The sequence below is a fragment of the Cupriavidus sp. SZY C1 genome (assembly GCF_032190535.1).
In the GTDB taxonomy this organism is placed as follows: domain Bacteria; phylum Pseudomonadota; class Gammaproteobacteria; order Burkholderiales; family Burkholderiaceae; genus Cupriavidus; species Cupriavidus pauculus_C.
In genome coordinates this window covers 110,770-167,185 of record NZ_JAUANU010000012.1, presented here as the reverse complement: position 1 = coordinate 167,185, position 56,416 = coordinate 110,770, and the positions used below count along the sequence as shown (strand labels likewise).

General features: G+C 68.0%; 51 protein-coding genes, 1 tRNA gene and 2 riboswitches (2 of these 54 running past the window's edge). Of the genes, 16 read left to right on the top strand and 36 right to left on the bottom strand.

Translation table 11 applies throughout. The annotated features are described in order from the left end of the window. The 7 genes from QTN24_RS18920 to glmU all read right to left on the bottom strand — a co-directional run. On the bottom strand, positions 1-351 hold the 5' portion of the coding sequence (locus tag QTN24_RS18920; RefSeq protein WP_124682632.1) for a GNAT family N-acetyltransferase. The gene continues 93 nt to the left of window position 1, outside the view; the window shows 351 of its 444 coding nt (coding positions 1-351); the start codon lies at positions 349-351; its stop codon lies beyond the left edge, outside the window. Positions 352-691: 340 nt separating this feature from the next. Then, positions 692-766, bottom strand: a tRNA-Cys gene (locus QTN24_RS18915). A gap of 99 nt (positions 767-865) precedes the next feature. Continuing rightward, the gene (gene bfr / locus QTN24_RS18910) at positions 866-1,345 is read right to left on the bottom strand and encodes a bacterioferritin (RefSeq protein ID WP_313838964.1); all 480 of its coding nucleotides are present in this window, start codon (positions 1,343-1,345) and stop codon (positions 866-868) included. 213 nt (positions 1,346-1,558) lie between these two features. Further along, a complete protein-coding gene (locus tag QTN24_RS18905) occupies positions 1,559-2,014 on the bottom strand; it encodes a PA2169 family four-helix-bundle protein (RefSeq protein WP_124682634.1) in 456 nt (151 codons plus the stop codon). Between the two features lie 180 nt (positions 2,015-2,194). Next, the gene (gene ribA / locus QTN24_RS18900; protein WP_124682635.1) at positions 2,195-2,791 is read right to left on the bottom strand and encodes a GTP cyclohydrolase II; all 597 of its coding nucleotides are present in this window, start codon (positions 2,789-2,791) and stop codon (positions 2,195-2,197) included. 253 nt (positions 2,792-3,044) lie between these two features. Next, the gene (gene glmS, locus QTN24_RS18895; protein WP_313838962.1) at positions 3,045-4,883 is read right to left on the bottom strand and encodes a glutamine--fructose-6-phosphate transaminase (isomerizing); all 1,839 of its coding nucleotides are present in this window, start codon (positions 4,881-4,883) and stop codon (positions 3,045-3,047) included. 12 nt (positions 4,884-4,895) lie between these two features. Beyond that, complete coding sequence (gene glmU, locus QTN24_RS18890) at positions 4,896-6,260, bottom strand: bifunctional UDP-N-acetylglucosamine diphosphorylase/glucosamine-1-phosphate N-acetyltransferase GlmU (RefSeq protein ID WP_313838960.1); 1,365 nt, start codon at positions 6,258-6,260, stop codon at positions 4,896-4,898. Between the two features lie 236 nt (positions 6,261-6,496). Here glmU and QTN24_RS18885 point away from each other — a divergent pair, with 236 nt between their 5' ends. Further along, positions 6,497-7,333: a DUF6279 family lipoprotein gene (locus QTN24_RS18885; protein WP_253699977.1), complete on the top strand. Its 837-nt coding sequence runs from the start codon at positions 6,497-6,499 to the stop codon at positions 7,331-7,333. Positions 7,334-7,338: 5 nt separating this feature from the next. Here the strand turns inward: QTN24_RS18885 and ttcA are convergent, their stop codons facing one another. The 3 genes from ttcA to QTN24_RS18870 all read right to left on the bottom strand — a co-directional run bounded on the left by ttcA (position 7,339) and on the right by QTN24_RS18870 (position 9,656). After that, positions 7,339-8,283 (bottom strand): tRNA 2-thiocytidine(32) synthetase TtcA, encoded by a 945-nt coding sequence (gene ttcA, locus QTN24_RS18880; protein ID WP_313838958.1) that lies wholly within the window; start codon positions 8,281-8,283, stop codon positions 7,339-7,341. 141 nt (positions 8,284-8,424) lie between these two features. Continuing rightward, the gene (locus QTN24_RS18875; protein ID WP_124682639.1) at positions 8,425-8,823 is read right to left on the bottom strand and encodes a dihydroneopterin aldolase; all 399 of its coding nucleotides are present in this window, start codon (positions 8,821-8,823) and stop codon (positions 8,425-8,427) included. Positions 8,824-8,846: 23 nt separating this feature from the next. Next, positions 8,847-9,656, bottom strand: a complete 810-nt coding sequence (locus QTN24_RS18870; protein WP_172966008.1) for an SDR family oxidoreductase — start codon at positions 9,654-9,656, stop codon at positions 8,847-8,849. A 16-nt stretch (positions 9,657-9,672) separates the two neighbouring features. Between QTN24_RS18870 and QTN24_RS18865 the strand changes: the two genes are divergently transcribed. After that, positions 9,673-10,851 carry a class I SAM-dependent methyltransferase gene (locus QTN24_RS18865; RefSeq protein ID WP_313838955.1) on the top strand — a complete coding sequence of 393 codons (1,179 nt, stop codon included), beginning with the start codon at positions 9,673-9,675 and terminating at the stop codon, positions 10,849-10,851. Between the two features lie 14 nt (positions 10,852-10,865). Beyond that, on the top strand, positions 10,866-11,060 hold the full coding sequence (locus QTN24_RS18860; RefSeq protein ID WP_124682641.1) for a DUF2905 domain-containing protein: 195 nt from the start codon (positions 10,866-10,868) through the stop codon (positions 11,058-11,060). A 391-nt stretch (positions 11,061-11,451) separates the two neighbouring features. Here the strand turns inward: QTN24_RS18860 and QTN24_RS18855 are convergent, their stop codons facing one another. The 4 genes from QTN24_RS18855 to QTN24_RS18840 form a co-directional block, all read right to left on the bottom strand. Beyond that, the gene (locus QTN24_RS18855) at positions 11,452-12,693 is read right to left on the bottom strand and encodes a multifunctional CCA addition/repair protein (RefSeq protein ID WP_313838953.1); all 1,242 of its coding nucleotides are present in this window, start codon (positions 12,691-12,693) and stop codon (positions 11,452-11,454) included. A 2-nt stretch (positions 12,694-12,695) separates the two neighbouring features. After that, complete coding sequence (locus tag QTN24_RS18850) at positions 12,696-13,385, bottom strand: glutathione S-transferase family protein (RefSeq protein ID WP_124682643.1); 690 nt, start codon at positions 13,383-13,385, stop codon at positions 12,696-12,698. 157 nt (positions 13,386-13,542) lie between these two features. Beyond that, positions 13,543-14,565 (bottom strand): complex I NDUFA9 subunit family protein, encoded by a 1,023-nt coding sequence (locus tag QTN24_RS18845; RefSeq protein WP_124682644.1) that lies wholly within the window; start codon positions 14,563-14,565, stop codon positions 13,543-13,545. Between the two features lie 94 nt (positions 14,566-14,659). Next, positions 14,660-16,627 carry a lytic transglycosylase domain-containing protein gene (locus tag QTN24_RS18840; protein WP_313838948.1) on the bottom strand — a complete coding sequence of 656 codons (1,968 nt, stop codon included), beginning with the start codon at positions 16,625-16,627 and terminating at the stop codon, positions 14,660-14,662. 101 nt (positions 16,628-16,728) lie between these two features. Between QTN24_RS18840 and QTN24_RS18835 the strand changes: the two genes are divergently transcribed. Next, complete coding sequence (locus tag QTN24_RS18835) at positions 16,729-17,337, top strand: 5-formyltetrahydrofolate cyclo-ligase (protein ID WP_313838946.1); 609 nt, start codon at positions 16,729-16,731, stop codon at positions 17,335-17,337. Between the two features lie 183 nt (positions 17,338-17,520). Here the strand turns inward: QTN24_RS18835 and metF are convergent, their stop codons facing one another. The 4 genes from metF to ltrA form a co-directional block, all read right to left on the bottom strand. Then, positions 17,521-18,351 (bottom strand): methylenetetrahydrofolate reductase [NAD(P)H], encoded by an 831-nt coding sequence (gene metF, locus QTN24_RS18830; RefSeq protein ID WP_124682647.1) that lies wholly within the window; start codon positions 18,349-18,351, stop codon positions 17,521-17,523. Between the two features lie 47 nt (positions 18,352-18,398). Beyond that, positions 18,399-18,746: a phage holin family protein gene (locus QTN24_RS18825; protein ID WP_124682648.1), complete on the bottom strand. Its 348-nt coding sequence runs from the start codon at positions 18,744-18,746 to the stop codon at positions 18,399-18,401. Positions 18,747-18,863: 117 nt separating this feature from the next. Then, positions 18,864-20,282: an adenosylhomocysteinase gene (ahcY, locus tag QTN24_RS18820; protein ID WP_313838943.1), complete on the bottom strand. Its 1,419-nt coding sequence runs from the start codon at positions 20,280-20,282 to the stop codon at positions 18,864-18,866. Between the two features lie 133 nt (positions 20,283-20,415). Further along, positions 20,416-20,488: riboswitch (S-adenosyl-L-homocysteine riboswitch) on the bottom strand. 69 nt (positions 20,489-20,557) lie between these two features. Next, a complete protein-coding gene (gene ltrA / locus QTN24_RS18815) occupies positions 20,558-22,282 on the bottom strand; it encodes a group II intron reverse transcriptase/maturase (protein ID WP_313838941.1) in 1,725 nt (574 codons plus the stop codon). A gap of 1,223 nt (positions 22,283-23,505) precedes the next feature. Between ltrA and thiD the strand changes: the two genes are divergently transcribed. Beyond that, positions 23,506-24,336 (top strand): bifunctional hydroxymethylpyrimidine kinase/phosphomethylpyrimidine kinase, encoded by an 831-nt coding sequence (gene thiD, locus QTN24_RS18810; protein WP_313838939.1) that lies wholly within the window; start codon positions 23,506-23,508, stop codon positions 24,334-24,336. Between the two features lie 6 nt (positions 24,337-24,342). Further along, a complete protein-coding gene (locus tag QTN24_RS18805; protein ID WP_313838937.1) occupies positions 24,343-24,792 on the top strand; it encodes a PGDYG domain-containing protein in 450 nt (149 codons plus the stop codon). Here QTN24_RS18805 and QTN24_RS18800 read toward each other — a convergent pair. The 6 genes from QTN24_RS18800 to thiC all read right to left on the bottom strand — a co-directional run bounded on the left by QTN24_RS18800 (position 24,789) and on the right by thiC (position 30,957). Beyond that, positions 24,789-25,223 carry a PaaI family thioesterase gene (locus QTN24_RS18800; protein ID WP_313838935.1) on the bottom strand — a complete coding sequence of 145 codons (435 nt, stop codon included), beginning with the start codon at positions 25,221-25,223 and terminating at the stop codon, positions 24,789-24,791. The genes QTN24_RS18805 and QTN24_RS18800 overlap by 4 nt on opposite strands. Positions 25,224-25,499: 276 nt before the next feature. Then, entirely contained in the window at positions 25,500-26,630 is a 1,131-nt protein-coding gene (locus tag QTN24_RS18795) for a thiamine phosphate synthase (protein WP_313838933.1), read from the bottom strand. Further along, a complete protein-coding gene (locus QTN24_RS18790) occupies positions 26,627-27,475 on the bottom strand; it encodes a thiazole synthase (RefSeq protein ID WP_124682654.1) in 849 nt (282 codons plus the stop codon). The genes QTN24_RS18795 and QTN24_RS18790 overlap by 4 nt, the downstream gene beginning before the upstream one ends. A 7-nt stretch (positions 27,476-27,482) precedes the next feature. Then, entirely contained in the window at positions 27,483-27,680 is a 198-nt protein-coding gene (gene thiS, locus QTN24_RS18785; RefSeq protein WP_124682655.1) for a sulfur carrier protein ThiS, read from the bottom strand. Between the two features lie 15 nt (positions 27,681-27,695). Next, complete coding sequence (locus tag QTN24_RS18780) at positions 27,696-28,907, bottom strand: FAD-dependent oxidoreductase (protein WP_313838931.1); 1,212 nt, start codon at positions 28,905-28,907, stop codon at positions 27,696-27,698. 172 nt (positions 28,908-29,079) lie between these two features. Then, positions 29,080-30,957 (bottom strand): phosphomethylpyrimidine synthase ThiC, encoded by a 1,878-nt coding sequence (gene thiC / locus QTN24_RS18775; protein WP_313838929.1) that lies wholly within the window; start codon positions 30,955-30,957, stop codon positions 29,080-29,082. A 126-nt stretch (positions 30,958-31,083) separates the two neighbouring features. Then, a riboswitch (TPP riboswitch) is annotated at positions 31,084-31,186 on the bottom strand. A gap of 253 nt (positions 31,187-31,439) precedes the next feature. Between thiC and QTN24_RS18770 the strand changes: the two genes are divergently transcribed. Next, positions 31,440-33,125 (top strand): acyl-CoA dehydrogenase family protein, encoded by a 1,686-nt coding sequence (locus QTN24_RS18770; RefSeq protein ID WP_313838927.1) that lies wholly within the window; start codon positions 31,440-31,442, stop codon positions 33,123-33,125. A gap of 181 nt (positions 33,126-33,306) precedes the next feature. Next, positions 33,307-34,848: a methyl-accepting chemotaxis protein gene (locus QTN24_RS18765; RefSeq protein WP_124682659.1), complete on the top strand. Its 1,542-nt coding sequence runs from the start codon at positions 33,307-33,309 to the stop codon at positions 34,846-34,848. A 253-nt stretch (positions 34,849-35,101) separates the two neighbouring features. Here the strand turns inward: QTN24_RS18765 and QTN24_RS18760 are convergent, their stop codons facing one another. After that, the gene (locus QTN24_RS18760) at positions 35,102-36,784 is read right to left on the bottom strand and encodes a GMC family oxidoreductase N-terminal domain-containing protein (RefSeq protein WP_313838924.1); all 1,683 of its coding nucleotides are present in this window, start codon (positions 36,782-36,784) and stop codon (positions 35,102-35,104) included. Between the two features lie 238 nt (positions 36,785-37,022). Between QTN24_RS18760 and QTN24_RS18755 the strand changes: the two genes are divergently transcribed. Then, positions 37,023-38,426, top strand: coding sequence for a coniferyl aldehyde dehydrogenase (locus QTN24_RS18755; RefSeq protein ID WP_409559050.1), 1,404 nt, complete (start codon positions 37,023-37,025; stop codon positions 38,424-38,426). Between the two features lie 19 nt (positions 38,427-38,445). On the opposite strand, the gene QTN24_RS18750 is transcribed toward QTN24_RS18755, so the two are convergent. Next, positions 38,446-39,333, bottom strand: coding sequence for a Kdo hydroxylase family protein (locus QTN24_RS18750; RefSeq protein WP_124682662.1), 888 nt, complete (start codon positions 39,331-39,333; stop codon positions 38,446-38,448). A 176-nt stretch (positions 39,334-39,509) separates the two neighbouring features. After that, positions 39,510-40,673: a methionine adenosyltransferase gene (metK, locus tag QTN24_RS18745; protein WP_124682663.1), complete on the bottom strand. Its 1,164-nt coding sequence runs from the start codon at positions 40,671-40,673 to the stop codon at positions 39,510-39,512. A 275-nt stretch (positions 40,674-40,948) separates the two neighbouring features. Here metK and QTN24_RS18740 point away from each other — a divergent pair, with 275 nt between their 5' ends. The 4 genes from QTN24_RS18740 to QTN24_RS18725 are packed head-to-tail and all read left to right on the top strand — an operon-like array spanning position 40,949 to position 44,481. Further along, positions 40,949-41,842, top strand: coding sequence for a lysophospholipid acyltransferase family protein (locus tag QTN24_RS18740; RefSeq protein WP_124682664.1), 894 nt, complete (start codon positions 40,949-40,951; stop codon positions 41,840-41,842). Next, on the top strand, positions 41,839-42,732 hold the full coding sequence (locus tag QTN24_RS18735) for a lipid A biosynthesis lauroyl acyltransferase (protein ID WP_124682665.1): 894 nt from the start codon (positions 41,839-41,841) through the stop codon (positions 42,730-42,732). Before QTN24_RS18740 ends, QTN24_RS18735 begins: the two co-directional genes overlap by 4 nt. 14 nt (positions 42,733-42,746) lie before the next feature. After that, positions 42,747-43,613, top strand: coding sequence for a diaminopimelate epimerase (dapF, locus tag QTN24_RS18730; protein ID WP_313838923.1), 867 nt, complete (start codon positions 42,747-42,749; stop codon positions 43,611-43,613). A gap of 58 nt (positions 43,614-43,671) precedes the next feature. Next, entirely contained in the window at positions 43,672-44,481 is an 810-nt protein-coding gene (locus tag QTN24_RS18725) for a polyphosphate kinase 2 family protein (protein WP_313838921.1), read from the top strand. 9 nt (positions 44,482-44,490) lie between these two features. Here the strand turns inward: QTN24_RS18725 and QTN24_RS18720 are convergent, their stop codons facing one another. After that, positions 44,491-45,822 (bottom strand): patatin-like phospholipase family protein, encoded by a 1,332-nt coding sequence (locus tag QTN24_RS18720; protein ID WP_313838919.1) that lies wholly within the window; start codon positions 45,820-45,822, stop codon positions 44,491-44,493. A gap of 139 nt (positions 45,823-45,961) precedes the next feature. Beyond that, positions 45,962-46,639 carry an orotate phosphoribosyltransferase gene (gene pyrE / locus QTN24_RS18715; protein WP_313838917.1) on the bottom strand — a complete coding sequence of 226 codons (678 nt, stop codon included), beginning with the start codon at positions 46,637-46,639 and terminating at the stop codon, positions 45,962-45,964. 30 nt (positions 46,640-46,669) lie between these two features. On the opposite strand from pyrE, the gene QTN24_RS18710 reads away from it, so the two are divergent. Then, positions 46,670-47,446 carry an exodeoxyribonuclease III gene (locus QTN24_RS18710; RefSeq protein WP_124682669.1) on the top strand — a complete coding sequence of 259 codons (777 nt, stop codon included), beginning with the start codon at positions 46,670-46,672 and terminating at the stop codon, positions 47,444-47,446. Between the two features lie 263 nt (positions 47,447-47,709). Then, complete coding sequence (gene argC / locus QTN24_RS18705; RefSeq protein ID WP_409559049.1) at positions 47,710-48,657, top strand: N-acetyl-gamma-glutamyl-phosphate reductase; 948 nt, start codon at positions 47,710-47,712, stop codon at positions 48,655-48,657. A 73-nt stretch (positions 48,658-48,730) separates the two neighbouring features. On the opposite strand, the gene QTN24_RS18700 is transcribed toward argC, so the two are convergent. Further along, positions 48,731-49,666 (bottom strand): M48 family metallopeptidase, encoded by a 936-nt coding sequence (locus QTN24_RS18700; RefSeq protein ID WP_124684995.1) that lies wholly within the window; start codon positions 49,664-49,666, stop codon positions 48,731-48,733. A 137-nt stretch (positions 49,667-49,803) separates the two neighbouring features. Between QTN24_RS18700 and QTN24_RS18695 the strand changes: the two genes are divergently transcribed. After that, on the top strand, positions 49,804-51,084 hold the full coding sequence (locus tag QTN24_RS18695) for a muropeptide transporter (RefSeq protein WP_313838912.1): 1,281 nt from the start codon (positions 49,804-49,806) through the stop codon (positions 51,082-51,084). Positions 51,085-51,087: 3 nt separating this feature from the next. Here QTN24_RS18695 and QTN24_RS18690 read toward each other — a convergent pair whose 3' ends face one another. From QTN24_RS18690 to argB, 6 genes are all read right to left on the bottom strand, one after another. After that, the gene (locus tag QTN24_RS18690) at positions 51,088-51,906 is read right to left on the bottom strand and encodes a thioesterase family protein (protein ID WP_313838911.1); all 819 of its coding nucleotides are present in this window, start codon (positions 51,904-51,906) and stop codon (positions 51,088-51,090) included. A 108-nt stretch (positions 51,907-52,014) separates the two neighbouring features. Further along, positions 52,015-52,626, bottom strand: coding sequence for a methionine biosynthesis protein MetW (gene metW, locus QTN24_RS18685; protein WP_124682673.1), 612 nt, complete (start codon positions 52,624-52,626; stop codon positions 52,015-52,017). Then, positions 52,623-53,795, bottom strand: coding sequence for a homoserine O-acetyltransferase (locus QTN24_RS18680; protein WP_313838910.1), 1,173 nt, complete (start codon positions 53,793-53,795; stop codon positions 52,623-52,625). Before QTN24_RS18680 ends, metW begins: the two co-directional genes overlap by 4 nt. 297 nt (positions 53,796-54,092) lie before the next feature. Next, positions 54,093-54,758, bottom strand: a complete 666-nt coding sequence (gene slmA / locus QTN24_RS18675) for a nucleoid occlusion factor SlmA (protein ID WP_124682675.1) — start codon at positions 54,756-54,758, stop codon at positions 54,093-54,095. Further along, on the bottom strand, positions 54,755-55,777 hold the full coding sequence (locus tag QTN24_RS18670; RefSeq protein WP_409559048.1) for an HAD-IA family hydrolase: 1,023 nt from the start codon (positions 55,775-55,777) through the stop codon (positions 54,755-54,757). Before QTN24_RS18670 ends, slmA begins: the two co-directional genes overlap by 4 nt. Positions 55,778-55,846: 69 nt before the next feature. Further along, a protein-coding gene (gene argB / locus QTN24_RS18665; protein ID WP_124682677.1) for an acetylglutamate kinase crosses the window boundary here: on the bottom strand, positions 55,847-56,416 show its 3' portion. The gene runs 348 nt beyond the window's last position; the window shows 570 of its 918 coding nt (coding positions 349-918); the start codon falls outside the window, past its right edge; the stop codon is at positions 55,847-55,849.

Genomic DNA, 56,416 nt, shown 5'->3' with positions numbered 1-56,416 from the left:
GTGGATCAGCGAGAAGCCGTAGCGCGCGAAATAGCTGGGACAGGTGGAGGTCAGCAGCACGGCACGGCGGCTGCCGTTGGCCCGCGCGCGCATCATCACCGCGTTGACGAGGTGGCTGGCCACGCCCTGGTCGCGCCATTCGCGCAGCACGGCCACCGAGCGGACGATGGCCGTGTCGCCGAACAGCTCGGCGCAGGCGCAGCCCACCAGTTGCGAATCCATGACAGCCACGTGGAACTCGCCCACGAGCCGCGGCAGATCGTCCACCGGCAGGCCGCACCGCTCAAGAACGGCCCCGATGGCGGGCGCATCCGACGGCTGAGCCATGCGGATTCGCAGGTCTTTAATCATTTGGAGCCTCTGTTTCTCTCATCACGTTGCGACGGATACGCCATGGAAGCCCTGCATGGTGAAACCGGGTGCGCCGCGGGCCGATAATGTTTGGCCCGGCAGTCATACGACGACGCGCGCGTCCGAGAGCGGTGAAATGCTGACGATTGGTGCGCGTGCGCCCCACAGTATCGCAATCGCGGCCGGGATTCCAGAGGGAAATCACCGGATGCGACGCGTGCCACGCCTGGTGAAACCGGGAGCATGAAATGCGCCAGGGCGGGCGTGAGTATCGCTATCGTTCATGACGGCGAAACGCGCGTCAGCGAACTGGAAACCGAAAGGGAAAACCGCAGGGAAATGGAGGCGGGGATCCGGAATCGAACCGTCGTAAACGGCTTTGCAGGCCGTCGCATAACCACTCTGCCACCCCGCCCCGGGGAGAAGACGGACCGAGCGGGCCGTCCTGTGGTGCGGGGCGCAGTGTAGCCCAAGTGGAAAAAGTCTGCAGGGCGCGGCGCGCCTGGCCGGCCGGCTAGCCCTCGGGGCTGCCCATCGCCGACTGCAGGTAGTTCTGCAGGCCGACCTTGCGCACCAGTTCGAGCTGGGTCTGCAGCCAGTCGACGTGGTCCTCGGTGTCGTCGAGGATGTCGGTCAGGATGTCGCGCGACACGTAGTCGCTGACCGATTCGCAGTACTTGATCGCCTCCTTGAGGTTGGCCTGCGACACCAGCTCCAGCTTCAGGTCGCAGCCGAGCATTTCCTCGGTGTTCTCGCCGATCATGAGCTTGTCCAGGTCCTGCAGGTTCGGCAGGCCGTCGAGCATCAGGATGCGTTCGATCAGGCGGTCGGCGTGCTTCATTTCCTCGATCGACTCGTCATACTCGTGCTTGCCCAGCGCCGTCAGCCCCCAGTGGCGATAGATGCGGGCGTGCAGGAAATACTGGTTGATCGCGGTGAGTTCATGCTTGAGCTGGCCATTCAGCAACTGGATGACCTTTTTGTCGGCTTTCATGACGGCTGCCCCTAAAATGCCTGGCGGTGATTTTCCATGGTAATGGGCGAGACCGGAACTTCAAGCCCGGCGCGGCTTTCCAGCCATTTGGCGCGCAAATAAATTATGTTTCGCGCGATTATGCAAGTGATACTGATTTCAATTTCGGCAAAATAAAAGCGCCTCCGGCGGAGGCGCTCTCACTGGCATCGGGCAGTGCCGCTGCCGCAGCGATTATTCGCCGCTGGCGCGATAACGGTTGCGCAGGTCGCGGATCAGGTCGTGGTTGCGCAGCACGCCCTGGTACTGGCGCTCGATCAGCGCGCGGATATCGAAGCTCAGGTCGGTTTCCTGCAGCGCGTCGGCGTACTTTTTCTTGGCGACGTCCTCGCCCTTCTCGGTTTCTTCCAGGATCGCCAGGTCGGTGCGGTCCGACACCGCCGAGCGCAGGCTCACCCAGCCGCGATGCAGCGCGCCGGCCACGCTGCCGTGATCCTCGGGCTTGCCGCCCAGCGCCACCACCTGGCTCTGCAGCTCGCGCACGGCGGCGCCGCATTCGGTCGCGCGGCTGGAGAACAGCGTCTTCAGCTCGGGATTCTTCGCGTCCTCGGCCGCCTTGCGGAAGCCTTCCTCGCCGTCGCGCGAAACTTCGATCAGGTCATTGAGTACGGACACATTGTTGTCAGCCATAACGAACTCCTCTCATCGTGCGCGGCACCCCCGGTGCCACGGCGCATGGAACATCCCGCAGCGGCGCTGAAGGCCGCGCGGTCCTTGGTTCCAAGATAGAAGAGCCGCCTCGCGCAGGCTGTCGGGACGCCTCGCAAGCCGATGTCGGTCTGCGCCTACAGGCGCGGCATGACGCGGGATTCAGTCCAGCAGGTGTCCCATGCGCGACCGCTTGGTCGCCAGGTACTTTTCGTTCTCGGCGTTAGACGGGACGATATGGCGCATCTGCTCGGTCACCTTGATGCCGGCGTCTTCCAGCGCCTTGATCTTGACCGGATTGTTGCTCATGAGTCGCACGGAATTGACGCCCCACTGGCGCAGGAAGTCGGCAGCAAACGCATAGGTGCGGGAATCGATGGCCTGGCCGAGCGCCAGGTTGGCATCCACGGTATCGAGCCCGCCATCCTGCAGCGCATACGCGCGGATCTTGTTCGACAGCCCGATGCCACGGCCCTCGTGGCCACGCAGGTACAGCAGCACGCCGCGGCCTTCCTCGGCAATCTTCTTCATGGCCAGGTCGAGCTGTTCGCCGCAATCGCAGCGGCAGGAGCCGAACACGTCGCCGGTCAGGCACTCCGAATGCAGCCGCAGCAGCACGTCATCGCCCGAAATATCGCCCATCGAGAGCGCAAGGTGTTCGGTACCGGTATCCAGGCCCTGGAAGGCATGGGCGGTGAATTGGCCATAGCGGGTCGGCAGCCGGGCGGAGCCGATCAGCTCACTTTCTAGGTCTTTCATATTGATTTCGCTGGAGGCGCCATGGGGCCCGCGCGGCATGATGCAGGCACGGGGCAGGCGCGCCACGCGGCGCCGATTGGGAGAGGCGCGAACGCAGCATGCCGGCAAGGATACCGCGAAATGCATTCCGCCATCCCTGGCGGGGTTATCTGCCAAGCCCTTGCGCGCGGCACCATCGGCCGGTAGCGGCAATGAAAAAGGGCCGCCCGAAGGCGGCCCTTGTGCCGGGTAGACCCTGGCGCAGCCCCGGCCCTTACTCCACCGTCACCGACTTGGCCAGGTTGCGCGGCTTGTCCACGTCCGTGCCGCGGGCGCAGGCCGTGTGGTAGGCCAGCAGTTGCAGCGGCACCACGTGCAGGATCGGCGACAGCGCGCCGTAGTGCTCGGGCATGCGGATCACCTGGATGCCATCCGACGACTGGATGTGCGTGTCCGAGTCGGCGAACACGTACAGGCGGCCGCCGCGGGCGCGCACTTCCTGGATGTTGGACTTCAGCTTTTCCAGCAGCGAGTCGTTCGGGGCCACCGTCACCACCGGCATGGCCTCGGTCACCAGTGCCAGCGGGCCGTGCTTCAGTTCGCCGGCCGGGTAGGCTTCGGCGTGGATGTACGAGATTTCCTTGAGCTTCAGCGCGCCTTCCAGGGCGATCGGGTAGTGCAGCCCGCGGCCCAGGAACAGCGCGTTTTCGCGGCGGGCGAAGTCTTCGGACCAGGCGATGATCTGCGGCTCCAGCGCCAGCACGCCGTGCAGCGCGGCCGGCAGGTGGCGCAGGTTGGTCAGCGCGTCGGCTTCTTCCTGCTCGGTCAGGTGGCCGCGCACCTTGGCCAGCGCCAGCGTCAGCATGTACAGCGCGGCAAGCTGCGTGGTGAACGCCTTGGTCGATGCCACGCCGATCTCGGTGCCGGCGCGCGTCAGGAAGCGCAGTTCGGTCTCGCGCACCATGGCGCTGGTGGCCACGTTGCAGACGGCCAGCGTGTGCTGGTGGCCCAGCGAGCGGGCGTGGCGCAGCGCGGCCATCGTGTCGGCCGTCTCACCGGATTGCGAGATCACCACCACCAGCGCGCGCGGGTTCGGCACGGTGTCGCGGTAGCGGTATTCGCTGGCCACTTCCACCTGGGTCGGGATCCGGGCCACCGACTCCAGCCAGTACTTGGCCGTGCAGCCCGAGTAGTAGCTCGTGCCGCAGGCCAGGATCAGGATGCTGTCGATGCCGGCGAACACGTCGGCGGCGGTCGGGCCGAACAGTTCCGGCGTGATCGCGGCGATGCCTTCCAGCGTGTCGCCCAGCGCGCGCGGCTGCTCGAAGATTTCCTTCTGCATGAAGTGGCGGAACGGGCCAAGCTCCACAGCGGCGGCGTGCGCCTCCACCAAGCGCTCCTCGCGCACCACCTCGATGTCGTTGATGTCACGGATCGTGGCGCCGGCGCGCGTCAGCTCCACGACGTCGCCCTCTTCCAGGTAGATGATCCGGTTGGCGGTGCCGGCCACGGCCAGCGCGTCGGATGCCAGGAACGACTCGTCGTTGCCCAGCGCCACCACCATCGGCGACCCGGCGCGGGCGCCGACCACCACGTCGGGATTGTCCTTGGCTACCACGGCAATCGCGTAGGCGCCGTGCAGGCGCTTGGTCACCACGCGGACCGAGCCGAACAGGTCGCCGCGCGTGGCGCTGCTCGGGTACGTGTACGCCTGGTGGATCAGGTGCGCCACCACTTCGGTGTCGGTCTGCGACTCGAACCCGTAGCCCACGGCGCGCAGTTCGTCGCGCAGCGGCTCGTAGTTCTCGATGATGCCGTTGTGCACCAGCGCGATGGTCTCGTCCGAGAAATGCGGGTGGGCGTTGACCGTGTCGGGCTTGCCGTGCGTGGCCCAGCGCGTGTGCGCGATGCCCAGGTGGCCGCCCAGGCCCGACGCCTGCGTCTGCGTGTCCAGGTCCGCCACGCGCGACACGGTGCGGGCGCGCTCCAGGATCGCGTCGCGCACGACGGCCACGCCGCACGAGTCATAGCCGCGATATTCCAGGCGACGCAGCCCTTCGATCAGGACGGGAACGATATTGCGGTGCGAAACCGCGCCGACGATGCCACACATAGCTGAACCCCTTTATTTTTTCGGTTGCTTGACCGGACGCTGCCAGGCGTCGATCGTCATCTGCTTGGCGCGCGACAGCGTGAGCTTGTCGGCCGGCGCCTCCTTCGTCAGCGTGGTGCCCGCGCCGATCGTGGCACCGCGGCGCACCACCACGGGCGCCACCAGCTGCGTATCGGAGCCGATGAAGACATCGTCCTCGATGATCGTGCGGTGCTTGTTCACCCCGTCGTAGTTGCAGGTGATGGTACCCGCGCCGATGTTCACGCGCTGGCCCACCGTGCTGTCGCCCACGTAGGCCAGGTGGTTGGCCTTGCTGTGGTCGGCAATCTGGCTGTTCTTCACCTCGACGAAGTTGCCGATGTGCACGTCTTGGCCCAGCTCGGCACCCGGGCGCAGCCGCGCGTACGGACCGATGCGGCCGTCCGGCCCGATCTTTGCTTCCTCGAAATGGCAGAACGGTTGCACGCGCGCGCCGGCGCCGATGGTGGTGTTGCGGATCACGCAGTGCGCACCGATGTGCACGCCATCGTCCAGGTGCACGCGGCCTTCGAACACGCAGCCCACGTCGATGGTCACGTCGCGCCCGCAGGTAAGCTGGCCGCGCACGTCGATGCGCGCGGGGTCCAGCAGCGTGACGCCCGCTTCAAGCAGACGTTGGGCGATGTTGCGCTGGTGGATGCGCTCGATCTCGGCCAGCTGGACCTTGCTGTTGACGCCCAGCGTCTCCCACAGCGCGGCGGGCTGGGACGACACGATCTCCACGCCGTCCGCGGCGGCGCGTGCGATGGTATCGGTCAGGTAGTACTCACCTTGCGCGTTGTCGTTGCCCAGCGTGGCAAGCCAGTTGCGCAGGTGGCCAGTCGGGCAGACGATGATGCCGGTGTTGATCTCGCGGATTGCGCGTTCTTCGTCGCTGGCGTCCTTCTGCTCGACGATCCGGACGATGTTGCCGGCGGCGTCGCGCACGATGCGGCCGTAGCCGGTGGGATCGGCCATCTCGACGGTCAGCACGCCCATGCGCTCGCTGCAGGCGGCCTCCACGAGGTGTTGCAGCGTGGCGGCCGACGTCAGCGGCACGTCGCCGTACAGGACGAGGGTAGGCTGGGCGTCATCGAGCAGGGGCAGTGCCTGCATCACGGCATGGCCGGTGCCCAGTTGCTGCGCCTGCTCGGCGAAGGCGACATCGTCGGCGGCCACGGCCTGGCGTACGTGCTCGGCGCCATGGCCGACCACGACGACGAGCCGGGACGGCGCGAGCGTACGGGCAGTATCGAGCACATGTGCCAGCATCGGCTGGCCGGCGACCGGGTGCAGTACCTTGGGCAGCGCGGAGTTCATGCGCTTGCCCATGCCCGCGGCAAGAATGACGATATTCACAAGGAGGTTCCTAAGTGAGTGTGTCCGAGAAAAATCTGAAGAATCCGAGCCTGGGAGCGCTATGGCAGATGGCGCTGAACCGTTGCCAGCATTGGGCTGGCGGGCGATTCGCGAGCCCTGGGAAGATGCGCGCCGATTCTAGCATGCGTGCCTGCGCCGCATTAGGACGATCACCTGGCGTTACGGTTGTTCACATTTGGTCACGCCGCGTTTTTGCATGGTTTGCAGCATTTACCATGGTCGCGGCGTTGGCCGGCTGCAACGCGATGAAGCTCGGCTACCAGCAGGGCGACCGCTTGGCCTACTGGTGGGTGGACCGTTATGTCGACGTCTCCGACGCCCAGGAGCCACCGACCAAGGAGGCCATCGCCCGCTTCTTTGGCTGGCACCGCCGCGCCCAGTTGCCCGAGATCGAAAAGGTGCTGACGCGGGTGCGCGGCGAGGTGTCCGGCCCGGTGGACGCCGGCATGATCCGGCAGGTCCAGCAGGACACCAACCGCCTGGGCCGCCAGGCGTTCGAGAACGCCGTGCCGGACCTGGCGGACCTGCTGCTGACGCTGACGCCGGACCAGATCAAGCGCATGGAGGCCAAGTTCGCGGAGAGCAACGCCAAGTACCGCAAGGAATTCCTGAAGCCGGACCCTGCGGCGCGCACCGAGGCGCGGTTCGACAAGATCATGGACTATTCCAAGCTGGTCTACGGCAACTTCTCGACCGAGCAGGAGCAGGAAATCCGCGCGGCGATGGGGCCGTACATGCAGGGCGCCGAGGCCCGCTACGCCGAGCGCGTGAAGCGGCAGCAGGAATGGGTGGAGATTGCCCGCGAGGTGTCCACCAACCATCCGCCCAAGGCCCAGGTGGAAGACATGCTGCGGAAGTACGCCGACCACTGGCAGCGGCCGTCGGCCGGCGAGCAGCGCAGCACGTCAGCCGGCGTGGACCTGACCGTCAAGATCGCCAACATGACCACGCCCGAGCAGAAGGCCCACGCCGTGAAACGCTTCGACGGCTGGATCGCGGACACGCGATCGCTGATGCGCGGCGGCGGGGAATCGTCGCAGGCGGCGAAGTAAGCGGGTCAGGGAGCCGGCTGGCGGTGTTTGGCTCCCTCCGCCTTGTCCTTCCCGATGCAGTCGAAGCGGACGAACTCCATCCGGTTCGGCTCGACGTTGCCGGTGAACTGCAGCGCCTGCTGGCTGTAGGTGGTCTCGCCGAACAGCGACGCCTCGTCGACCTTGGCCAGCCCGGTGGCCAGCCCCGTGAACGGGAACAGGTCAGTGTCGGCCAGGTGCGACGGCACCACGTTGCGCAGCGCCGAGAAGATGTTGTCGATGCGGCCCGGGTGCTCGCGCTCCCACTGCTGGATCATCTCGTTGACCTTCTTGCGCTGCAGGTTTTCCTGCGAGCCGCACAGGTTGCACGGGATGATCGGGAACGCCATGGCGCGCGCGTACGACGCGATGTCCTTCTCCGAGCAGTACGCCAGCGGCCGGATCACGATGTGCTGGCCGTCGTCGGTGGCCAGCTTGGGCGGCATGGCCTTCATCTTGCCGCCGAAGAACATGTTCAGGAAGAACGTGTTGACGATGTCGTCGCGGTGGTGGCCCAGCGCGATCTTGTTGGCGCCCAGTTCCTTGGCCGTGCGGTAGATCACGCCCCGGCGCAGCCGCGAGCAGAGCGAGCAGGTCGTCTTGCCCTCGGGCACCTTCTCCTTGACGATCGAATACGTGTCCGCCTCGACGATCACATATTCCACGCCTAGCGACTTCAGGTATTCGGGCAGGATGTGCTCGGGAAACCCGGGCTGCTTCTGGTCCAGGTTCATCGCGATCAGCTTGAACTGGATCGGCGCCCGCTTCTGCAGCGCCGTCAGCACCGACAGCATCGTGTACGAGTCCTTGCCGCCGCTCATGCAGACCATGACGGTGTCGCCGTCCTCGATCATGCCGAAGTCGCCGATGGCCTTGCCGGTCTGCGACTGCAGACGGGTTTCAAGCCGGTAGAAGTTAGCCGAGTGACTCATAAGACGTACCTGTGACGGGGCCGGCGCTGAACAATGGCCGGGCGCCCGAAAGAAATGCCGGGATGGACGGGGCGATATTCTACTAAACCGGCCCGTCCGCCGGGTTGTGCGTCCGCAGGCGCCGGTCCCGGCTGGCCGTCCTCAGCCCTGCTTGATGTGGAACACCTCTACGCCGACCGACTCGCAGTCCGGGTAGACGTCGGGCTTTTCCGTCGACACGCGCACCGCGCGCACCTTCGGATGCTGCAGCATGGCGCGCGCCACGTCGTCGCACAGCGTTTCCTGCAGGTGAATGTGGCCCTGCGCCATGCGGGCGGCCACGGTATTGCGCATGAAGTCGTAGTCGACCACTTCCTCCAGCCGGTCGGCCTGGGGGGTGGTCTCGGCCAGCGACACGAACAGGTCGATGTTCACCAGCACGCGCTGCTCGCCCTTCTTCTCGAATTCATGCACGCCGATGTTGATCTGCACTTCGAAGTTGCGCAAGAACATGCGGCGGCAGTCTTGCAGGCTGGGATGGGAAAGGGCGGCAAAGGTCATGGCAGGGTCGATCGAGGTACGGCTCATTCGGTCAGGAACATCACGTCGCGGGCCAGCGGCATCAGGTGCTGGCCACCGTCGACGTACAGCGTGGTGCCGGTCACGGCGCGCGCGCCGGCCAGGTAGGCCACGGCGTGGGCGATGTCGTCCGGCGTGCTGGACTTGCCCAGCGGCGTCATCGCGTGGGCGCGCACGAAGCCCGGATCGGACTGGTCGCCCGACACCAGCGTGATGCCCGGCGCCACGCCCACCACGCGCAGCCGGGGCGCCAGCGCCTGGGCCAGCTGCACCGTGGCGGTCTGCAGCGCGGACTTCGACAGCGTGTACGACAGGAAGTCCGGATTCAGGTTGTTCAGCTTCTGGTCCAGCAGGTTGATCACCACGCCGCGCTGCTCGGTCTGGTTGCCGTCGGCACCGAGCGCCTTGTGCATCTCGCGGGCCAGCAGCAGCGGCGCCGCCACGTTGGTGCGCATGTGGGTGTCGAGCGAGCCATACGAGAAGCTGGTCGCCACGTCGTACTGGAACAGCGACGCGTTGTTGACCAGGCACGTCGGCACGCCGATCTCGGCGGCGCACGCCGCGATCAGCCGGGCCGTGGCGGTCTCGTCGGCCAGGTCGGCCTGCAGCACGGCGGCCCGTCGGCCCAGCCCGCGGATCTGCGTGGCAAGCGCCTCGGCCTCGTCGCGCGATCGGTTGCAGTGGACGGCGACGTCCCAGCCCTGCATGGCGAGCTCCAGCGCGATGGCCCGGCCCAGCCGGCGCGCGGCGCCGGTCACCAGCGCCACGCCGCGCGAGGGGACGCCGGCGGCGCCCTGAGTATTCGAATCTGGCATTGCTACAATTCGCGGTATGCAGAAAGTCGCTAGTCTACCCCTTCCCTCCGCCGACGCGCTCGGTGCCTCGCAGGCCCTCTCCACCGTCATCGGCGACGCCATCGCGGCGGCCGGCGGCTGGATCGGCTTCGAACGCTACATGTCGCTGGCGCTCTACGCCCCGCGCCTGGGCTACTACAGCGGCGGCGCCGCGAAGTTCGGCCGGGGCGCCGACGACGGCAGCGACTTCATCACCGCCCCCGAACTCACGCCGTTCTTCGCCCGCACGCTGGCCCGGCAGTTTGCGCCGCTGATCGGCCAGGCGCTGCCGCATGTGATGGAATTCGGCGCCGGCACGGGCCGGCTGGCGGCGGACCTGCTGCTGGCGCTGGAAGCCGAAGGCGCGCTGCCCGATACCTACCGCATCGTCGAGCTGTCCGGCGAACTGCGCGCGCGCCAGCAGGACACGCTGGCTCGCCGGGCGCAGCACCTGGCCGCCCGCGTGCAGTGGCTCGACGCGCTGCCGGACGCCTTCGAGGGCGTCATCGTCGGCAACGAGGTGCTCGACGCCATGCCGGTGCGGCTGTTCGCCCGCATCGGCGGCCGCTGGCACGAACGTGGCGTGGTACGCCAGGGCGACACCTTCGCGTTCCAGGACCGTCTGCTGGCCGACGCCGCGATCCCGGCCCGGCTGGCCGCCATCGAAGGCGACCACGACGTGGTCACCGAGACCCACGAGGAGGCCGAAGGCTTCGCGCGCGCGGTTGGCGCCCTGCTGGCGCGTGGCGCGGCGTTCTTCATCGACTATGGCTTTCCGGCGTCGGAGTACTACCACCCGCAGCGCGTGGGCGGCACGCTGATGTGCCACTACCGCCATCACGCCCACCCGGACCCGTTCCTGTACCCCGGGCTGCAGGACATCACCGCCCACGTGAATTTCACCGGCATCGCCGAGGCGGCATCGGACGCCGGCCTGACCGTTGCCGGCTTTGCCTCGCAGGCCCGATTCCTGATGAACGCCGGCATCACCGACTTGATGATGTCGCTCGACCCATCGGACGCCGCCAGCTTCCTGCCGCAGGCCAACGCCGTGCAGAAGCTGCTCAGCGAGGCTGAGATGGGCGAGCTGTTCAAGGTCATCGCGCTGACGCGCGGCATCGACGACGCGCTGCCACTGTCCGGCTTCTCGCGCGGCGACCGCAGCTACGCACTCTGACCGGGGCCCCCATCATGATGCGCTGGACCCTGACCATCTTCCTCTGCGTGATCATCCTGTCGGCCGCGCTGCCCTGGCTCCAGAAACTCGGCCTGGGCCGCCTGCCCGGCGACGTCCGCTTCCGCGTATTCGGCCGGGAATACGTACTGCCATTCGCGTCGACGATCCTGCTGTCGCTGGTGGCCCTGGTGATCGGGAAGCTGCTGTAGCGGGGGGTGTTTTCGCTCCGCTCTGCCGCCTCGCGGGACAGGGGTTGGCGGAGAGGGCCGGCCGTGACATCGCCGCACGCCCCGCTTTGCTCCCCTCTCCCGCATCGCGGGAGAGGGGTTGGGGGTGAGGGCCGGCCGTGACATCACCGCACACGCCGTTTTGCTCCCCTCTCCCGCATCGCGGGAGAGGGGTTGGGGGTGAGGGCGTTGAGGGTCTGCTTGCCGACCACATCGCATATTGGATCGCTGGCCCTCACCCCCGGCCCCTCTCCCGCAGGCGGGAGAGGGGAGAAAACAAAGCGGAAGAGCAACCTATGCCGGACCCGGCCAACCCACCAGCCACCGGCAACCAGCCACCGGCAACCAGCCACCGGCACCAGCCATCAGCGTCCTACCCCGCCACCCCCAGCCTTTCCGCCACTGCCGCGATGCGGGCCTTGTGGACTTGTTCCTTGATCTGGTCCACGCGGTCGGCGCATGCCTTGGCGATGGCGCCGGCGTCGACCGATGCGGCGGCGTCGCGGGCGGTCATCAGGCGGTCCGTCTGCGGATAGTCGCGGTCCTCGAAGCCCAGCCGACCGCGGGCGTCGGCCTCGCAGGCGCGCAGGGCCTCGGCGAAGCGGTCGGGCTTGCGCAGCGCGTCGCAGCGCTCCACCAGCCGCGTCAGCGCGGCGGCACCGAACTCGCCCGAGCGATGGATGTTGCCGTGCTCGCGCGCCACCAGCACCGCCAGTTCCCGGCAGTCGTTCGGTACGCGCAGCCGCCGGCAGACGTCCTCCAGCAGCGCGACGCTGCGCTGCTCGTGGCCGATATGGCGCGGCAGCACGTCCTGGGGCGTGGTGCCCTTGCCCAGGTCATGGGTCAGCGCGGCGAACCGCACCGGCAGCGAGAAGCCGCGCCGGGCGGCGTAGTCCAGCACCATCATCACGTGCACGCCGGTATCGACCTCGGGATGGTAGTCGGCCCGCTGCGGCACGCCCCACAGCCGGTCCAGCTCGGGCATCAGCCGCGCCAGCGCGCCGCAGTCGCGCAGCACGTCGAACATGCGCGACGGCCGATCTTCCATCAGCCCGCGCGCCAGTTCCTGCCAGACGCGCTCGGGCACCAGCGCGTCGACCTCGCCCAGTTCCACCATCCGGCGCATCAGCGCGACGGTCTCCGGGGCCACCGTGAAGTCGTGGAAGCGCGCCGCAAACCGCGCCGCGCGCAGGATGCGCACCGGGTCTTCGGCAAAGGCGTCCGACACATGGCGGAACACCCGCGCCTGCAGGTCCTGCCGGCCGTTGAACGGGTCGATGATCTCGCCAACGAGGTTGTCCTGCGCGTCCACGGCCTGCGCCATCGCGTTGATGGTCAGGTCGCGGCGCGCCAGATCGTCCTCCAGCGTCACGTCGGGGCCGGTATGGAACGCAAACCCCTTGTAGCCGACCGCCGTCTTGCGCTCGGTCCGCGCCAGCGCGTATTCGGCGCGCGTCTGCGGATGCAGGAACACCGGGAAGTCCTTGCCCACCGGCTTGTAGCCGGCCGCCTCCATCTCGGCCGGCGTGGCGCCGACCACCACGTAGTCGCGGTCCTGGCTGGGCTTGCCCAGCAACTGGTCGCGGATGGCCCCGCCGACGGCATACACCTGCATGGTCATCCCGTGACGATGATCGCGTCGGGCCGCTCGGGGCGCAGGCGGTACGGTTCGTCGGCCGGCACGAAATCGCGCTCCTCGCGCGCGGCGGCCACCCATTCCTGCAGCGCGGGCAGCGCCAGGATGAAATCGGCGTATGCCTTGGCCGCTTCGGGCAGGTGCACGCCGTACGTGGCAAAGCGGCTCACCACGGGCGCGTAGAACGCGTCGGCCACCGTGAAGGTGCCGAACAGGAACGGCCCCTTGGCGCCGTGGCGCGCGCGCAGGTCGGTCCAGATGGTGGCGATGCGGTCGATGTCCTGCTGGACGGCCACGTTCCAGCCCAGGCCCGGCAGCACGGCGGTCACGTTCATCGGCATCTGGTTGCGCAGGTTGAAGAAGCCCGAATGCATCTCGGCGCAGATCGAGCGGGCCACGGCGCGGTCGGCCGCGTCGGCCGGCCAGAGCTGAAGCTGCGGAAAGCGCTCGGCCACGTATTCCGAGATCGACAGCGAATCCCAGACGGTCAGGTCGCCGTCGACCAGCGCCGGCACCTTGCCGGCCGGCGAGTAGCGCGCGATTTCCTCGTTGAACGCCTTCGTGAACAGGCGCAGCGGGATTTCCTCGAAGTCGATGCCGGCCTGGCGCAGCAGCAGCCAGGGACGGAGCGACCAGGACGAGTAGTTCTTGTTGCCGATGACGAGCTTCATCGCGGATTCCTTGGGGGCGGACAGGGAGGGGGCGGGCACCGGCGCGCGGCCTGGCGCCCTGGACCAGACATTCTATCGACGCGCCGGACGGTCTCCAAACGAATTAGGCTCGCAAGCCTGTGAGCCGCAGTCACATCGGCGGCGGTCCGGCCGGCCGTCAGCGGTGGACGCTGCCGCGCATCGACTGCAGGAACGTGTCGCGGTTGCGGCCCGCCAGCACGTCGGTCATCACCGCTTCCAGGCTCACCGGCTGCACGCCAAGTTCCGCCGCCATCGGCTGGCCGAGCACGTTGTCCAGCCGCATCGAGTCCAGGTTGTCGCGCGACAGCACCGTGCCGCCGGGCATGTGTTCCAGCACCGCCGCCTGCATGCGCGCCAGCGCGTCGGGCAGCGCGATGATCGGGCGCGGATGGCCCGACGCGCGGCCGGCAAACTTGACCAGTTCCTCCAGCGTGTACACCTGCGGGCCGCCCAGCTCGTAGGTCTGCCCGATCGTCGCGCCGTTGGCCATGGCGTTGACGAACGCCTGCACCACGTCCATCACGAACACGGGCTGGAAGCGCGCATGGGCGCAGGCCAGTGGCACCACCGGCGCCACGTGCTGCAGCTGGGCGAACAGGTTCAGGAAATGGTCGTCGGGGCCGAACACGACGGACGGGCGGAAGATCGTCCAGTCCAGCCCGCTCTCGCGCACGATGCGCTCGCCCTCGCCCTTGCTGCGCAGGTACATCGACGGGCCTTCGGGCGCCGCGCCCAGCGCGCTCATATGGATCAGCCGCCGGACGCCGGTGCGGTTGCACGATTCGACGATCTGGCGCGGCAGGTCGACGTGCGCGGCCGCGAACTGCGGGCCGTAGGGGTCGCCGCGGTCGCCGTGCAGGATGCCGACGAGGTTGACCACGATGCCATCGACCCCGAGCGGCCCGATCGCATCGTCCAGCGACGCCGCATCCGCCAGCCCCAGCTCGGCCACCTCCACGCGAGGCAGCAGCAGCAGGTGCTGGGCGTGCTCCACGCTGCGCGACCCGACGACGATGCGGTCGGGCGCGATGGGACTGTCGGGATTGGCCGCCGGATCAAGCGGCGCGCCGGACGCGGACGCCGCGCCGGCCAGGCGGGATACCAGGTGGCTGCCGATGAAGCCGGCGCCCCCGATGACTAGAACGTTGCTGGTCTTCATACATGGGCTCCGATAATCGCGTGTCGGTCACGGGACGCTGCATCCGTTGCGCGCGTCCCGGACCGCGGAGCCCGCCGCCTGCCGGCGGCGCCGGTCAGGGCAGGCTGGTCGTGGTGACCGTGGACGGCGCGACCACCCCCAGGCGATCCTTCAGCGACTGGGGCCGGCCACTCATCAATGCAGCATAGTACGTGGCGTTGGAAAGCACATTCTTGACATAGTTGCGCGTTTCCGTGAACGGGATCGTCTCTGCAAAGATCGCGCCTTCCACGGGCCGCATCAGGCTCGAACGCCACGCCTTCGGGCGTCCCGGGCCGGCGTTGTACCCGGCGGATGCCAGCGTCCATGAACTGTCGAGGTCCGTCAGCACCATGCTCATGTAATTTGTACCAAGCATGATGTTGACGGTCGGGTCGCTCATCATCGACGGCGAGAAGTCCGTCATGCCGATCTTCCGGGCCACGTACCTGGCCGTGGCGGGCATGACCTGCATCAGCCCGTGCGCCCCGGCCGACGACCGCGCGTTCATGATGAAGCGCGATTCCTGGCGGATCAGCCCGTACGCCCAGGCCATGTCCAGCCCCACGTCGTCGGTGGCGCGTTGCATGATGTCCCGGTACGGCATGGGAAAGCGCTGGGCGAAGTCGTGCTCCACCTTGGTGCGGTCCGACGTGTTGACGGTACGGTCCAGCAGCTCGATCTTGCGCGCGTACTCGGCCGCGGCCAGCAACTCGCGGTCGGTCATGCCGCGCAACTCCCAGTTCCACTCGCGGTTGCCCTCGAAGCGCAGGTTCATGTCGTAGAACTTCTGCGCGCGCTGGAAGCCCGGGCGGGTGCGCATGGCCATCGCCTCGGCGTCGCTGACCGTGGTGCGGGCCGGCAGCGAGATCCGGTTGCCCAGTTCCTCGCTGGCAAGCTGGCCGTAGAAGTTGAACTGGCCGGCGATCGACTGGAACTGCGTCTGCGCGTCCTGCGTGCGGCCCTCGGCCTTCAGCGCGCGGGCGTACCAGTACGTCCACGCCGCGTCCTTGGCGCGCAGCTCGGGGCGCATCAGCTCCACCGACTGCCGCACCTGCTTCCAGTCGCCCTGGCGCAGCGCCGCGCGCACGCGCCACTCCTGCGTTTCGTCGGACAACCACTGGTTGCCGCCCAGGTCCATCTGGCGGCGGTAGTACTGCGCCGCTTCCGGCATCAGCTTCTTGGCGGCGAACTGGCCCACCACGCCCCACGCCGCGCCCTGCTCGTCGCGCGACAGCGTGCCGACGATGGTGCCCAGGTAGGCCGACGCCTGCGCCGGATCGTTGCGCGCCATCTTGACGACGGTTGCCAGCGGGTCGCTGTCCACGCGCGCGTCGGGCACGGCGGCGGCGATCTTGGCGGCCAGCGTCGTGTAGTTCTGTTCCAGCGCCTGGCGTGCCTGGAACGCCACATCGCTGCGCTGGATCTGCTGGCTCTGCAGCAGGTAGGTCACCAGGTCCACGCAGCCGTCGCCGTAGTAGCGCGGATCGACCAGCACCGCGCGCGCCTCGGCGGCCACGTTCTGGCCCTTGAGCGCCTTGGACAGCAGCGCGTAGCACTCCACCTGCGTGTCGTCCTTGAGCACGAACTGCGGATACTGGATGTCGAAGTTGGCCCAGTCGCGCTTCTTGCCCAGCACCAGCAGCCAGTCATTGCGCATGCGGTCGGCAATGGCCTCGCCCTGGTAGCGCTGCAGGAACGCGGCCACCTCGGCGTCCGGGGCGTCGATACGCGCCTGGCCGCCCGTGTCGAACATCTGCGGCTTGATGCGGAAGTATTCGACGTACGACGGAATCGGGTAGTCGACCAGCGTGGCCGAGATGGCGGCGGCGCGGTCGGGATCGTTCTTGCGGGCCGCCTCGCGCAGCGCCACGAAGGCGTCGTCGGGATTCGACGGAATCACGGTCGAGGCAGCAGGCTGCTGCGGAGCCGGACGCACCGGCGCCGGCTTCTTCTGGGCAAACGCCGGCGTCGCCAGCAACGCGCCCGCGAACGCGAGCCAGGCAATGCGGCCCGCGCGGCGCAGATATACTCCCTTCGGCATGCTTTGCTTATCCCTCATGTGGTCGCGCGTGCCCATCCTCAAGCCGGGCACGCCGTGTTCGTTTGTCTCAGATGTCTGATCGCCGGCCATTATTGCACGCCATGCCCCCGACCCAAGCCCCGGACAACGGCCCGGACGCCCGCCAATTCCCCGCCGACACCGACCGCCGCACCCTGCGGCGCGACCTGCTGGCGCTGCGCGCCGCGCTGCCCGACCGCGCCGCCTGCGACGCCGGCATCGACCAGGCCCTTGGCCCCCTGCTGGAACGTCTGGGCGTGCGCCGGATCGGGTTCTACTGGCCGATCCAGCAGGAATTCGACGCCCGCGCCACGGTGACCCGCTGGCTCGCCGGCCTGCCCGGCCGCACGGCCGCACTGCCCGTGGTCGCGGCGCCCGGCACCCCGCTCGACTTCCACGCCTGGACGCCGGACACGCCGATGCGCGCCGGCCACTACGGCATTCCGGTACCCGACGGCACCGACGCCGTGACGCCCGACGCGCTGCTCATTCCCTGTGTCGGTTTCAGCGCCGACAAGTTCCGCCTGGGGTACGGCGGCGGCTTCTACGACCGCACGCTGGCCGCGCTGGCCGCCCAGGGCGCCACGCCGGTGGCCATCGGCATCGGCTACGAAGCGTGCCGCATCCCGCTGGCTGCGCAGGCGCACGACCTGCCGATGGACTGGGTGGTGACGGAACGGGGGGTTTGGTAGGGGGGCCAGCCGACTGACGCCGCTGGCTGGTGCCCCTCTCCCGCGACGTGGGATAGGGGCTGGGGGTGAGGGTGCTGAGGATCTGCTTTCCGACCGGTGGCAGTTTGAAGCGCCATGCCCTCACCCCCGACCCCTCTCCCGCGCGCGGGAGAGGGGAGCAAACCGGGGGCCTGAGCCCAGCCCTTACAACTTCAGCCGCTGCCAGATTGCCTTGGTGGCGGCGGCCGTGTTCAGCGTGTAGAAGTGCAGCCCCGGCACGCCGGCGGCCAGCAGGCGTTCGCACAGCGCGGTGACCACGTCCAGGCCGAAGGCGCGAATCGATTCCTTGTCGTCGCCGAACGATTCGAGCTTCTTGGCCACCCAGCGCGGCACTTCGGCGCCGCACATTTCCGAGAACCGCATCAGTTGCGAATAGTTCGTGATCGGCATGATGCCGGGCACGATCGGCACGTCCACGCCCACGGCGCGGGCGTCGTCGACAAACCGGAAGTAGGCGTCGGCGTTGAAGAAGTACTGCGTGATCGCCGAGTTGGCGCCGGCCTTGACCTTGCGGGCGAAGTTGTCCAGGTCGTGGCGCGGCGAGCGGGCCTGCGGGTGGTATTCGGGGTACGCCGCCACCTCGATATGGAACCAGTCGCCGGTCTCGGCGCGGATGAATTCCACCAGCTCGTTGGCGTAGCGGAACTCGCCGATCTCGCCCATGCCCGACGGCATGTCGCCGCGCAGCGCCACGATGTGGCGGATGCCGCCCTGGCGGTAGGCGTCCAGGATGGCGCGGATGTTCTCGCGCGTGGAGCCCACGCACGACAGGTGCGGCGCGGCCTCGATGCCCTCGCGCTGGATCTCCAGCACGGCGTCCAGCGTGCCCTGCTGCGTGGTGCCGCCGGCGCCGAACGTCACCGAGATGTACTTGGGCTGCAGCGGCGCCAGCTGGGCGCGCGTATTGCGCAGTTTCTCCGCGCCCTCCGCCGTCTTGGGCGGGAAGAATTCGAAGCTGTAGTAGCGGTCAGTCATGGTTGGCACGCCGCGCGGGCGGCGCCCCTTTTGGATACGGTCGCGCTTCAGTCCCGGTCCCCGAGCAGCACGCTCGCGAGGATGGTGGAAATCACGCTATAGAGAATCGAGCCCAGCAGCGCGGAGCCGAACCCCTGGACGACAAACCCCTGCAGCAGGTTGCCGACGAACAGGAACAGCAGCGCGTTGATGATGAAGATGAACAGCCCCAGCGTCAGCAGCGTGACCGGCAGCGTCAGGATGACCAGGATCGGCCGGATCAGCGTGTTGACAAGGCCCAGCACCAGCGCGGCAACCATCGCCGAGCCAAAGCCGCCGAGTTCGATGCCGCTGAGCAGGTAGCTCACGAGGAACAGCGAGGCGGCGTTGATGATCCAGACAGCCAACAGTCTCATTGCGACTCCTTTGTTCTTGGGATGGAGGACATCGGCGGGGAGCGGCCAGGCGCCCCTCCCCGCCCCCGCTCCCGACGCGCGGGAGACGGGTGCAAACCGCGGGGCCAGCCCCGGCGATCAGTAGCGGTAGTGGTCGGCCTTGTACGGGCCTTCCTTCTTCACGCCGATGTAGGCGGCCTGCTGCTCGGTCAGCTCGGTCAGTTGCGCGTTCAGCTTCTTCAGCTGCAGGCGCGCCACCTTCTCGTCCAGGTGCTTGGGCAGCGTGTAGACGCCCACCGGGTACTTGTTGCTGTCGCGCTCGACCCACAGTTCGATCTGGGCGATGGTCTGGTTGGCGAACGAGCTGCTCATCACGTACGACGGGTGGCCCGTGGCGCAGCCCAGGTTCACCAGGCGGCCCTTGGCCAGGATGATGATCTTCTTGCCGTCCGGGAACTTCACGTGGTCCACCTGCGGCTTGATCTCGTCCCACTCGTACTTCTCGATGGAGGCGATGTCGATCTCGTTGTCGAAGTGGCCGATGTTGCAGACGATGGCCTGGTCCTTCATCCTGGCCATGTGGTCGTGCGTGATCACGTGGTAGTTGCCGGTGCAGGTCACGAAGATGTCGCCGTGCTCGGCGGCGTAGTCCATCGTCACCACGCGGTAGCCTTCCATGGCGGCCTGCAGCGCGCAGATCGGGTCGATCTCGGTCACCCAGACCTGGGCCGACAGCGCGCGCAGGGCCTGGGCGCTGCCCTTGCCCACGTCGCCGTAGCCGGCCACGACGGCGATCTTGCCGGCGATCATCACGTCGGTGGCGCGCTTGATGCCGTCCACCAGCGATTCGCGGCAGCCGTACAGGTTGTCGAACTTGCTCTTGGTCACCGAGTCGTTGACGTTGATGGCCGGGAACTTCAGTTCGCCGCGCTGGGCCATCTGGTACAGGCGGTGCACGCCCGTGGTGGTTTCCTCGGTCACGCCGCGGATGGCGGCCAGGTTGCGGCTGTACCACGCGCCGTCCTTGGCCAGCTTTTCCTTGATCGCGGCGAACAGGTAGGTTTCTTCCTCGCTGGTCGGCTTGGCGATGACCGAGGCGTCCTTCTCGGCGCGGGCGCCCAGGTGCAGCAGCAGCGTGGCGTCGCCGCCGTCGTCCAGGATCATGTTCGGCGTGCCGCCGTCGGCCCAGTCGAAGATGCGGTGCGTGAAGTCCCAGTATTCCTTGAGCGACTCGCCCTTGAACGCGAACACCGGCGTGCCCGACGCGGCGATGGCGGCGGCGGCGTGGTCCTGGGTCGAGAAGATGTTGCACGACGCCCAGCGCACGTCGGCGCCCAGCGCCTGGAGCGTCTCGATCAGCACGGCGGTCTGGATGGTCATGTGCAGCGAACCGGCGATGCGGGCGCCCTTGAGCGGCTGGGCGGCGGCAAACTCGTCGCGGATCGCCATCAGGCCGGGCATCTCGGTCTCGGCGATGGCGATTTCCTTGCGGCCCCAGGCGGCCAGGCCGATGTCGGCGATCAGATAGTCTTGCTTCAGGTCAGTCACAGCGTTCATGAGTCACTCCGGTGTAAGAGTGGCACGCGAACGGAACGGGAGGATGGCGGACGCGCCATGCGGCGGCTGGCAAACGCAGCCGGATCGGGCATGACGGGCAGACAGGTCGACTCGCGCCCCGTGCGAAACCACGGAACAGCGAGCGCCGTTGAGACATTCCGAGCCTGGCGGACGACAAGGCATCCGTTGCAACGCTCCTCGGGAGGGTAGGAGCATACCATTTCTGGTGACGCTCCCCCCTAAGAACCGTACGTGCGGGTTTCCCCGCATACGGCTCAAGCCTCAACAAAGTGGTCGAATAAATCGAACACCGGCTTCACAACGGTTCTGCCGTGGTGATGAACTTGAACATGACAACCCGGATGCACCAGCACTCGATTTCCTAGAGCGTCGGAGCCGCCGAGAACGCGCGGCACGATGTGGTGATCATCCCACCCCGTCTCCTTGGTAATCTTGCACTGACACAGCGCACATAAACCACGCTGGGACGTATACAGCTTGATCCACTGCTTGCGGTGCGACATGCTTTGCAGCGTGCGCTCCTGTCGCAGCTTTTCGCCATACATTTCCCAGGCCGGATCAAAAGGATTGTATTCCCCCTTGACCTTCGCGTGCCTCCTGATCGGCGTGCCCGCGAGCGGGTATAACTCCAACCAGAAGGGATTGCCCTTCTTATCCACGGTTGTGGTACCAAACACCCAGTTCCGATTGCCGATGGTTACGAAATACCGCTTGCGCACCCAGTCAGCGTTCTTACCTCGATGTCGCCGCTTTGCCCACCGCCACAGAGCCTGAAAAACCATGCGCTCCATTCTGGTGAACATTGCCTTCGCTACCACTGGACTGTGATATTGCGCCCAACCCCTTAGCATCGGGTTCAGCAGTCGGATCAGATCTTCTTGCTTTCTCCCCTTCTTGGCACTGATGACTCCTTTGACCTTGCGGTAAAACGCTTGCGCGTTTTTCTTGCTCGGCTTGATGAGCAGTTTCCCCGAGTACTTCCGGAAATTCCACCCAAGGAAATCAAAGCCTTCGGCGATATTGACGATCCGCGTTTTCTCCGTCGATAGTATCAGCCCCCTGACAGCGAGGAACTGCTCCACCCACGGCTTCACTTCGCTTTCTAAGACCTCCGGTGTGTTACCGGTGATCACGAAGTCGTCCGCATAGCGCACAACATTTACCTTGTGCCTTCGCAGGTTGTGGGCCCCTAATTTCGCCTTGAGGGCGGTGGTCAGTTGCTGTTCCAACCCGTTCAGCGCCATATTTGCCAGAGTCGGGGAAATGATGCCCCCCTGTGGTGTTCCGGCGTCGGTCGCCTGAAACTGGCCTTGAAATATCACGCCAGCTTTCAGCCATTTCCTAAGGATGGCTTTGTCCATTGGGACATTGCGCTCCAACCAGTCGTGACTGATATGGTCAAAGCACCCCTTGATATCCGCCTCCAGCACCCACTGGGCCGAAACCTTCTGGGATAGGGAGGCGAATAGCTGGCTCATGGCATCCGCAGTAGACCGATTGATACGGAACCCATACGAGTTCAGATCGCTCGTTCCTTCGGACACCGGTTCCAGCGCCAGCAGATACAACGCTTGCATGGCTCGGTCCAACATGGTCGGAATGCCCAGGGGGCGCTTCTTACCGTTGGCTTTGGGAATGTAGACCCTCCGTAATGGCAGTGGCCTGTACCCCCGGCGCTTCAACTGCCCGATGGCTTCCCACCGGACTTCAGGCGTTTCCCACGTTACGCGATCGACTCCCGCCGTCCGCGCACCTTGGTTCATCGTCACTCGCCGTACCGCCGATGCCTTGGCGGAGAACGAGCGGGTCAGGGATCGTTGCAGGGCTTTCACCCGGCGCCAATCCTCTTCCTGTGTTGCCTTCGCAATTCGAATCTGCATTACTCGAACGTTCCGCTCTATGCGGCGCCAATCGATGTCGCCCCATTTTTGCGGTACGCCGGAAGGCGCAGATTCATCCTCGCGGATCAATGCTTCCATGCTGCCCTCCTATCTTGAGGATCTTCCCCAACATCGAGAGACAACATGCCCCTTGCGGGACAGGCTGTCCCACAAGGGAAGAAAAGTTAAACAAGCGAGTTCAGTCAGTCGTCTTGCGACGAGTAGACCAGTTGGAAGTCTGCCCGCTTTCGCGCGGGATGATGTTTCAATCCCTATCCGGATCGTTACAACCCGGCATTCGCTTTTTCCAACCTCCCATACCCGCACAGCCGACAGCGTTCCTTGCGGTTCGCCTGCCTGAGCCAAACTGCACTCGGGCAGCCATACGGGCTTACCACGTTCCCCACGCGTTACACGACTGGGTTAGGGCCTGCCTCTTCGCCGGTGGCTTAACGACGACGTACTCCGACCACTCAACGGAGTATCCAGCCACGTACCTTTTGGTTGGTGCCTATCATCAGCTTTGGCACCGTAATACTCACGACGTTTAACAGCAGTTCACATGTGTTGCCCATACCAGCCAGCCTAGCTCCTCAACCGATGCTGCTTCGGTTTGCTGCCTACGGATCTCACGATCCATTGGCACCCTTACGGGGGCTACATTGTCAGGGAAGCTTCACACCCCACCGTTACCAGTGACGCATGTCCCCCTAGGCTACCGCTAGTCGCATAGCGGGTTCTCTATCAAGGCGCCCTCGCGGGCGTGCTCGACCGAACCATAACGCGTAGAGCTTTACGCTCCGGGCCTCAGTCCTTACTTATGTGCTCCCGTAAAGGCGAGCGCTTACCGACGTGCGAGCGCAGTGGCTGCAGTCGGTCCAAGACGCGATGCCGACCCAATGGATCGGTTTAAATCGTGTGGCTGTTATGCAACAGAGACGAGCGCAGACGCCTTCCCGCTGGGAAGGTGTCAAGGCGAATTCGCCCAAAGGCGAGCGTCCCCGCCTTGGGCGATGGCTGGCTGTTGACCAGCAAAAGCAAGCTACAATCCCTACCGAAAATCCGGCAAGCATTGCACCAGTATCGACTTACCTCACCTTGCGGCTCGGCTTGTCTAAGCAAGAAATGGTTGGGATTGGACGGTGCCAGCCGAGGCCGCCACCTTGTCCCAACAAAGGTCGATGCTCCTTACGTTGGAGCTACCCGGACACGAGAGTGCGTGTCGCACGAGTGGCGGTATTGTAGCGTGCCTGTTCGCGGCAAGCTGGCCGAATCGCCAGATTTTTTCCGCTTTTTTGTTTCCGACTGCTCCCGCCCTGCACATGCTCCCCACGCCACCCCGCACCCTGACCATCGCCGGTTCCGACTCCGGCGGCGGCGCCGGCATCCAGGCGGACCTGAAGACGTTTGCCGCGCTCGGCTGCTTTGGCATGAGCGCGATCACGGCCATCACGGCCCAGAACACGCTGGGCGTGGCGGGCGTGCACGCCATTCCGGCCGAAATGGTGGCGGCCCAGATCGACGCCGTGGCCGACGACATCGGGGTGGACGCCGCCAAGACCGGCATGCTCGGCACGGCGTCCATCGTCGAGGCCGTGGCCGGCGCGGTGGACCGGCATGGCATCGCCCGGCTCGTGGTGGACCCGGTGATGATCTCGACGTCGGGCGCGACGCTGTCCGACGATGCCACCAGCCAGGCCATGGTGCGCCTGCTGTTCCCGCGCGCGATGCTGGTCACGCCGAACCTGCCCGAGGCGTCGTACCTGCTCGGGCGCCGCATCGCCCGCCGCGCCGACATGGAAGCCGCCGCGGCCGAACTGCTCGCGATGGGCTGCCGGGCCGTGCTGCTCAAGGGCGGCCACCTGGAGGACGACGGCCCGGCCGCCGCCGGTCTTGACGACCTGCTGATGCTGGCCGACGGCACCGTCCGCGTGTTCACGCATCCGCGCATCGACACCCCGAACCTGCATGGCACCGGCTGCACGCTGGCGGCGGCCATCGCGTCGCAGCTCGCGCGCGGCGACGCCCTGCCCGACGCCGTGGGCACCGCGCTCGACTTCGTGGCGCAGGCCATCGCGGCGGGCGCGCACCTGCGCCTGGGCGCCGGCAACGGTCCGCTGAACCACGGCTTCGCGCCGCGCGTGCTGGGCTGAACCGCGATGCAGACGCTACAGGACATCGACCTGCGCCACGATCCCGCCGCGCGCTGGTACGTCAAGGATGAAACGGTGCAGGTGACGTTCGCCGCCGAACCGGGCGAGCTGGCCAGCCGCGAGGGCCCCAACCGCTACCGGGTGGCCGACGCCATCGTGACCGGCGCCACGGGCGACCGCTGGGTGGTGTCGCGCGACCGCTTCGACGCCCGCTACGTCGCGGCGGGGCCGCAAGCGCATGGCGAGCCCGGCCCGTATCGCAACCAGCCCGTGCCGGTGCTGGCCAAGGCCATGCCGCAGCCGTTCGCCATCGCCCGCTCGGCCGGCGGCGACGTGCTGACCGGCAAGCCCGGCGACTGGCTGATGCAGTACGCGCCCGGCGACCATGGGATCACCGAGCGCGCACGGTTCGAAGCGGTGTACCGCCCGGCCCCGGGCGGCGATCCGGCGGCCTAGTTCCCGCCGGCCAGCTGCACGAGCTTGAACGACGCGCGGGCCACACAGCAGACCGTGCCCGACGCGTCGCGGGCCTCGCCCTCGCAGAACGCGATCTTGTTGCCCCGGCGCATCGTGCGCGCCTCGAACGTCAGTTCCCCGCGCGCGGCGGCCAGGAAATGGGTCGACATGTCGATCGTGATGACCCCCACGTCCAGCGGCGCATGCGACCGCGCCGCGCCACTCAGCGTGAAATCGAGCACCGCCATCAGGGTGCCGCCGTGCACGTCGCCCCGGCTGTTCACCACATGCGAATTGGCCGGCAGCCGCGTGCGGCACAGCCCGTCTTCCATGTGCACCGGCTGCAGGCCCAGCAGCCGCATCAGCGGAATCTCGATACCGAAATAAGGCTTGTCCGGCGTACCTGGTGCCGCGGGGATGATCTCGTTCACTGCTGTTTCCTCTCGTGCGGGTTCCGTATGGCGGAACCTCGATCCTTTGGTGACTGGACGGAGAGCATATGCGGATTCGTCGGCAGCCGGAAGCCAGGCTGGCCGGTTAGCGGACAAAGGATGGGGGGCGGTGACAGGGCCGGATCGGCCTTGCAGGACAGGAATTGGGGGAGACGGACGCGTTCGCTCCCCTCTCACGCAGGCGGGAGAGGGGCCGGGGGTGAGGGCCAGCGGTACAAACTGCCACCACCCCTACAAGCAAAACCCAACAAACCCTCAGCCAAACACCCCGATCAACCCGGCCACCGCCGCCGGCACATCGTCGGCCTCGGTGATCGCGCGCACCACGGCTGCGCTGCCGACGCCCACGGCCAGCACTTCGCGCAGGTTGTCGGCGTTGACGCCGCCGATGCCGACCAGCGACGGAATCACCGGCTGCATCACTTTCACGTAGGCCTGGAAGCGGCCCATGCCCTGCGGCTGGGTGGGCATGACCTTGGTGGTGGTCGGGAAGATCGCGCCAAGGGCGAGGTAGCTGGGCTGGATGGCCGCCACGCGCAGCATTTCGGCGTAGCCGTGCGTCGACACGCCCAGGCGCAGGCCCGAAGCGCGGATGGCGTCGAGGTCGGCGTCGTCCAGGTCTTCCTGGCCCAGGTGGATGCCGTAGATGCCGCTGTCGCCGCCGCAGGCCGCATGGTGGTCGATCGCCACGCGCCAGTGGTCGTTGATGAACAGGCGTGACGCCGAGCCCTTGGCCGCGTTGGCGGCCCGGACCACTTCGGCGCGCACGGCGGCGGCATCGTCAGACTTGAAGCGCAACTGCACGGTCGGCACCTGCAGCGGTACCAGCCGCTCGATCCACGCGGCGGTGGGCATCACGGCGTAGAGGCCCAGGTCCGGCGGGCACGGGGCGAAGGCGGCGGGCGGCTGGTCCGGCGACGCCAGCGCGGGCTGCCGCACACGCGGGAAGCGGCCGAAATCGGCGGGCCACGCGGTGCTGCCCGGCTGCCAGGCGCGTGCGATGCACAGCGCGTCGTGGGCCGGGAAATGCAGCGACAGCGCCGCGGTCAGCACGGCCACGAACGCCGGCGAGTGCGGCGCGCCGTCATCGGCGTCCGATGCCAGCACCCAGGTGCCCATCCACGACCGCACGGTGTCGATCCAGCGGCCGCCCTCGCGCACCGTGGCGATCAGCACCGCATTGGCGCCGGCCACGCGATCGACCGCCGCTGGCGGCGCCTCGCCCTCGGCCAGCAGCACGTCGTGGCGGCCCAGCGTGGCGGGCGCATTGGCCAGCGTCCACGCCTGCCACGGCGTGGCGTCGTGCCCGAACACCGGCGCGTAGCGCCGCGCCAGATCCTCGAACAATGCGGCGTCGATGGCCGCGGCTACGCCCTGGCGCGTCATGCGCGGTCCTCAGCGCCCTCGGCGTGCCAGAACGGCATGCCCACCACCGGCGTGCTGGCCTGCGCCACCTCGCGCTCGGGCATCGGCCCGGCCAGGTAGGCGGTGCGCCCGGCCTCCACGGCCAGCGCAAACGCGCGCGCCATGTTCACCGGATATGCGGCCTGTGCCACGGCCGTGTTCAGCAGCACGCCGTCGTAGCCCCATTCCAGCACCTGCGCCGCGTGCGACGGCAGGCCCAGCCCGGCGTCGACGATCAGCGGCGTATCGGGCAGGCGGTCGCGCAGCGTGCGCATGGCGTGCGGATTCACCGCGCCCCGGCCCGTGCCGATCGGCGCGGCCCACGGCATCAGCGCCTGGCAGCCCACGTCCAGCAGGCGCCGGCACAGCACCAGGTCTTCGGTGCAATACGGCAGCACCTTGAAACCTTCCTTGACCAGCGTCTCGGCCACGGCCGGCATGTTCAGCGTGTCGGGCTGCAGCGTGTAGTCGTCGCCAATCAGCTCCAGCTTGATCCAGTCGGTCTCGAACACCTCGCGCGCCATCATGGCCGTGGTGATGACCTCCTGCGCGGTGAAGCAGCCGGCGGTGTTGGGCAGCACCGGCACGCCCAGCGTGCGCAGCATCTGCCAGAACGTGTCGCCGCCCAGCGTCTGGCCGTCGCCACTGCCCACCGCCGTCTGGCGGCGCAGCGCCACGGTGATCATGGCCGGGCGCGACGCCTCCACGGCCGCCTGCAGCGTGGCCGGCGACGGGTAGCGCGCGGTGCCCAGCAGCAGCCGGGAGTTGAACGATTCCCCGTACAGCACGAACGGATCGCGCAAGGTTTCAGTCGGTTCGAATGTCATGGTGTGGTCAGCCTCCCGTCACGGGTTGCACGAGGTCGATCTGGTCGCCCGCGTTGAGCGCGGTGGCCGCATGGGCGGCGCGCGGCACGAACTGGCCGTTCACGGCGGCCGCGAACGGCGGCGCGATGGCCGCGGCCGTCACGGCGTCCGCCAGCGTGGCGGCGTCCGGCAGGTCCAGCGGTTGGCCATTGAGCAGGATTTTCATGGTCGGGGGTTCGGGTTAATGCAGCGTGCCGCCGGACGCATCGGACCGCGCGCGCCGCCCAGACGATGCCGGGTCGGACACGGCCTCGATCATGCCGGGCCAGCGCAGCGCGGCCGGCACGGCGTGGGCGGCCGGATCGGCGTCCAGCATCGCGCGCACCACGTGGCAGGCGGCCTCGGTCACGGCCGGCGCGATCAGCCAGCCGTGGCGGTACAGGCCGTTGACGCGCACCACGCGGGCCTGCTGGTCCACGCGGATCGCGGGCAGGTGGTCGGGCCGGGTCGGGCGGCGCTGGACGTTGAGCTCCAGCACGCGCGCCTCGCCAAAGGCGGGATGCAGCGAATGGGCCGCCGACAGCAGCTCCAGCGCCGAGCGCACGCTCATCGGCGATTCGTCCTCGCTTTCCAGCTCGGTGGCGCCAATCACATACAGGTCGTTCGGCTTCGGCGCGATGTAGATCGGGTAGCGCGGATGCAGCAGGCGCACCGGGCGGTGCAGCTTCACGTCCGGCGCGTGGACGCGGACAACCTCGCCACGCAGCCCGCGCAGCCCCGGCAGCGCCTGGCCGCCGGCCGCGCCGGCTTCGGCCCATGCCGCGCGGGCGCCCAGGCCCCGGCAGTCCAGCACCACGCCGGCGTGGATGCCCAGCGCGGGCAGCGCATCGGCGTCGATCTCGCCCGCTTCCCACACGCAGTGCAGCCCTTCCTCGATCGCGCACGCCAGCAGCGCGCGCATGGCGCCACGGTTGTCGAGCTGGCCTTCGCCCTGCAGCAGCAGGCCCTGCGGAAAGCGGCCCGCCAGCGCGGGTTCCACGTGGCCAACGCCATTGCCGTCCAGCGCGCGCAGCCGCGCCTGCACCAGTTCCGGCGGCGCCACGGCGCGCATGCGGCCCGTGAACAGCGACACCTCGCTGCGGTCACGCGCGTGCCAGACCACCAGCGTGCCGTCTTCCTGGAAGAACACCGGCTCGGGCAATTCCTGCAGCCAGGTGCGCCACAGGTCGACGCTGGCGATGCCCAGGTCGACAATGCGCCGTTCGGCGATGGCTGATTCCGCCAGCGGCGCCAGCATGGCCGCGGCCACGTGCGCGGCCGATCCGCTGCCGTCGGGGCCGCCCCGCTCCACCAGCGCCACGCGGGCACCGGCGCGCACCAGTTGCCAGGCGGACAAACGTCCGGCCAGGCCGGCGCCGAGGATGGCGACATCGAAGGACTGTACTGCTGTCATAAGCTTGCTTGCCGGCGGCGTTGGCATCCTGCGTGGCGCCGCCGGCCTCCTGTTGGGTGAATACCGCCGCGCCGCGTGGGGGCGCCGCGCGCGGGACTCTGTACTGCGGTACTGCGGGGCGGGACGCCGCATGGGCGCCCGCCCGTCCTGCAAGGTACGGCGTGGATGGCGCTTACGAGTAGATCTTGGCGCCCGACTTGACGAACTCGATCGACTTTTCCTCCATGCCGCGCTGGGCGTCCGGCAGCGACGCCGCGTAGTCGCGCACTTCCTGCGTGATCTTCATCGAGCAGAACTTCGGCCCGCACATCGAGCAGAAGTGGGCGATCTTGGCGCCTTCGGCCGGCAGCGTCGCGTCATGGAACGACCGCGCGCGCTCCGGGTCCAGGCCCAGGTTGAACTGGTCTTCCCAGCGGAACTCGAAACGTGCCTTGGACAGCGCATTGTCGCGCAACTGCGCGCCGGGCCAGCCCTTGGCCAGGTCGGCGGCATGGGCGGCGATCTTGTACGTGATGATGCCCTCGCGCACGTCTTCCTTGTCCGGCAGGCCCAGGTGTTCCTTCGGCGTGACGTAGCACAGCATGGCGGTGCCCATCCAGCCGATGTTGGCGGCGCCGATGCCGCTGGTGATGTGGTCGTAGCCCGGCGCGATGTCCGTGACCAGCGGCCCCAGCGTGTAGAACGGGGCTTCGTAGCAGTGCTTCAGTTCCTCGTCCATGTTGGCCTGGATGCGCTGCAACGGCACATGGCCCGGGCCCTCGATCATCACCTGCACGTCGTGTTCCCACGCCTTGGCGGTCAGCTCGCCCAGCGTGCGCAGCTCGCCGAACTGGGCGTCATCGTTCGAATCGGCGATGCAACCGGGGCGCAGGCCGTCGCCGAGGCTGAACGACACGTCGTACGCCTTCATGATTTCGCAGATCTCGTCGAAGTGCGTGTACAGGAAGTTTTCCTTGTGGTGCGCCAGGCACCACTTGGCCATGATCGAGCCGCCGCGCGACACGATGCCCGTCACGCGGTCGGCCGTCATCGGCACGTAGCGCAGCAGCACGCCGGCGTGGATGGTGAAGTAGTCCACGCCCTGCTCGGCCTGCTCGATCAGCGTGTCGCGGAACATTTCCCAGGTCAGGTCCTCGGCGATGCCGCCGGTCTTGTCCAGCGCCTGGTAGATCGGCACCGTGCCGATGGGCACCGGCGAGTTGCGCAGGATCCACTCGCGGGTCTCGTGGATGTGCTTGCCGGTGGACAGGTCCATGATCGTGTCGGCGCCCCAGCGGATCGACCACACCATCTTTTCCACTTCCTCGGCCAGCGACGACGTCACGGCCGAGTTGCCGAGGTTGCCGTTGATCTTGACGCGGAAGTTGCGGCCGATCGCCATCGGCTCCAGCTCGGTGTGGTTGATGTTGGCGGGGATGATGGCGCGCCCGGCGGCCACTTCGCGGCGCACGAATTCCGGCGTCATGTCCTCCGGACGCAGCGGCAGCGCCGCACCCAGCGCGTTGCCCGGGTGCTGGCGCAGCAGGGCCTTGTACTCGGGCTTGTCGTACAGCGCCTGGAGATTCAGCGATTCGCGCAGCGCCACGTATTCCATCTCGGGCGTGATGATGCCGCGGCGCGCGTAGTGCATCTGCGACACGTTGGCGCCGGCCTTGGCGCGGCGCGGGTTCGTCAGCTGCGAGAAGCGCAGGTGGGCGGTGGCCGGGTCATTGGCACGCGCCTGGCCGTATTCCGACGACAGGCCCTGCAGCACCTCGGTATCGCCGCGCTCGGCAATCCACTGGGCGCGCACCGGCGGCAGGCCGGCCTTCAGGTCGATATGGACGTCCGGGTCACTGTACGGGCCCGAGGTGTCGTAGACGGGAATCGGCGGGTTGGCCATCTCGCCCTTCTCGGTGCGGGTGGCCGTCTGCAGGATCGTGCGCAGCGGCACGCGGATGTCGGGGCGGCTGCCCACGAGGTAGGTCTTGCTGGAAGCCGGGTAGGCGAATTTCTGGTCCAGATCGCTTTCCAGCGATTCGAACGATGCGGCGGGGGCAATACGGGCCATGGGTGTCGTCCTCTCTCTTGCGGGGATGGACGAAACCAGGAGCCCTGTGAGACCGGCCCGCGCGGCTGGCAGCCGGCGGCGGCGTCCCGGTGCGGCAATTCGCGGAATTCCCGCGGGACAGGAGCAATTCGGTTTTGTGAAACTTCCCACGCCGGTACTAGCCGGATCGGGTTCGAAGGGACTCTCTCAGCGCGCCCGGCCCATCCGGACGGCACCCCTGTTTCATCCAACGGGGTGAATTTAAGCACAAGCCCCACCGGGGCGCCAGCCGAAATCTGTTGCGTCAGCCGTGCGCGGTGGTATCGGAATCATGCTGCCATGCAGCAAGACCGGCGCGGATCGGGGGCGCGCGGGGGGCCTATTCGCAACCGATTGGCGCCCGCGTGCCCGAGGGTTGCCTCGGTATTGCGAACCGCCGAGTTGCCGTACCATGGCCGCAGCCCGCCCCCGTGCCGAGACGCATTGCCGACCCAGGAGATGCCATGACCGCCACATCCGTTGCCGACGCCGGCAGCGCGCAGACCCACAGCGTGTTCAACCAGGTGCCCGACCTGGCCGACTACAACCTGTTCGCGTCGGACCCCGGGCTGCGCGCGGCGCTGGACCGGCTGGGCGGCGGCTGGCATGCCGACGCGCTGGACGGCTACGGCGCGCGGCTGGGCGAACCCGAGGTGCAGGCCTGGGCCGCCGACGCCAACCGCTACGCGCCCGAGCTGCACACCCATAGCCGCACCGGCGAGCGCATCGACACCGTGCAGTTTCATCCCGCCTGGCACCAGTTGCTGGCGCTGCTGCGCAGCCAGCAGTTGCAGGCGCTGCCGTTCGCGCAGCCGCGCCCCGGCGCCTGGGCGGCGCGCACCGCCGGCTACTTCCTGCAGGCCCAGGTGGAATCGGGCTCGCTGTGCCCCACGACGATGACGTTCGCGAGCATCCCGGTGCTGTCCAGGGAGCCGGCGCTGTTTGGCGACCTGGCGCCGCGGCTGTTCGATACCGGGCACGACGCCCGCGACCTGCCCTGGCGCGACAAGACGGCCGTGATGATCGGCATGGGCATGACCGAGAAACAGGGCGGCTCCGACGTGCGCGCCAACACCACGGTGGCGCTGCCGGTACGCGGCGACGGGCGCGGGGCCGAATATGCGCTGACCGGCCACAAATGGTTCTTCTCGGCGCCGATGTGCGACGCGCACCTGGTCGTCGCGCGGATGGGCGCGGCCGACGGCCCGCTGTCGTGCTTCTTCGTGCCGCGCTTCCGCGACGACGGCAGCAAGAACCCCATCCTGATCCAGCGGCTCAAGGACAAGCTCGGCAACCGCTCCAATTCCAGCAGCGAGGTGGAATTCCGCGGCGCCACGGGCATCCTGATCGGCGAGGAAGGCCGCGGCATCCCGACCATCATCGAGATGGCCACCAACACCCGGCTCGACTGCGTGATCGGCAGCGCCGCGCTGCTGCGGGCCGGGCTGGTGCAGGCGCTGCACCACGCGCGCCATCGCATGGCATTCGGCCGCGTGCTGGCCGACCAGCCGCTGATGCGCAACGTGCTGGCGGACCTGGCACTGGAATCCGAGGCCGCCACGCAGATGATGATGGCGCTGGCCCACGCGTTCGAGCACGCCGACGCCGACCCGCTGGCCGCCGCCTGGAAGCGCGTGATGACGCCGGCCGCCAAGTTCTGGATCTGCAAGCGCGCGCTGGAAGCCACCGGCGAGGCCATGGAGGTCTGGGGCGGCAACGGCTACGTGGAGGAAGGCCCGATGGCGCGGCTGTACCGCGAGGCGCCCGTCAATTCGATCTGGGAAGGCTCGGGCAACATCATGTGCCTGGATGTGCTGCGCGCGCTACAGCGCAATCCCGACGACGGCGCGCGGGTTCTGCAGGACCTTGCGCGGCTGTCCAACGGCGACGCGGCGGTGCGGGCCGAACTGGCGTCGCTGCAGGCCATGCTGCACGGCCCGGCGGAATCGCTCGAAGGCAGCGCCCGCCGCCTGGCGCAGGGGCTGGTGCTGACCGCGCAGGCCGCGCTGATGATCGCGCACGCGCATCCGGAGTCGGCGGCGCAGTTCGTCGCCAGCCGCCTGGGCCGCCAGCACGGCCGCGTGTTCGGCACGCTGGATGCCGATAACGCCACACTACAGCGCATCGCAACGCGCGCCTGGCCGGCCTGAAGGGCGCCGGCGGCACCGCTGTGCGGAAATCGCACAGCGGTTGCTGCAAGGCACCATGGGCCGCTTCAGCAGTGACGGCCCCTGCCGTAAACGTTGTGGCGACGGGCTCCCCGCCCGCCTGCGAAAACCAAGTCGCCCACAACGGACGGCCGCGCCAAGCAACGCGGGCCGCCACCCCCTCATGAATATCAGCAAACGCCTGCTTCTCACGTTGTCCCTGGCATTACTCGCCCTGTTGTTCGTCGGCCTTGGCGGTATCTGGCAGATGAACGAGTCCGAAGAACGCTTCGAATACTTCAACGACAACACGCTCGCCAGCGTGCGCGACCTGAACAACCTCAGCGGCGCGCTGGCCAGCGTCCGCGTGTCGCTCTACCGCCATGCGATGACGGCCGACATCAAGGCCAAGGCCGACGCCGAGGCCATGCTCGACAAGGCCAACCAGCGCTTTGACGCGCTGCTGGCCAAGTACGAGCGCGACGACATCTCCGACGACACCGACCGCAAGCTGCTGGAAGCCGACCGCGCGGCCATGAAGGCGTACCGCGACCAGTTCGGCCCGTTCCTAGAGAAATCGCGCAACAACGATTTCGAGGCCACCCAGCAGATGATTACGAGCGGCCCGGTGCACGTGGCGTCGTCGGCCGTCCGCAAGGCGCTCGACGAACACCTGGAATACAACACCAGGCTCGGCGACGAGGCCGTGGCCCACAACAAGGCACGGCACCAGACGTCGGTGCGCGTGTTCTCGGCCGTGATCGTCATCGCCGTGGCGCTGACCGCGTTCCTGGCGCTGGGCCTGTACCGTCGCATCCGCGGCAGCCTGGCGGAAATCCAGGGCACGCTGGCCCACGTCAGCCAGACGCTGGACCTGGATCACCGCGCGCCGGTGGACCGGCTCGACGAGATCGGCCTGACCGCGCAGTCCTTCAACGCGCTGATCGACCGCGTGGCCGGCACGCTGCGCGAAGTGCGGCGCTCGACCGATTCGGTCAGCGTGGCGGCGGCGCAGATCGCGGCGGGCAACGTCGACCTGTCGTCGCGCACCGAGCAGCAGGCCGCGTCGCTGGAGGAAACCGCGTCGAGCATGGAGCAACTGACCGCCACCGTGCGGCAGAACGCCGAGAACGCGCGCCAGGCGTCGTCGCTGGCATCGAACGCCGCGCTGGTGGCCGACGAAGGCAATCATTCGGTGCAGCAGATGGTGGGCACGATGGGCGCCATCAGCACCAGCTCGGAGCGCATCGCCGAGATCACGAACCTGATCGAGGGCATCGCCTTCCAGACCAACATCCTGGCGCTCAACGCCGCCGTGGAAGCAGCACGCGCTGGCGAACAGGGCCGCGGCTTCGCGGTGGTGGCCGGCGAGGTGCGCAGCCTGGCGCAGCGGTCGTCCAGCGCGGCCAAGGAGATCAAGGAACTGATCGAGGCGTCGGTGGACACGGTACGCACCGGCTCCACGCAGGCCGAGGAAGTCGGCAAGACCATGACCGACATCCGCCAGGCCGTGAAGCGCGTGTCCGACATCATCGCCGAGATCTCGGCCGCCTCGCAGGAACAGAGCGCCGGCATCGACCAGGTCGGCCACGCCGTCGGCCAGATGGACCAGGTCACGCAGCAAAACGCCGCCCTGGTCGAAGAAGCCGCCGCCGCCGCGCAATCGCTGGACGAACAGGCCGGCCGCCTGCGCGACATGGTGGGACAGTTCCAGATGCGGGGGTGACGGGTGACGGGTCGCGATTTGCACCGCTGGCCCTCACCCCCGGCCCCTCTCCCGCGTGCGGGAGAGGGGAGAAAAAATGGGGCTTCAGACTGGGCGTCCGACTTCAGACTGGGCGTCGACCGCTGGTTTGCTCCCCTCTCCCGCGCCAGCGGGAGAGGGGCTGGGGGTGAGGGCGTTGAGCGTCTGCTTGCCGACTGGTCGCGGTTTGCACCGCTGGCCCCCTCCCCCGCGTGCGGGAAAAAACCCCCAACCCTCAATCCGCCACCGCCGCCTCCCTGATCCGTAGCGTCACGTGTGGTGCGTAGCGGATCAGATCGTGGGCGCGTTCGCCGATCATGATGGCGGGGGCGTTGGTGTTACCGCCGATCAGTGTCGGCATGATCGAAGCGTCGACCACGCGCAGCGCCTCGACGCCGCGTACGCGCAACTGAGTGTCCACCACCGCCAGCGCGTCCATGCCCATGCGGCAGGTGCCCACCGGGTGGTAGATCGTGTCGGCGTGCTCGCGGATCCAGGCGCGCGCGGTGTCGTCGTCGGTGCCATCCAGCCGCAATGCGTCGGAATACAGCTCCCGGCCGCCGAAGCGGGCCAGCGGTGGCTGCGTGACGATGCGGCGCACGATGCGCAGCCCCTCCAGCAGGTCATCCATGTCCTGCGGATCGGACAGGTAGCGCGGATCGATGCGCGGCGCGTCGCGCATGTCGGCGGATGCCAGCCGCACCTCGCCCCGGCTGCGTGGGCGCAGCACGCAGACGTGGCACGAATAGCCATGGCCCAGGTTGACGCGCCGCATATGGTCGTCGGCCATGCCGATCACGAAGTGCAGCTGCAGGTCCGGCTCGGGCAGCCCCGGCCGGCTGCGTACGAACGCGCCGGCCTCGGCGAAGTTCGACGTCATCATGCCGCTGCGGTCGCGCCGGTAGCGCAGCCATTCGCCGATCAGCCGCCGCGCGCCGCCCAGCGACACGCCGAACAGTTCCGGCGCCGCCACGCGCTTGTGGACGATCACGTCCAGGTGGTCCTGCAGATTGCCGCCCACGCCGGGCAGGTCGTGCACCACGGCCACGCCGTGCTCGCGCAGGTGCGCGGCCGGCCCCACGCCCGACGCCATCAGCAGTTGCGGCGATCCGAACGCGCCGGCCGACACGATGACCTCGCGGCGCGCGCGCAGCACCACCTCCTGGCCGTCGCGCCAGGCCAGCACGCCCACCGCGCGCCGGTGCTCGAACAGGATGCGCAGCACCTGCATGCCCGTCATCACATGCAGATGGCTGCGCCCGCCGTTGCAGTGCCGGTCGCGCGCGTTGCCGCCGTGCAGGTAGGCCCGGGCGGCGTTCCAGCGTTCGCCGTTGTGCTGGGTCACCTGGAACCAGCCCGCGCCCTCCTGTTCCTCGCCGTTGAAGTCGTCGTTGCGCACGATGCCCGCCATCTGCGCGGCATCGATGAAATGCTGACCGAACGGATTCGGCGAGCGCAGGTCGCTCACGTGCAGCGGGCCGGTGCCGCCGTGCAGCGGATCGTCGTCATGGCCGGCCACGCGCTCGTTGCATTCGGCGCGGCGGAAGTACGGCAGCACGTCGTCCCACGACCAGCCGTCGCAGCCGGCGGCTGCCCAGTCGTCGTAGTCGGCCGGACGCCCGCGCATGTAGATCATCGCGTTGATGGCCGACGACCCGCCCAGCCCGCGTCCGCGCGGCTGGAAGCCTCGCCGCCCGGCCAGGCCGGCCTGCGGCACCGTCTGGAAGCCGTAGTTGCGTGCGCCGGCGCGCGGCAGCATGGCCGCGCAACCGGCAGGTGTGCGTACCAGCACATGGTGGTCGTGCGCGCCGGCTTCCAGCAGCGCGATGCTGTCGGCGCCGCTGTCGGCCAGCCGGCCCGCCAGCGCGCAGCCGGCCGATCCGGCCCCCACCACGAGATAGTCGAAAGTCGTTTCCATCTGTCTCCCCGCGTGTGCCCGGTGCCGGTGCCCTGCCCCGGCGGACCATGCCGGGAAAAATCCAGTTTAGGCGCTGCCGCCAGCCGGGTGAAGCGGGGCAACCCCGACACCCGCGCCGCCCGCGCGCGCTGCCGCACGCCGGCGTTTGGGAGCCATCCTCCATTGATATAACGGGCGGGCTGGCATATGGTGCGCGATGGCCCATGGAATACGGGTCGCGCCAACGAGGAGACCGCCGATGAGAGAAGTGCCCGCCATGTCCACGGTGTTCAACGCCATGCACGCGGCATCGCGCCACGACCAGGCGCCGGCCTGGGCCCTGCGCGCCGACCGGCTGCGCCGGCTCAAGGCGCTGGTGCGCGACCACCACGACGCCATCGCCGCGGCCATCCATGCCGATTTCACCAACCGGCCGCGCCAGGAAACGGCGCTGCTGGAAGTATTTCCGAGCCTGTCCGGCATCGATGACGCACTGCGGCACGGCAAGCGCTGGATGCGCGTGCGCCGGGCGAAGACCGGTCTCTGGTTCCAGCCCGGCAAGTCGCGCCTGATGCCCCAGCCGCTGGGCGTGGTCGGCATCGTCGTGCCATGGAACTACCCGCTCTACCTGACCATCGGGCCGCTGACCGGCGCGCTGGCGGCGGGCAACCGGGCCATGATCAAGCTGTCCGAGTACACGCCGGCGTTTTCCGAGCTGTTCGCGCGGCTGGTGCAGGCGTCGTTCGCGCCCGACGAGGTGGCCGTGGTCAATGGCGATGCCGACATGGCCGCCGCGTTCACCGCGCTGCCGTTCGACCACCTGCTGTTCACGGGCTCGACGAGTGTCGGCCATCACGTGATGAAGGCCGCCGCCGCCAACCTGACGCCGGTGACGCTGGAACTGGGCGGCAAGTCGCCCGCCATCATCGGCCCGGGTGCCGATTTCGAGCGCGCCGTGGAGCGCATCCTGGTGGGCAAGCTGCTCAACGCCGGCCAGACCTGCATCGCGCCCGACTACGTGCTGGTGCCCGACGCCCAGCGCGACCGCCTGATCGACGCCGCGCGCCGCGTGGTGACGCGGCTCTACCCCGACATCGCCCGCAACCCCGACTACACGAGCATCATCAGCCCGCGGCATTTCGACCGCCTGGTGTCGCTGGTGGACGCTGCGCAGGCCGCCGGCGCCCGCGTGGTGCCGCTGACCGATGCCGCGCCCGACGCCGCCGCGCGGCGCCTGCCGCCCGTGCTGCTGGCCGATGTGCCGGACGACCTGCGCGTGATGCAGGAGGAAATCTTCGGGCCGGTGCTGCCGGTGGTGGGCTACGCCAGCCTGGACGACGCCATCGCGTACGTCAACGCGCGGCCGCGCCCGCTGGCGCTGTATGTGTTCGACAAGGGGGGCGACGTGGTGGACCGCGTGATGCGGCAGACCGTGGCCGGCGGCGTGACCGTCAACGACACGCTGTTCCACATCGCGCAGGACGGCCTGCCGTTTGGCGGCGTGGGGCCGAGCGGGATGGGCTGCTATCACGGCCAGGCCGGCTTCGAGACGTTCTCGAAGCTCAAGCCCGTGTTCTACCAGTCCGGGCTCAACGGCGCCGGGCTGCTCAAGCCGCCCTATGGCGCAAGGTTCGCGTCGATGCTCAAGCTGCTGATGCGCTAGCCCCGCGCGGGGCCGGCGCTCAGGCCGCCAGCATCGGCCGGCCCAGCATGCGGGACAGCACCGCTTCCGGCGAATGGGTCCGGTCGCCGATGGCGGCCGGGTCCAGGTAGATCGTCTGCTCCATCATCGCCTTGCCGCGCATGGCCGCGTGCAGCAACTGGTCGCTGAACACAATCCAGGTGGCGCCCGGCGGGAAGTGGAATTCCTGCTGCGGCACGGTCTTCTGGTAGTCCAGGTCGGCCTTGGCAAGGTCGTGGAGCTGCAGCATCCGGTGGTCGTACTCGCTGCGCGCGCGCTTGGTGATGTGCAGCGTCTTCATCAGCCATGCCTGCCCGGGCCACATGCCGTGGGTCCTGGGCACGAACTTCTGCGCGAAATCGCCGAACGGCTCGCCCACGCGCCACACGCGCGGCGCCTCGGGATCGATGTTGTGGAACACGCGCAGCAGTCGCTTGCCGAGCATCGGATTGGACGGGAAGGCATCCACGTGCAGCCGCGTGTCGTCCTTGCGCCAGCTCACCGGGCGGCCGGCAATCTCGCTGGGCCGCAGCGACGTGCCCGCGCGCGTCATATGCCCCGCGTACTCGGGAAACAGCGCATGGATCAGCGACTCGCTCGACGTGGCGTAGCGGTGGATCAGGCTGTACAGGTCGGCCAGGTCCTGCTCGGTGCCGGCCGCGCCGCGCACGGCCCGCTCGTCGGCGCGCAGGTTGATGTTCTTCGACTTGCCGTCCGAGTAGCGCGGGTCGAGAAAGCGTTCCTCGCCCGGCTGGAACTGGAACCGCAGGTGCGGGAAGTACAGCACGGCACCCTGCTCCAGATCCCGGCGCAGCGCGGCACGCGTCTCGGGCGCTACCTCGGGTGACCAGTCGGTATAGGGCTGGGTGCGGATCAGGTCCAGAGCCATGGCAGTGTCTTGAATCTCGAATTCAGGTTGACCGGATTCTACTCCGCACGGGCGCCGCCGCCCGCGTGGCGCCGGGGCAACAAAAAACCCCGCGGGTCCCTGGGGGGACCGGCGGGGTCGTCGGCCACCGCAGCCGGCGGACCGGCGGGTGGCCTGGCGCTCAGGCGCCCAGGCGCTTACAGGCCGGCGGCGGCGCGCAGCGCGGCGGCCTTGTCGGTGGCTTCCCACGAGAACTCCGGCTCCTCGCGGCCAAAGTGGCCGTAGGCGGCGGTCTTCTCGTAGATCGGGCGCAGCAGGTCCAGCATCTGCACGATGCCCTTCGGACGCAGGTCGAAGTGCTCCAGCACCAGTTCGGCAATCTTCTCGTCGGAGATCTTGCCGGTGCCTTCCGTGTACACGGTGACGTTGATCGGGCGGGCCACGCCGATCGCGTAGCTGACCTGCACCTGGCACTGGCGCGCCAGGCCGGCGGCCACCACGTTCTTGGCCACGTAGCGGGCGGCGTAGGCGGCCGAGCGGTCCACCTTCGACGGGTCCTTGCCCGAGAACGCGCCGCCGCCGTGCGGCGAGGCACCGCCGTACGTGTCGACGATGATCTTGCGGCCGGTCAGGCCGCAGTCGCCCTGCGGACCACCGATCACGAACCGGCCGGTCGGGTTCACCAGGTACTTGGTGTCCTTGAGCATGTCGGCCGGCAGCACCGGCTTGATGATTTCCTCGATCACGGCTTCGCGGATCTGCGCCTGCGAGATGTCCGGCGAGTGCTGGGTCGACAGCACCACGGTGTCCACGCTGTGCGGGCGGCCGTCCACGTAGCGCACGGTCACCTGCGACTTGGCGTCCGGGCGCAGCCAGGGCAGGCGGCCGTCGCGGCGCAGCTGCGACTGGCGCTCCACCAGGCGGTGCGAGTAGTAGATCGGGAACGGCATCAGTTCCGGCGTCTCGTCGCAGGCGTAGCCGAACATCAGGCCCTGGTCGCCGGCGCCCTGGTTCAGGTAGTCGTCCGAGGCGCGGTCCACGCCCTGGGCGATGTCGGGCGACTGCTTGTCGTACGCCACCAGCACGGCACAGCCCTTGTAGTCGATGCCGTAGTCGGTGTTGTCATAGCCGATGCGCTTGATGGTGTCGCGGGCGACCTGGATGTAGTCGACATTCGCGGTCGTGGTGATTTCGCCTGCCAGCACCACGAGGCCGGTATTGCAAAGGGTCTCGGCCGCCACACGGGCGTACTTGTCCTGGGACAGGATGGCGTCCAGGACAGCGTCCGAAATCTGGTCAGCGACTTTGTCGGGATGGCCTTCGGAGACAGATTCCGAAGTAAAGAGGAAATCGTTCGACACGATCTGGTTTCTCCAGGTTGGCTATTGCGTGCCACCCTTTGAAACGGTGCGGCGACGCTTTAGCGGTATTTTCAGGCCACCCGGGTAGAGCGGCATCGCCCCGCAAGTTGTCAGTTAACTCGGCGATGGCGGGTATTATACCGGCCTGCCGCATCTGTTGCAGCCTGCCGTGCTGAACGGATTAACGGCCGCACCGGCTGGCGGTTTTCGAATGCCCTTGCGGCGATTCAGGTTTTTCTGATGCCTCTGCTTTATCGGCCGATTTTGCGATCGACATGACCTTCCTGTTCTGGCTCATTTCCCGCCTGCCCCTGCGGCTGCTGCACGCGATTGGCGGCGCCCTGGGGCTGCTGGTGGCCCGCCTGCCCGGCCGCTACGGGCGCCGGCTCGTGGAGAATTTCCGGCACGCCTACCCGCAGGCGACCGACGCGATGATTGCCGAGTCCGCGCGCCACACCGGCCGGCTCATCATGGAGATGCCGTACTTCTGGAGCCGCCGCAAGCTGACGGTGCGCACCGACGGCTTCGACGCAATGTGGGCCGAGACCGGCCGGCTCGGCGCGGCCGGCAACGGCGTGATCATCCTGACCCCGCACCTGGGCTGCTTCGAGGTGCTGCCCCAGCACCACGCGCTGACGCGCCGCGTCACGTGCCTGTTCAAGCCGCCCCACCAGCCGTGGCTGCGCGAGTTCATCGAGCGGATGCGCACGCGGCAGGACATCGCCATGGCGCCCGCCACGCCGCGCGGCGTGCGGATGCTGGTCAAGGCGCTCAAGCGCGGCGAAGCGGTCGGCATCCTGCCCGATCAGGTGCCAAGTGCCGGCGAGGGCACCTGGGCGCCGTTCTATGGCAAGCCGGCCTATTCGATGACGCTGGTGCACCGGCTGCAGCAACTGACGCGCGCGCCGATCGTCGCCGTCTTTGCCGAGCGCCTGCCGCGCGGCGTGGGCTACCGGGGCCACCTGCGGGTGCTGTGCGACGGCGGCATGCTGCCCGACGACCCCGCGCAGGCATCGGCCGCGATCAACGCCGCGATCGAGCAGTTGATCGCGATCGATCCGACCCAGTACCTGTGGGGCTATAACCGCTACAAGCATCCGGCCGGCGCCGGACTGCCGCCCGCCATGGCCGACGCCGGCGCGGCGGTCACCAACGACGAGAATCAATGAGCCGCTTTCTTACCTGGCTCGGCATCGGCCTGTTGACGGTGCTGGGCAAACTCCCGTACGCCTTTGTGGCCCGCTTTGGCGAGGCGCTCGGCAGCGTCCTCTACCTGGTACCGAACCCGCGCCGCGAGGTGGTCCGCGCCAACCTGCGCCTGTGCTTCCCGGACCACAGCGACGCCGAGATCGACGCGCTGGCGCGCGAGAGCTACCGCAAGGTGTTCCGCAGCTTTGCCGAAGGCGGCATCTTCTGGACCTGCGGCGAGGCCAAGATGCGCGAGTTGGTCCAGATCAAGGATCACGGCAACCTGCTGGCGCTGGACGGCCAGCCCCACATCCTCGTGACGCTGCACCTGTCAGGGCTGGAAGCGGGCGCCATCCGCCTGACCATGCACCTGCGCGACCACGTGGGCCGCTCGGGCGCGTCGCTGTACACCGTGCAGAAGAACAAGCTGTTCGACGACTTCCTGAAAGTGGCGCGCGGCCGCTTTGGCGCCAACATGATCTCGCGCAATGACAGCGTGCGGAACATCCTGCGCGTGCTCAAGAAGGGCGAGGCGCTGCAGTTGATCTCGGACATGGATTTTGGCGAGCGCGACTCCGAGTTCGTGCCGTTCTTCGGCGTGCAGGCGCTGACGCTGACTGCGGTGTCGCGGCTGGCGCGGCTGGCAGGCGCCAAGGTGGTGCCGATCTATACCGAGCAGTTGCCCGACTACCAGGGCTACGTGCTGCACCTGCTGCCGCCGTGGGACAACTACCCCGGCGAGAGCGTGACCGACGACACGCGCCGCATGAACGCCTTCTTCGAGGAAGCCATCCGCCCGCGCGTGGCCGACTACTACTGGGTGCACAAGCGCTTCAAGCACCGGCCGCCCGGCGAACCGGACATCTACTGACTACAATCGGCACCATGAAACTCCAGTTCACCAAGATGCACGGCGCCGGCAACGATTTCATCGTGCTGGACGGCATCCACCAGAAGCTCGACCTGACCGAAGCGCAATGGCGCGCGCTGGCCAGCCGCCACTTCGGCATCGGTGCCGACCAGATCCTGATTGTGGAGAAATCGTCACGCGACGATGTCGACTTCCGCTACCGGATCTTCAATGCCGATGGCGGCGAGGTGGAGCACTGCGGCAACGGCGCCCGCTGCTTCGTGCGTTTTGTCACCGACAAGGGCATGACCGACAAGCGCTCGGTGCGCGTGGAGGTGATGAACGGCGTGATCACGCTGACGCTGCAGGACGACGGGCAGGTCACCGTGGACATGGGCGCGCCGGAACTGACGCCGGCGCGCGTACCGTTCCTGGCCGACGGCCTGCCCACGCGCACCGAAGGCGCCGACACGCTCTACGGCCTGGAGATCAACGGCCGTACCGAATGGATCTCGGCCGTGTCGATGGGCAACCCGCACGCGGTGCAGGTGGTGGATGACGTCGAGCAGTTTCCCGTGCTGCAGGACGGCCCGGTCATCGAGCACCACAAGGCGTTCCCGAACCGCGTCAACGCCGGCTTCATGGCCATCGCCGACCGCCACACGATCAACCTGCGCGTCTTCGAGCGCGGCGCCGGCGAGACGCTGGCCTGCGGCACGGGCGCCTGCGCGGCCGTAGTGGCCGGCATCCAGCGCGGCCTGCTCGATTCGCCGGTCAAGGTCCACACCCACGGTGGCGACCTGACCATCGCGTGGCAAGGCCCCGGCCAGCCCGTGCAGATGACCGGCCCCGCCACCACGGTGTTCGACGGCACCATCGACCTCGACGCGCTCGGCGATTGACGCCACCAGCGGCTTGCCCGACCATGGCGGATCGAACGCACGGTCACCGGGAGCGCGCATGACGCTGGACGATTTTCGTATCACCGCCGGCAAGGGTTTCAAGCTGGCGAACTTCGACGCGGGCGGCAAGCCGCTGTCCACGGGCAGCAAGGCTTCCGACGAGGCGCGGCTGGGAGAGCTGGCCCAGCAGCTCGATGCCGTGCAGGACGTCTTCTACGCCGAGCACCGGCACAAGCTGCTGATCGTGCTGCAGGGGATGGACACCAGCGGCAAGGACGGCACCGTGCGATCGGTGTTCCGCAGCTTCGATCCGCTGGGCATCCGCATCGCCAGCTTCAAGTCGCCGACGCCCGAGGAACTGGCGCGCGACTACCTGTGGCGCGTGCACGCGCAGGTGCCGCGCAAGGGCGAGATCGTGATCTTCAACCGCAGCCACTACGAAGACGTGCTGATCACGCGCGTGCATGGCTGGATCGACGACGACGAATGCAAGCGCCGCTACCGGCAGATCCGCGAGTTCGAGCAGATGCTGGTGGAAACGGGCACCACGATCGTCAAGTGCTTCCTGCACATTTCGAAGGACGAGCAGAAGCAGCGGCTGGAGCAGCGCATTGCCGATCCGCAGAAGCACTGGAAGTTCGACATGCAGGACCTGGCCGAGCGCAAGTTCTGGAAGGAGTACCAGCGCGCCTACGAGGACGCCATCGCGGCCACGGCCACGCCGCAGAGCCCGTGGTACATCGTCCCGGCCGATTCGAAGAGCCACCGCAACCTGGTGGTCGCGGACATCCTCAAGACCACCTTTGACCAACTGCGGCCCGACTACCCGCCACCCAAGCCGGAACTGGCCAAGGTGGTCGTCGAGTAGCGGCGCGCGTCAGGTGTCGCCGTTGCCGCGATGCACGTCGTGGGTGACGAACGGGCGCTCGGCGCTGGGCATCGCCAGCCAGTGGGGATGCTTCAACGTGTCGCGGATATCGTCGAGCCCGCTGGACCAGTGCTCGTGCATCGTCAACACGCCAAACTGGTAGTCCTTGGCGCTGCCTTCGAAGGTCTTGTCGCGGTAGATGAGCTGGATCACGTTGCGGCGCGCGTCGCAGGCGTGGTCGGCGGCGCGGCGGAACCACGGGTCGTCGCGCTTCGAGGGCGGCACCAGCGCCATCAGCTCGCTGAGCATCCGGCGGTAGTTCTGCTGCTCGCGCATGTAGTCGGTGATCGCGCGGGTGCGGCTGGAATACTGGATGTCCTTCTGGCGCTCGGCCACGTCGAGCAGGTTGTGCGGCAGCTTGCCGCGCGCGCTCCACAAATCGACCTGGAAGATCAGCGCGTCGCGCCGCGGCTGGGCGGCCAGCACCTCCTGCAGCGGCGTGTTCGAGACCAGCCCGCCGTCCCAGTAGTACTCGCCATCGATCTCCACGGCCGGAAAACCGGGCGGCAGCGCGCCCGATGCCATGAAATGCTCGGCCCGCAGCGTCATGCGCGTGTTGTCGAAGTACGCGAAGTTGCCGGTGCGCACGTTCACCGCGCCCACCGACACCCGCATCTCCCTGGGCCGGTTGACCCGGTCGAAATCGACAAACCGTTCGAGCGTGGCCTTGAGCGGCGCGGTGTCGTAGTAGCTGGCGCTGCCCGGATCGTCGAAGCGCGCCCAGAGGTCCGTGATGGCGCGCGGCGAGAAGAAGCCGCGCTGGCCTTCCAGCAGCGCGCGCGTGGCGTTGAGGCTGTCGAACCAGACGCGCATCGGCTCCGGCCACAGCGGCGCGGCTTCCGTCAGCAGGTCCAGCGGCAGCCCCGGCAGCCACGGCTGGGCGCAGATGTATTCCCAGAACGCGCGAAGCTGCGCGACGCGCGTCTCAGGCGGATTGCCGGCGATCACCGCCGCGTTCAGCGCGCCGATCGAGATGCCCGCCACCCAGTTCGGATGGATGCCGCCCTCGGCCAGCCCCTGGTAGACGCCGGCCTGGTACGACCCCAGCGCCCCGCCGCCCTGCAGCACGAGCGCGCGGATGGCATAGGCCTCGTGGGCGGGACCCTCGTGCGGCGGCGCGTCCGGCGCGCAGTGTTCCAGCGGTAGCGCGGCCTTGCGGCGCGCCGGGCGTTTCGCCTCGGCCGGCGTGGCCGCGGCGGGCGCGGAATCCTGCGGTGGCGGCACCTGCGCGCCCACTTCGCGCTGGATCGCCTGCCTGGGGGGCCGCGCCTGCCCGCTCACGTCCGTTGTTTCCGTCCTTGCCTTCGCCGCGCCTTGCCGCGCCACGCGTTTTGTCGCCACGCCGTTGCTCCGCTGAATGACCGCCGGGAATGTTACGTCCACCAAAGAAAAAGGCCCCGTGCGGGGCCCTGGTTCCAGGTCAGACGCCGTACTTCTGACGATAGGCCGCGACAGCGTCGCGAGAGTTCCCCAGCGCGGGGTCCTGCGAGGCATCCAGGTACGCCAGCAGGTCCTTGAGCGTGGCGATGGCGATGACCGGCACGCCGTACTCGCGCTGCACGTCCTGGACGGCCGAATGGGTGCCGATGTCGTCGGCGGTGCCGCTCTTTTCCATGCGGTCCAGCGCGATCAGCACCGCCGCCGGCTCCGCGCCGGCCGCGCGGATCATCTGCATCGACTCGCGCACCGAGGTGCCGGCCGAGATCACGTCGTCGACGATCACCACCTTGCCCTGCAGCTTCGCGCCAACCAGCGTGCCGCCTTCGCCATGGTCCTTGGCTTCCTTGCGGTTGTAGGCAAACCCGACGTCGCGGCCCATGCCGGCCAGCGCCACCGCCGTGGCCGATGCCAGCGTGATGCCCTTGTAGGCCGGCCCGAACAGCACGTCGAACTGCACGCCCGAGTTGACCAGGGTCTTCGCGTAGAATTGCGCCACCTGGCCCAGCATCGCGCCCTGGTTGAACAGCCCGGCGTTGAAGAAATACGGCGACTTGCGGCCGGCCTTGGTCACGAATTCGCCAAAGGACAGCACGCCCGCGTCCAGCGCAAAGCGGATGAAGGTCTGGCTCAGGGCGTCCGGCGTCGTCTGCTGCGTCATCTTTTCTCTCTGAATTCAAAATTTCCCGAGATGTTACGGATTATCAGCGCCAACCTCAACGGCATCCGCTCGGCCCACAAGAAGGGCTTCTTCGACTGGATGGGCAAGCAGGACGCGGACATGGTCTGCGTGCAGGAACTGAAGGCCCAGCAGGCCGACATGACCGACGCCTTCCTGGCGCCACATGGCTACCACGGCTACTTCCACTACGCCGAGAAGAAGGGCTACAGCGGCGTGGGCCTGTACACGCGCCACCAGCCGGAGCGCGTGGTGACCGGGTTTGGCTGCGCCGAGTTCGACGCCGAAGGCCGCTACGTCGAGGTGCAGTATCCGCACCTTGCGGTGATCTCGGTGTACGTGCCGTCCGGCTCCAGCGGCGAGGAACGCCAACTGGCGAAATTCCGATTCATGGAAGCGTTCCTGCCCCACCTGCTCCAGCTCAAGGCCACTGGCCGCGAGATCGTGCTGTGCGGTGACGTCAACATCGCGCACAAGGAAATCGACATCAAGAACTGGAAGGGCAACCTGAAGAACTCCGGCTTCCTGCCCGAGGAACGCGCGTGGATCGGCGCGCTGTTCGACAGCCACGGCTACGTCGACGTCTTTCGCCAGCTCGACCCGCGCCCCGAGCAGTACACATGGTGGAGCAACCGCGGCCAGGCCTACGCCAAGAACGTCGGGTGGCGTATCGATTACCACCTGGCAACCGCCAGGATCGCCGCCACGGCCAAGGCCTGCGCCATCTACAAGGACGAGAAGTTCAGCGACCACGCGCCGCTGTCGATCGACTACGATTTTCCGTTGTGATGCCGGCGTGACCCCTGGCGCGGCGGCCGGCGGGTGGCCGTAACTGCGTCATGCGTCGGATGGAGCGCAGTTCCTCCAGCAGGTCCGGGTGCGGAACCGGCTTGGCGATTTTTCGCCACAACTTTTTCGCCACAACGGAACTGCGCCAGATCGCAACGGCGGTTTTGGCGTAAACCCCACGTCCGGCCCCCAACCTCGCTACAATGCAGGTTCTCCGCCCCCCAGGACAGGAGACTCTTCGCATTTTTCACAGTGAGTCCGCCATGGTTTTCAAAGTGTTCGTCGATGGTCAGGAAGGCACCACGGGTCTCCGGCTGCTTGACTATCTCTCGGGTCGCTCCGATGTTGAGCTGCTGCGCATTGCCGATGACAAGCGCAAGGACCCGCAGGAGCGCGCACGCTTCCTGAACGCCTCGGATGTCTCTTTCCTGTGCCTGCCGGACGTTGCCTCGCGCGAGGCCGTCTCGCTGGTCACGAACCCCGATACCTGCGTGATCGACGCCAGCACGGCGTTCCGCACCGCCGACGACTGGGCGTATGGCCTGCCCGAGCTGACGCGCGGCCAGCGCGACAAGATCCGCGCCAGCAACCGCATCGCGGTGCCGGGCTGCCACGCCAGCGCCTTCGTGCTGGCCGTGCGTCCGCTGGTGGAAGCCGGGCTGATGCCGGCCGACTACCCGGTCTCGGCGTTCTCGCTGACGGGCTACAGCGGCGGCGGCAAGTCGATGATTGCCGAGTTCGAGGCGGGCGGTAACCCGAAGCTGATGAGCCCGCGTCCGTACGCGCTGGGCCTGGCGCACAAGCACCTGCCGGAAATGCGCGTGCAGGGCGGGCTGGCGCGGGCGCCGATCTTCAACCCGATCGTCGGCAACTTCCTGAAGGGCCTGTCGGTGACGGTGCCGGTGTACCCGTCGCTGCTGTCGCGCAAGGCCGATGCCGAGGCCATTCTGGACATCTACCGCAAGCACTACGAAGGCGAGCAGTTCGTGCGCGTGCACCCGTACAACAGCGACGAGAACCTGGACAAGGGCTTCTTCGACGTCCAGGGCAGCAACGACACCAACCGCGTGGACCTGTTCGTGTTCGGCAACGCCGACCAGCTCAACCTGGTGGCGCGCCTGGACAACCTGGGCAAGGGTGCCGCCGGCGCGGCCGTGCAGTGCATGAACGTGCGCATCGGCGCCGACGAGGCCACGGGCCTGGCGGCCTGAGCGCGGCGGCGACGCGGGAAGGGGCCCCCTTCCCGGCCCGCAAAACAAAACCGGCTCCTCGGAGCCGGTTTTTTCATGGCTTGAGCGGCCGCATGCGGTCCTCGTCGCCGGCGTCGACCGGCGCGCCGCCCAGGTTGGCCATGTTCGGCTGGTAGGGCGCGAGTTTTTCCATCGGCATGTTCATGCTGCTGGCGTACAGCGGCAGCACTTCCTTCATGTGCGCCTCCAGCACGGCGATGCGGGTGCGGCCGGACGGATGGGTCGACGTGAACTCGTCGCCGGCCTGCAGGAACTTGCCCATCTTCTGCCAGAGCGTGATGGCCGCGCGGGGGTCGTAGCCGGCGCGGGCGGCGATATCCATGCCGATCAGGTCCGCTTCCGTCTCCTCGGCGCGCGAGAACCGCAGCGACAGCATCCTGGCGTTCGAGCCAATATCCATGTTGCCCAGGTTGCCAAACCCAGTGAGCTGCGACACCACGTTGGCGCCCAGGTTCGAGATCTCGGCCTGCGCCGCGCGCTGGCGCGCGTGCTCTTCCAGCGCGTGGGCAATCTCGTGCCCCATCACCACGGCCACTTCGTCGTCGGTCAGCTTCAGGTCGTCCAGCAGCCCGGTGTAGACAGCCATCTTGCCGCCCGGCATGCAGAACGCATTGACCTGCTTGGCGCGGATCACGTTGATTTCCCACGGCCAGCGGCCGGCGCGCGGATTCCAGAGCACGGTCTGCGGCAGCAGCCGGATGCCGATCTCGCGCAGCCGCCGCACCTGCGGGTGGTCGTCGTCCAGCAGCGTGCGGCGCGCGATGGCTTCCTGCTTGACCTGCTCGTACTCGCGGGCGGCCTGCTGGTCGATGACCTCCATCGGCACGATCTCGCGTACTTTCGAATAGCGGCGCTCCACGCGCACGCCGTCGTCGGGCGCGGCCACCAGCGCCACCTCCTGGGCCAGGGCGGGCAGCGCCATGGCACAGGCCACGGCGGCGAGCATGGGACGCAGGCAGGACTGGCGCATGATCTGGGGCAGGATGGGATGAACGGGCGGCCGGCGCGCGGGCAGGCGCGGATACGGCACCAAGCGTACGTGAAAAGTCCGCGGGGCGGCGCGGACGGTGATGCAATAATACACGCCAGCCCCGGCGCCACCCCATCATGAATTTCCATACCTACCTCGACATCTTCCGCAACCGCCGCATCGGCGCCATGCTCACGCTCGGCTTTGCCTCGGGCCTGCCGCTGGCGCTGACATCGGGCACCCTGCAGGCCTGGATGACCGTGGAAGGGCTCGACATCAAGACCATCGGCTTCTTCTCGCTGGTGGGGCAGGCGTATATCTTCAAGTTCCTGTGGGCCCCGCTGATGGACCGCTACACGCCGCCGCTGCTGGGGCGCCGGCGCGGCTGGCTGCTGGTGACGCAGCTCGGGCTGGTGGCCAGCATCGCGGCCATGGCGTTCTGCCCGCCGCAGCAGGCCCTCTGGACGCTGGCCGCGCTGGCCACGCTGGTGGCCTTCCTGTCGGCGTCGCAGGACATCGTGTTCGATGCCTACAGCACCGACGTGCTGCGCCCCGCCGAGCGCGGCGCCGGGGCGGCGGTCAAGGTGCTGGGCTACCGGCTGGCGATGCTGGTGTCGGGCGGGCTGGCGCTGTACCTGGCGGACCGCGTGCTCGGCTGGTCGAACATGTACCTGCTGATGGCCGGGCTGATGGGGGTTGGGCTGCTCACGCTGTTCTGGGCGCCCGAACCCGATGCGCCGGCGCGCGCGCCGCGTTCGCTCGAAGAGGCCGTGCTGGGCCCGCTGCGCGACTTCTTCGGCCGGCAGGGCGCGTGGTGGCTGCTGCTGCTGATCGTGCTCTACAAGCTTGGCGACGCCTTCGCGGGCAGCCTGTCCACCACGTTCCTGATCCGCGGCCTGGGCTTCGATCCCGGCCAGGTCGGCATCGTCAACAAGACGCTGGGCCTGGCGGCCACCATCCTGGGCGCGCTGTTTGGCGGATCGCTGATGGTGCGGCTGGGGCTGTACCGGTCGCTGATGCTGTTCGGGCTGCTCCAGGCCGGGTCGAACCTGGGCTACTGGATGCTGGCCGTGACGCCGCCGCACCTGTGGACGATGGCCGCCACCATCGCGGTGGAAAACATCTGCGGCGGCATGGGCACGGCCGCCTTCGTGGCGCTGCTGATGACGCTCTGCAACCGGTCGTTCTCGGCCACGCAGTACGCGCTGCTGTCGGCGCTGGCGTCGATCGGGCGCGTCTACGTGGGCCCGACGTCGGGCTACATGGTCGAAGCCTGGGGCTGGGCGCCGTTCTACCTGGGCACGGTCGTTGCGGCGCTGCCCGGCGTGGTGCTGCTCTGGGCGATGCGCGGCACCGTGCATCGCTACGAGGCCCAGGCGCGCGAGCCGGCCGAAGCCGCCGTGGCGCGCCCGGCCTGAGGGTCATTCCTTGTAGTAGACGATCTGGTGCGAGCTGGCCAGCAGGTCGCCGTCGGGGCTCCAGATCTCGGCGGTCTGGTCGAAAAAGCCCTGCCGGAACACGCGCGCCTGCGCGCTGCCCAGCACGTGGCGGTGGCCCAGCGCGGCCAGCGTGGCCGCATCGGCGTGGAAATAGGTGGTCAGCGACACGGTGCCGGCCGGCACGAAGCCCGCGCGCTTGAGGAAGATGCGCGGGTAAAACGCGTCGCACCAGGCCGCCATGGCGGCGTAGTCCGGCGTGCGCGGCGGCTGGTCGCGGAGCCAGAACTGCGTCAGGCTGTCCGGATGCTCGGTGCCGGGCTCGGTCGTCGGCTTGGCGCCGCGCACGGCGCGCATGTCGTAGCTGCCCAGCCATTTCACCGGGGCAAAGCCGCCCATCTGGGGCAGCGCATCGGCCGCCGGCACGGCCGGCATCGTCGCCTCGCCACAGCGCCAGGTATCGCGGCGCACGGCAAACACGGCACTGCCGGTGGTCGTGATCTCGCCGTTCTGCAGCAGTTCCAGGTGCCAGTGCTGGGTGGACCGGTTGGTCCGCGACGGCCGCGCCACCACCTCGAACGCGCCCTCGGCAATCGGCCCGGCAAAGTTGACGGTCAGCGCGCTGGGGTCGCCCAGCCGCTCGGGGTGGCGCAGCGCGGCGCTCAGCATGACCGCCGCCGTGGCGCCGCCAAACGGCCCGATCATGTTCCAGTAGGCCTGGCTGGTATGGCCGCGAAAGCGATGCTCGCCGGCCGGTTCCAGTTGCAGGGCTTGGTCGAGCGGATGCAGGGGCGCTGATGTCATGGGGGCAACCTCGGGCAGGAAAAACGTACGATCGTTCGCTAACTTGCGTACGGTATGCCCGCCAGAGGCTTGCGTCAAGCTAGGGACGTGCCGGGGCCGCCGCCCGGGTCAGGCAGCCGCCACCCGGTACACCGCCAGGCTGCCGCGCCAGTTGACGCCCCAGTTCACGGTCACGCCCTCGTGCATCACCACGCGGTCCAGCACGCGCAGGCCCACCTTGGGCGCCAGTTCCTCGAAGTCGCGGATCGTCAGCACCCGTACGTTGGGCGTGTTGTACCACTGGTACGGCAGCGATTCGGACACCGGCATGCGGCCCTGGAACACCGACAGCCGGTGCGGCCAGTAGCCGAAGTTCGGAAACGAGACGATGCACTCGCGGCCCACCCGCAGCGTGTCGCGCAGCACCTGGGCCGTGTTGTGGATGGTCTGCAGCGTCTGGGACAGGATCACCGTGTCGAAGCTCTTGTCCTCGAACAGCGCCAGCCCGCCCTCCAGGTTCTGCTGGATCACGTTGACGCCCTTCTGCGCGCAGGCCAGCACCTCCTCGTCACGGATCTCGATGCCGTACGCCTTCACGTCCAGCTCGTCCTGCAGCACGCGCAGCAGGCTGCCGTCGCCGCAGCCGGCGTCCAGCACGGTCGAGTTCGGCTCCACCCAGCGGGCAATCGCGCGAAAGTCCGGACGCAGCGCGAGGATGTTGGGATTGGCGGCGGCGTTCATGCACCGATCTCCTCGGCAATGCGTGCGTAGTAGGCGCGCATCAGGTTGTGGTAGCGCGGGTCTTCCAGCAGGAAGGCGTCGTGGCCGTGCGGCGCGTCGATCTCGGCGTACGACACCTGCCGCTTGTTGTCGAGCAGCGCCTTGACGATCTCGCGGCTGCGGTTCGGCGCAAAGCGCCAGTCGGTGCTGAAGCTGACCACCAGGAAATTCGCGTGCGTCTGCGCCATGGTCCTGGTCAGGTCGCCCTGGAAGGCCAGTGCCGGGTCGAAGTAGTCCAGCGCGCGCGTGATCAGCAGGTAGGTGTTGGCGTCGAAGTATTCGGCGAACTTGTCGCCCTGGTAGCGCAGGTAGCTTTCCACCTGGAACTCGACGTCGAACGAAAAGCGGATGTCCTCGGCCTTCAGCGTCCGGCCGAATTTCTCGGCCATGTCCTCGTCGGACAGGTACGTGATATGGCCGATCATCCGCGCCACGCGCAGGCCGCGCTTGGGCTTGACGTTGTGCGCGTAGTAGTTGCCGCCGTGGAAGTCGGGGTCGGACAGGATGGCGCTGCGCGCCACCTCGTTGAACGCGATGTTCTGCGCCGACAACTTCGGCGTGGACGCCACCACGATGCAGTGCCGCAGCCGGTCCGGGTACATCAGGCTCCAGGCCAGCGCCTGCATGCCGCCCAGGCTGCCGCCCATCACGGCCGCGAACTGCTCGATGCCGAAGTGGTCGGCCACGCGCGCCTGCGCGTTGACCCAGTCCTCCACCGTCACCACCGGGAACAGCGCGCCATACGGGGCGCCCGTGGCCGGGTTGGTGCTCATCGGCCCCGTGGACCCGAAGCACGACCCCAGGTTGTTCACGCCGATGACGAAGAAGCGGTCGGTATCGAGCGGCTTGCCCGGCCCCACCATGTTGTCCCACCAGCCGATATCGCGCGGATTGTCGGCGGCGATGCCGGCCACGTGGTGCGACGCGTTCAGCGCGTGGCACACCAGCACGGCGTTGCTGCGCGCGGCGTTGAGCGTGCCGTAGGTCTCGACCATCAGGTCGTAGCCGGCAAGCTGGGTGCCGTTGCGCAACTTCAGGGGTTCGGCGAAATGCAGGCGCTGGGGCGTGACGACGCCGACGGAATCGGTCGGCACGTCTAGCACGCCAGCGGGAGGAGCGACATCGGTCATGGAACAGGCCCGCGTGAAATCAGCGGGCATAAAAAAACCCGACCGGCCAATGCGTGGGATTCGCAGCCAAGTCGGGCTTCTCGCGGGGTTCCGCGTGTCAGCGCTTCGGGCGGAAACAGCATCCGCGAGGCACCAACCCAACCTCTTTAGCCGCATTTATATTGGCAACCGGAGAGACATCCTCCCGCTGCCGCGCGCCCGCAAGCCAGTCATCAAATCGGCGCGACCCGCACATTATAGTGCAAAGCGCGCGCCGTGCTCATCCCGGCCTGCCAGCCGCCGCGGCGCGGCCCGCGTTCAGCCCAGCAGCACGCGCAGCTGGGCGTCGATGTTGTCGCCCGGCAGCTTGCGAAAGCCGCTGCGCGCGTAGCGGTGCCAGTGGCCCTGCACCGTGGCCGTGATCAGCGCCACGCGCACGGGGATGTCGGCGTCGGCCGGGAACGCGGCCTGCGTGACCGCCACCTTCAGGCACTGCCGCAGCGACGCCTCGATGCGGTCGATCATCTGGTTGATCCGTTCCTGCAGCCGCTCGTGCTCGCCCACCAGCGCCTCGCCGGTCAGCACGCGCGTCATGCCCGGGTTCTTCTCGGCAAAGTTCAGCAGCATCCGCACGATGGCCTGCACCTGCCGCAGGCCGTGTTCCTCCTGCGTGGTGATCTGGTTGATCAGGCCGAACACCGTCTGCTCGATGAAGCCGATCAGCCCCTCGAACATCTGCGCCTTGCTGGCGAAGTGCCGGTACAGCGCGGCCTCGGACACCGACAGCCGGGCGGCCAGCGCGGCCGTCGTGATCTTTTCCCCGCGCGGATGTTCGAGCATGCCGGCCAGCGTCTGCAGGATCTGGATGCGGCGTTCGCCCGGGCGCGGGCGCTTGCGGGCCGGCGCCTCCGGATCGATGGCCGCCTGGGCCGGTTGGGCAACTGGCATGGCTGCCCCTGCCTCGCGAGCGATGGTTTGCGTCATGACCCGATTCTCCGCTTTTGTCGTAGGAGTTGATGCATCAATTGTACTTTTATGTCCACATATCCCGGGCGATTCACCACGCGCGCGCGCACCCTGGGGGTGGCATCGGCCGCCATCTGTGGCGCCGTTGCCGCAGTCGGGCCCGGCTGCCCGGCCGACGGGTCCTGGCTCTCGGCCGCCACCAGCGTCACCGAGCGCTCCTGGGCGGCGTGGCCCACGTGCTGCCGATCCTCGGCAGCCAGCGCTGACTTCGTGGCCGCATCGCGCGCCGCGCCGGCCTGCGCCGGCACCACGTGGGGCCGCGACGGCGCCAGCGTGCGCAAAAAGCCGGTCACCCAGGCCGTCCGGATGCCCAGCCCCGCGTATGCCTTCAGGTGCGAGACCGTGTCTTCCACCAGCACCACGCGGCGCGGCGCCACGCCGGTCTGGGCCAGCAACCGGCGCAGCATGCGCCGGTCAGGCTTAGGACGCAAATGGCCGTGCACCCACATGTCCTCGATGGCCACCACCCGCTCGAAATACCGGTCGATGCCGGCCACCGCCATCACGGCCAGCGCGTAGTCGCGCGGCGCGTTGGTGACCAGGATCTTGCGCCCCGGCAGCCGCCCCAGCGCCGCCGCCAGGCCACGACGCACGCGCACCATGTCGGCCAGCTCGGGGAAATGGTGCGCCGCGCGCAGGAAGTCGGCCGGGTCCACCTGATGGTGGCGGATCATGCCGAGCAGCGTGGCGCCGTAGCGCTGCCAGTATTCCACCCGCACGCGGCTGGCCGTGGCCTCGTCGCTGCCCAGCACGCGCGCCACGTAGGCCGTCATCAGCCGGTTGATGGCCGGGAAAATGGCGTGCGAGGCGTCGTGCAGCGTGTTGTCGAGGTCGAACAGCCAGACCGTGCGGCTGCCGTTGTCGCCGGCCGCGCCGCGCAGCAGGTGCCGGCGCGGGCGATGGCGCGGGCCCTCGGCGGACGATTGGCGGCGAGCGCGGTCCCTGCCGCGACGCTGGGTGGGCTGTCGGATGAACACGCCGGGATTGTGAACCTGAATGGGAAGGGACGGGAACCCGCGCAGCGCGGGCCCCCGGGGGAAATGCGCTCAGTGCGAGCGGATCATCGTGCCGAACGCCTGTTCGGTCAGAATTTCCAGCAGCAGCGAGTGCTCGATGCGGCCGTCGATGATGTGGACCGAATGCACGCCGCTCTTGGCGGCATCGAGCGCCGACGAGATCTTCGGCAGCATGCCGCCCGAAATGGTGCCGTCGGCGAACAGTTCCTCGATCTCGCGCGCCGACAGGTCGGTCAGCAGGTTGCCCTTCTTGTCCATCACGCCGGGGATGTTCGTCATCATGACGAGCTTCTCGGCCTTCAGGATCTCGGCCATCTTGCCGGCCACCACGTCGGCGTTGATGTTGTACGCCTGGCCATCGTCGGAGAAGCCGATCGGCGAGATCACCGGGATGAACGCGTCGTCCTGCAGCGCCTTGACCACGGCCGGGTTGATCGCCTCGATGTCGCCCACGTAGCCGATGTCGATGAACGTGCCCGGGTTCTCGCGGTCCGGCATCTGCAGGCGCTTGGCGCGGATCAGCCCGCCGTCCTTGCCCGTCAGGCCCACCGCCTGGCCGCCGTACTGGTTGATCAGCATGACGATGTCCTGCTGGACTTC

Bases quoted from the DNA above. Each gene is read 5' to 3' on its own strand.
- QTN24_RS18750 (WP_124682662.1), bottom strand. From the start codon at position 39,333: ATGGCTCTGGACCTGATCCGCACCCAGCCCTATACCGACTGGTCACCC.
- QTN24_RS18740 (WP_124682664.1), top strand. From the start codon at position 40,949: ATGACCTTCCTGTTCTGGCTCATTTCCCGCCTGCCCCTGCGGCTGCTG.
- QTN24_RS18755 (WP_409559050.1), top strand. From the start codon at position 37,023: ATGAGAGAAGTGCCCGCCATGTCCACGGTGTTCAACGCCATGCACGCG.
- bfr (WP_313838964.1), bottom strand. From the start codon at position 1,345: ATGAAAGCCGACAAAAAGGTCATCCAGTTGCTGAATGGCCAGCTCAAG.
- QTN24_RS18885 (WP_253699977.1), top strand. From the start codon at position 6,497: ATGGTCGCGGCGTTGGCCGGCTGCAACGCGATGAAGCTCGGCTACCAG.
- ribA (WP_124682635.1), bottom strand. From the start codon at position 2,791: ATGAAAGACCTAGAAAGTGAGCTGATCGGCTCCGCCCGGCTGCCGACC.
- QTN24_RS18780 (WP_313838931.1), bottom strand. From the start codon at position 28,907: ATGACAGCAGTACAGTCCTTCGATGTCGCCATCCTCGGCGCCGGCCTG.
- metF (WP_124682647.1), bottom strand. From the start codon at position 18,351: ATGACTGACCGCTACTACAGCTTCGAATTCTTCCCGCCCAAGACGGCG.
- pyrE (WP_313838917.1), bottom strand. From the start codon at position 46,639: ATGACGCAGCAGACGACGCCGGACGCCCTGAGCCAGACCTTCATCCGC.
- QTN24_RS18725 (WP_313838921.1), top strand. From the start codon at position 43,672: ATGACGCTGGACGATTTTCGTATCACCGCCGGCAAGGGTTTCAAGCTG.
- metW (WP_124682673.1), bottom strand. From the start codon at position 52,626: ATGAACGCCGCCGCCAATCCCAACATCCTCGCGCTGCGTCCGGACTTT.
- QTN24_RS18850 (WP_124682643.1), bottom strand. From the start codon at position 13,385: ATGAAGCTCGTCATCGGCAACAAGAACTACTCGTCCTGGTCGCTCCGT.
- QTN24_RS18700 (WP_124684995.1), bottom strand. From the start codon at position 49,666: ATGCGCCAGTCCTGCCTGCGTCCCATGCTCGCCGCCGTGGCCTGTGCC.
- ltrA (WP_313838941.1), bottom strand. From the start codon at position 22,282: ATGGAAGCATTGATCCGCGAGGATGAATCTGCGCCTTCCGGCGTACCG.
- QTN24_RS18690 (WP_313838911.1), bottom strand. From the start codon at position 51,906: ATGACATCAGCGCCCCTGCATCCGCTCGACCAAGCCCTGCAACTGGAA.
- QTN24_RS18875 (WP_124682639.1), bottom strand. From the start codon at position 8,823: ATGACCTTTGCCGCCCTTTCCCATCCCAGCCTGCAAGACTGCCGCCGC.
- QTN24_RS18790 (WP_124682654.1), bottom strand. From the start codon at position 27,475: ATGACATTCGAACCGACTGAAACCTTGCGCGATCCGTTCGTGCTGTAC.
- QTN24_RS18805 (WP_313838937.1), top strand. From the start codon at position 24,343: ATGCAGACGCTACAGGACATCGACCTGCGCCACGATCCCGCCGCGCGC.
- ttcA (WP_313838958.1), bottom strand. From the start codon at position 8,283: ATGAGTCACTCGGCTAACTTCTACCGGCTTGAAACCCGTCTGCAGTCG.
- QTN24_RS18825 (WP_124682648.1), bottom strand. From the start codon at position 18,746: ATGAGACTGTTGGCTGTCTGGATCATCAACGCCGCCTCGCTGTTCCTC.
- slmA (WP_124682675.1), bottom strand. From the start codon at position 54,758: ATGACGCAAACCATCGCTCGCGAGGCAGGGGCAGCCATGCCAGTTGCC.
- QTN24_RS18905 (WP_124682634.1), bottom strand. From the start codon at position 2,014: ATGGCTGACAACAATGTGTCCGTACTCAATGACCTGATCGAAGTTTCG.
- thiD (WP_313838939.1), top strand. From the start codon at position 23,506: ATGCTCCCCACGCCACCCCGCACCCTGACCATCGCCGGTTCCGACTCC.
- QTN24_RS18855 (WP_313838953.1), bottom strand. From the start codon at position 12,693: ATGCAGGTGTATGCCGTCGGCGGGGCCATCCGCGACCAGTTGCTGGGC.
- QTN24_RS18835 (WP_313838946.1), top strand. From the start codon at position 16,729: ATGCCCCCGACCCAAGCCCCGGACAACGGCCCGGACGCCCGCCAATTC.
- thiS (WP_124682655.1), bottom strand. From the start codon at position 27,680: ATGAAAATCCTGCTCAATGGCCAACCGCTGGACCTGCCGGACGCCGCC.
- QTN24_RS18735 (WP_124682665.1), top strand. From the start codon at position 41,839: ATGAGCCGCTTTCTTACCTGGCTCGGCATCGGCCTGTTGACGGTGCTG.
- QTN24_RS18870 (WP_172966008.1), bottom strand. From the start codon at position 9,656: ATGCCAGATTCGAATACTCAGGGCGCCGCCGGCGTCCCCTCGCGCGGC.
- thiC (WP_313838929.1), bottom strand. From the start codon at position 30,957: ATGGCCCGTATTGCCCCCGCCGCATCGTTCGAATCGCTGGAAAGCGAT.
- dapF (WP_313838923.1), top strand. From the start codon at position 42,747: ATGAAACTCCAGTTCACCAAGATGCACGGCGCCGGCAACGATTTCATC.
- argC (WP_409559049.1), top strand. From the start codon at position 47,710: ATGGTTTTCAAAGTGTTCGTCGATGGTCAGGAAGGCACCACGGGTCTC.
- QTN24_RS18845 (WP_124682644.1), bottom strand. From the start codon at position 14,565: ATGAAGACCAGCAACGTTCTAGTCATCGGGGGCGCCGGCTTCATCGGC.
- QTN24_RS18865 (WP_313838955.1), top strand. From the start codon at position 9,673: ATGCAGAAAGTCGCTAGTCTACCCCTTCCCTCCGCCGACGCGCTCGGT.
- QTN24_RS18765 (WP_124682659.1), top strand. From the start codon at position 33,307: ATGAATATCAGCAAACGCCTGCTTCTCACGTTGTCCCTGGCATTACTC.
- QTN24_RS18795 (WP_313838933.1), bottom strand. From the start codon at position 26,630: ATGACGCGCCAGGGCGTAGCCGCGGCCATCGACGCCGCATTGTTCGAG.
- QTN24_RS18680 (WP_313838910.1), bottom strand. From the start codon at position 53,795: ATGACCGATGTCGCTCCTCCCGCTGGCGTGCTAGACGTGCCGACCGAT.
- QTN24_RS18840 (WP_313838948.1), bottom strand. From the start codon at position 16,627: ATGCCGAAGGGAGTATATCTGCGCCGCGCGGGCCGCATTGCCTGGCTC.
- QTN24_RS18770 (WP_313838927.1), top strand. From the start codon at position 31,440: ATGACCGCCACATCCGTTGCCGACGCCGGCAGCGCGCAGACCCACAGC.
- QTN24_RS18695 (WP_313838912.1), top strand. From the start codon at position 49,804: ATGAATTTCCATACCTACCTCGACATCTTCCGCAACCGCCGCATCGGC.
- QTN24_RS18860 (WP_124682641.1), top strand. From the start codon at position 10,866: ATGATGCGCTGGACCCTGACCATCTTCCTCTGCGTGATCATCCTGTCG.
- ahcY (WP_313838943.1), bottom strand. From the start codon at position 20,282: ATGAACGCTGTGACTGACCTGAAGCAAGACTATCTGATCGCCGACATC.
- glmS (WP_313838962.1), bottom strand. From the start codon at position 4,883: ATGTGTGGCATCGTCGGCGCGGTTTCGCACCGCAATATCGTTCCCGTC.
- QTN24_RS18760 (WP_313838924.1), bottom strand. From the start codon at position 36,784: ATGGAAACGACTTTCGACTATCTCGTGGTGGGGGCCGGATCGGCCGGC.
- QTN24_RS18710 (WP_124682669.1), top strand. From the start codon at position 46,670: ATGTTACGGATTATCAGCGCCAACCTCAACGGCATCCGCTCGGCCCAC.